Here is a 55,444-nt window from a genome sequence, read left to right on the forward strand (position 1 = left end):
CGATAGTAGGCGACCGCGCTCGTCATGGTGCTGTTTCCGGGGTGTTCAAACTGCAAACCACCGTTTGCAGTGTGCTCGCCGGCCCCATCAAGGCAAGTTCTTTCTGGTCTTAGCCGGCTAGGCTTTCTCGCCGCGCAACGTCTGGCTTTGCGACTGCGGCGGTGAAACTTCGCCGACCCCTCCAGCGTTACTGCGTCTCTGTTCAACACAAGGGGCATCATGATCAATCCGGGGACGAGCACGCTTCTTCTCATTCTGGCGGCTATCGTGCCGGTCGCGGCGGCGGCAATTGCCGGCAATCTCGCTACCATTCCCAATGTACCGACATGGTACGCCCACCTGACCAAACCCTCTTTCAACCCACCGAATTGGGTATTTGCCCCGGTTTGGACGACGCTGTACCTGATGATGGCCTATGCTTTCTATCGCGTGCTGAAAGCTAACGCCGACTGGATCAGCTTTGCGGTGGCGATCTTTCTAATTCAGATCACGCTCAACGCGGCCTGGTCGTGGGTGTTCTTTTCATTCCACAGCCCGCGAGGTGGCCTCGTGGTCATCACGCTTCTCTGGCTTGCGATCGTCCTGACCATCCTGGCGTTCTGGCAGATCGATCCGACGGCCTCGATGCTACTTGGGCCCTACCTGTTGTGGGTCAGCTTCGCGGCAGCATTGAACTGGGAAATCGATCGACTCAACTGACGCTAGTTTGGAATGTGCGACGACCACCTTGCACTGAGGGTTTGGGGGTCTTGAAGTTTAGGCTTAGTACCCGGTGATCTCGGAGCGCGACTGATGTGCCTCGAGCAAGGCATCCTGATCGTCTTCGTCGTGATCGGCATCGGGTGCCTAGTAGGCGGCGCACATCAGCAACTCATGCGTGGCCTACTGGGGAATAACCAGCGCTCCGTTCAGGCGCGCTGACGCGCGGTCTTGAGTGTGCTTAGCCGGCGTCCTATAGGCCACTCTGACTAATGGGGTTCAACATGCACGAAAAACTGACAGCGCTCTCAAAACGTCTCAAGGACGAGCAGCGCGATCTACTTCTCGCCGCCGCCGAGCAAAACACAATACCGAGCGCCAGCACGATTCAACGAGTGGCCATGCTTGAGCTCAATATCGCTGCCATTGAGAATACCCTCGCCGACGGAAAATGATCCGAGCTGGGAAATGAGCTGACCAGCCGTCCGACGAGTCGGGCGTGCCACCTACAGGAGCTTCATGTCTTCATAGGTGGTCACGAAGGTCACTGATGTGTCCAGTTTTCCCCTCCAGCTCATGGATGGAAGTCTCCTTCCAGCGGGCCCTGGTCTTCAGCCAGAAAATTGCTGCAGTGACGGCCTCCCGACCTTCACCGGTCGCCTTGCGGTAGAGGCTTTCGGCGACCCGTGCGTTGGCCTTGATCGCGCCGCTCTCGAGCTCATGAGCGTAGGTCGCCTTGAGGTCTTGCTCGTCTGTAGCGAGCACGCAGGCAATGTCGGCCGTGCTAAGCCCGAAGCCGGCCAGCGCCTCCACCCTGGAGCTCAGTGGCCGGTTTTCCAGAGGAGCTTCGATATAGGCGCTCATTTGGCTCGGTCCGCGTCCCAGAAGGTGACGGGAAGGTTTGCTGGTGGTGAGCCGGCAGGAGTCTTGCCTAGGCTTGCAAGATCCGGAGCGCGCAGGATGATGCGGCGAATCTCATGCACCTGCTCGATCGGCTTGCCGTCCAGGCCTGAGTGCTCGTTGACCGAGGTCTCCTTCCAGCGGCCGCCTGCCTTGGGCCAGAAGATGGCGGCGATGACCGATTCACGACCTTCGCCCGTTGCCTTGCGGAAGAGGTTCTCCGCCACCTTGGCATTGGCCTTGGTGTGGCCAAAGGCCAGTTCGTGTTTATAGTGCTTGCGCAGCGTCTTCGCATCCATACCGACCATGCCGGCAATGTCTGCCTCCGGAACACCATAGCCTGCCAGCGCCTCTACCTGACGGCGATGAAAAGCATCGGGCTGATGGCTGGGGCGGGCCATCAGCCTGCTTCGCCAGATGCCACACTCACCGCCTGGCCTGCCTTGGCCTCGCCTTCCCGGCAATCATGCTCCAGGAGGCCAATTCCCGACGAAGAGCGATTTTGGGCCACCGGAGTGCCGGTGGAGGGCCCTTGCTCAGGATTGACCTCCAGGAGGCACTTCCTGGTGTAGGGATGGCGGCCGGCTCTGAACGGCCAGAGGGGACAGGTAACCGCCTCGCAGAGCTTCACCTCAGCCATTTGCTGGCCTGAGCAGTCCAGGCACTTCCGTCGGATCGCCTCAACCGGGCTCATCGGCTTATGGCCGGCAAGGCCGGCAGCATCGCGAGTCGGCGGCCAAACCCGGGCAAGCTCCATCCTGGTCATGCCACTCCTCCGGCTCTTACCGCCGCGATTTCGGAGAATGTCCGTCTGTCGCCCTCCAGCACTGCTGCCTGGCCGGTGAAGTCCTGCCAACGCAGAACCGCGACATCGACATCGGCTGCGTTTAGTTCGATCGCGTGACAGCAGCCGCCGGTCATCTCGGCTACGATGATGGTGGTGCCAGAACCACAGAAGGGCTCGTACACAGCCTGGCCTGGCGAGGAATTGTTCTCGATCGGACGCCGCATGCATTCGACGGGCTTTTGCGTGCCGTGGCCCGTGTCGGACTTCCTATGAGGAATGGCCCAGACGGTGGTCTGCTTGCGATCACCCGCCCAGTGGCCCTTCCTGCCCTTCCTGACGGCATACCAGGTCGGCTCGTGCTGCCAGTGATAGTCGCCGTGGCCGATGACCAGCCGCGTCTTGTCCCAGATGATCTGGGCGCGGACGGCAAAGCCGCTGGCCTCAAGGCTTGAAGCGACCGTGGCGGCATGAAGGGCTCCATGCCAGACATACATCACATCTCCCGGAAACAGCGCCCATGCTTCCCGCCAGTCGGCGCGGTCGTCATTGAGCACCTTGCCTCTGGCGAGACCTTCTTCATCGCCGAACCGCTCTCGCCATGAGGGATCGTAGCTGACGCCATATGGAGGGTCGCAAACGCACAGGTGCGGCTTGACGCCGGCAAGCACCCGCTCGACATCCTCAGCATTGGTGCTGTCGCCGCAGATCAGCCGGTGCCTGCCGAGGATCCAGACTTCGCCGGCAATGCTCACCGGCTGCTCCGGGACCTCGGGGATGTCATCGGGGTCCGTCAGGCCGGGAGTGCCCAGGCTGATAAGGGAGGCGATCTCCAGTTCGTCGAAGCCGGTCAGCGACAGGTTGAAGCCAAGCTCACCCAGATCGGCGAGTTCCAGCCCCAGCAACTCGTTGTCCCAGCCGGCGTTCAGCGCCAGCTTGTTGTCGGCGATGATCAGCGCTCGTTTCTGCGCCTCGCTTACCGGAATCCGTCGCTGAGCGGCCCGCTCGCCTTGAACGGCTACTTTTCATCCTTCAGAATCAAGAGCGGACTGCCCGTTCCCCCCTTCCAAACATTTGAAGTTCGGCACCGGAGCCCTGCTCCTAGGCCGAAGCGGCTGATTAATTCGTCACCGGTAGGTTTGCTTTCTGTGTTCTCCGCATAGCGGCTCGTTGCACCAAACGACCCCCAGCTTCCAGCCGGAAAACCCTGTGATTTCAATGGAGGAAAGCTATGGAGTAACAAGGCGCGCTCCCCAGCTTTGGAGAATAGGGGCTGACAGAGAGCAAAAAAGGCACCTTCACTACCAGCAACAGTCCCCAGCCTTCGGCCGAAAGCCAGCAGTTCTGTGGGGTTTCTGAGCCGCCAAGTCTACGCAGAGAACGTTCCGGGAGAATTGAGTGGTAGCGGGAGAGGGACTTGAACCCCCGACCCCAGGATTATGATTCCCGTGCTCTAACCAACTGAGCTACCCCGCCAGGGCGGCGAAAGGCCCGAAATCCGCCTCAAATCAGAGGGCATGTCGAAGCGTTCGCCAAGGTCGGGCGGATATAAGGTTGGGACGCCAAGCCTGTCAAGCATCGATGCAGCCGGTGTCGATGCACACACTCTATCGCATCCTGTCGCGTCGCCAAGCTTCACGGTCTTGAGACGCACTTTGTGTGTTCAGGCGGACGCACCTCGCTCTGATGGCCGAAAAGCTTGGCCGGGCAGATAATCGGGCACAGAAATGCCGGGTTGAGTTCGGCGGGGCGCGCCGCTATGTCTCGGCCACGAAATTCTAGAGTTGGAATGATGAAACCGCGCATTGCAGTCCTCGGTTGCGGATACTGGGGCAGCAACCACATCCGCACCCTCAAGGCGCTCGGCGCGCTGCACGCGGTCTCGGACGTCAACCCTGCCCGCGCCGAAGGTTTCGCCAGTGAGCAGGATTGCCTGGCGATCGAGCCGGAGGCGCTGTTTGTGCGCAGCGACATCGACGCCATCGTGATGGCGCTGCCGCCGCAGTTCCACGCCGATATGGCGGTGCGCGCCGTCCAGGGCGGCAAGGACGTGCTGGTGGAGAAGCCGATCGCACTGACGGTGGCCGATGCCGAGCGTTCGGTGAAGGCGGCGGTCGACAATGGCCGCGTCTTCATGGTCGGTCATGTGCTGCGCTTTCATCCCGCCTTCGAGACGTTGAAGGCGCTGATCGACAATGGCGAGCTCGGCGAGGTCCGCTATATCCATTCGCACCGGCTCGGGCTCGGCAAATTCCACACCGAGAACGATGCGCTGTGGGACCTGGCGCCGCACGATCTGTCGATGATCCTGGCCATCACCGGCACGGAACCGATCGAGGTGCGTGGAGAAGGGGCAGCGCTCCTCGACAATCTCAGCGATTTCGCGCATCTGCACATGCGCTTTCCCAACGGTCTGCGCAGCCACCTATTCGCGTCGCGGCTCAATCCCTACCGCGAACGGCGGCTGACCGTGGTCGGCACCAAGGCGATGGCGGTGTTCGACGATGTCGAGCCGTGGGAGCGCAAGCTCGCCGTCTACCGCCACGCGGTCTGGCAAGACAGCGGCCAATGGGCCTTCACCACCAACGAGCCGTCCTATGTTGCAGTGGGCGAGGGCATGCCGCTGACGCGAGAGCTCGAGCATTTCATCCAGTGCATCGAGACGCGGGCAGAACCGCGTACCAGCGGCGAGGAAGCCATCAGGGTGCTGCGTATCCTGACCGCTGGCACGGTTGCCCACACCGGATCGTCTTCCTGAGAGAAAGTGCGGCTGTATCAGAGCCTGATCGATCCCGACAGATCGGGATTATCGTCTATTCGGCGGGAATCTGCGCCGGCCGGGCCGCCAGCCGCGTCAGCATCGCCTCGGCCTCGGCGCCGCGTTCGGAACGCTCGATGAAGCCGCCGCCGAACACGCGGGCCTCGTTGCCGTCGTCGGAATAGAGCACGCAGGCCTGGCCGGGCGCGATACCGGACTCGCCGTCGACCAGTTCCACCGAAGTGATCCCGGCGTTGTGACGCAGCACGGCCGGGCGTGGCGGGCGTGTCGAGCGGACCTTGGCGAAAAGCTCCAGTCCGGCGGCCGGGATATCTGACAGCGCAGCGTCGCCCAGCCAGTTCATGTCGCGCAAATAGATCTTGTGCGTTTCCAGCGCCTCGCGCGGGCCAACGACGACGCGGGCCCGGTCGGCGTCGAGATGGACGACGTAGAGCGGCTCGCCCGAGGCAATGCCGATGCCGCGGCGCTGACCGATCGTGTAGCGCAAAATGCCTTCATGGCGGCCGAGCACGCGGCCGTCGATATGGACGATGTCGCCCGGATTGGCAGCAGTCGGCTTCAGCTTGGCGATGATATCGGAGTACTTGCCCTGCGGCACGAAGCAGATGTCCTGGCTGTCCTGCTTGGCAGCGACCGTCAGCCCCATTTCCTCGGCGATGGCCCGAACCTGCGGCTTCGACAGACCGCCGAGCGGAAACCGCAGGTAGTCGATCTGCGCCTGTGTGGTGGCGAACAGGAAATAGCTCTGGTCGCGATCTGCGTCGACCGGCCGGTACAGCGCGCGATGGGCGCCGTTGGCGCCGGAGCGGATGTAATGGCCGGTGGCCAGCGCCTCGGCGCCGAGTTCCTTGGCGGTCGCCAGGAGGTCGGCGAATTTCACCGTCTGGTTGCAGGAAACGCAAGGGATCGGCGTTTCGCCGGCCACATAGCTCTCGGCGAAGGGGTCGATCACCGCCTTGCGGAAACGCTCCTCGTAATTGAGCACATAATGCGGAATGCCGAGCGTCTCGGAGACGCGGCGGGCATCGTCGATGTCCTGGCCGGCGCAGCACGAGCCGGCCCGGTGCGTTGCCGCGCCATGGTCGTAGAGCTGCAGCGTGACGCCGACGACATCATAGCCTTCATGCTTCAAAAGGCCGGCAACAACCGACGAATCGACGCCGCCCGACATGGCGACAACGATGCGGGTATCTTCGGGGCGTCCGGGAAGGTCGAGGCTGTTCATGGTTCTTTCATTCTGCACGGCGCCTGGATGACGGCGCCTGAATGCCAATGGCCGGAATATAGGTCAAGCTTTCCGGGTGCGCCAGCTTCGCGAACCGGCCGATTTTTTTGAACGGATTCGGGCGCTTGCTGGGCAGATGCCTCAAATGCCGACGAAAAGACTAACGCGGCGTTCATGATCCTTACCTAGCTATTAGGGATCGCTTAGGCAAATTTTAAAGCTGTGGCGGTAATGTGGTGGGGATTGGGTCTTTGAGTTTTTAGTAGAGAGTACGATGACCGATCTTGTTAGACCGCGCGTCAAATATGTTATCGGGCCTGACGGCAGCCCCCTTACGATTGCCGATCTGCCGCCGACGAACACACGTCGCTGGGTTATCCGGCGCAAGGCGGAAGTGGTGGCGGCTGTACGGGGCGGGCTGCTGAGTCTCGAAGAGGCATGCCAGCGCTACAAGCTGACCACCGAGGAATTCTTGTCCTGGCAGGCGTCGATCGATGAATATGGCCTTGCCGGCCTGCGCACGACGCGCATCCAGCAATATCGGCATTAGGGCTGGTTCAAGGATGTCAAAAGGCGCGGCAATCCGCGCCCTTTTTGCTTTGCCGACAGGGTTTTCTCTGCTTCAGACGGTCAGCACCACCTGCCGATCGGGCTGACAAAAGGCATGAGCAGCGCCTGCTTCTTGGAGCAAGCATTTTCGCGTCGACCTTGCCGCGTTCCACAAGCCTGCGCGGTCGGCCCCGAGCCGAACTCGGCCGGAACCTGGTGGGTTGCTCAATCAGATAAGGTCCTGGCCGGAATCGCCTGCGCCCGACATCAGGATGCCCAGGTGCTGGCGGTCGCGGAGCATCAAGGGGATTTGGCAGCGTAGGCCTGAAACTGGCAGTTGCTCGACCTATGAGCGGCGACATTCCAGATGGGCAACGACCTGATCGCTGGGTGCTGACCGGCCTTAAAGCCTTGTTTTCAGCCGATCATGGCGCTGCGGCCGCCGGTCTCGGCGTCTCGGATCTTGGTGTCGCGTGATTCGAGCATTTCCGCTTTGGAAAGCTCCGCTTCGGCTTCGCCGAGCAGTGAGTCGGCAACGCTACGCTGCTGGGCGAGGTCGCTTTGCGAATTTCTGAGATTGTCGCGGCGCAAGCGTGCTGCCTTGGCGAAGGTCGGATAGGCAAAATGGTTGATGTCAGTGATGCCGGCTTTCTTTTCTTCGGCAGTGATCTGGAGTTCCAGTTCGACAGCCATGCGCTCGAATTCGGCGATCATCATGTCGAGTTGCAGCAACTGCCGCCGCTTCTCGTTCACCTGAAACTGCTTCAGCCGAACGAGGTTTTCACGTGACTTCATGATTCGGTACTCCTGGAAACGCACACCTGCACATATCGTCTAATCCGCCTGGCAAACTCAGGCTTCGACCCGCTTCCACCGACTTTACCAGAACTATGGGAAACAAATTCCTAAAGTTTTTTGCCGGCGGTAACCATTCGTTTACGGGCATTGTTAATCATACGGCTCAGGACTTAAGGCCGGGTAAAAATTCCGGCCCCGATGCGGAAGCACGGCTAGCGAGTCCCTGGAGTCACTTAGTCTGGCTTATTAATGTTTTGCATTAGCGGTTTTGTTCTTAGATTCGCTATTAGATTCAACAAGGTGTAGAAAAGGGTTAAAAAATCTGGTACCGTCAACGGCACGGAATTAGGTTTTGTTAACCATTCGATGGCAGCCTCTGCTCAGGCAATCACTGCTCCGGTCCTGGACGGGTCGTGAAATGGTCCGGCAGCAGAAAAGGGGAATGAAATGCGTGTTCTGCTGATAGAAGATGACAGTGCGACCGCACAGAGCATCGAGCTGATGCTGAAATCGGAAAGTTTCAATGTCTATACAACCGATCTTGGCGAAGAAGGGGTCGATCTAGGTAAGCTCTACGACTACGACATCATCCTTCTCGACCTTAATCTCCCCGACATGTCGGGATACGAGGTGTTGAGAACACTTCGCCTTTCCAAAGTGAAGACGCCGATCCTTATCCTCTCCGGCATGGCCGGCATCGAGGACAAGGTACGTGGCCTCGGCTTCGGCGCAGACGATTATATGACCAAGCCGTTCCACAAGGACGAACTGGTCGCCCGCATCCACGCCATCGTGCGGCGTTCCAAGGGCCATGCCCAGTCGGTCATCACCACCGGCGACCTGGTGGTCAACCTTGATGCCAAGACCGTCGAGGTCGGTGGCCAGCGCGTGCATCTGACCGGCAAGGAATACCAGATGCTGGAGCTGCTCTCGCTGCGCAAGGGCACCACGCTCACGAAGGAAATGTTCCTCAACCACCTTTACGGCGGCATGGACGAACCGGAACTGAAGATCATCGACGTCTTTATCTGCAAGCTGCGCAAGAAGCTCGACGCTGCTTCCGGCGGCCAGAACTACATCGAGACGGTTTGGGGTCGCGGCTACGTGCTGCGCGAGCCGGAAGACATCCGCGTCAGCGCCTGAGCTAGACGCCGATCCGATCGATTTTTCCGACAAAAATCCGGCTTCGGCCGGATTTTGCGTTTTTATGTCGCAGATATTGGAGCGCCGATTTCCGCGGCCATGCGCCAGCGGCGGTGAATCAGGCGGCAAATCTCAAGCTGCGGAAGCGCTCGAGAAGTTGCGGCCGAGTGAACGGCTTCAGCAGATAGCCTTGGGCGCCGGCGCGCTTTGCCCGCATGATCGACGCGACGTCGACCTCAACCAGCAAAATCAGGATCTGGGGTTGTATCGGACTTTCCATGGCGCGTACGCGGCGAATGACGTCCTCGGCCTGCATGTCCGGCAAGGCGCCGTCGACAATGATGATATCCGGCATGTCGGCAGTGCACATCTCAACCGCATCAAGCCCGCTGGCAGCTTCGATGACCAGCATGTCGGAACCACCCAGGATGCGCTTTGCAACCCTCCTGATGACGCTCGAATCGTCGATGAACATGCAGCGTTTCATTTTCCGGGCCCTCTTTGCCATGCGGCAATCCGGCAGCGTCGCGGTACTGAAAGGCACCGTAGGATCAATCCGGTAAAGAAGCTGAAAAGCCGATAGGTAAAATTTTTGCAAGAACAGCTTTTGCGGAAACTTCTTGACCGATGCTTCGGCCGAACTAGCCTGGATGGCTCATTTCATTCCACCGTGATGGCGTAGTAAATATTGTTTAAAAACTCTTATCTGTTCTTTTCAATCATTTCTTAGTAACTTCAAGCAGCCGAGAGAACGATTTCTTCTGCGGTCGCGTGGATCGATATTGTCATGTTCGCCTCGCGCGCCAAAAGCAGTGTGTAGTAGGGCTGCACCGAATGCGCGTCGATCGGTTCTTCAGGCTTGTTGCCGGAATGGAGCTCCAGGAATTTGGGCGGCACGCGCAGCATCGGACCGCTCGCGGCGAGCGCAAAGCGTGGTTCCGTGTCAAGGTTTTCAAGCGTGACCGTAAGCTTGCCGCCACGCGGAATGGCAGCGTTGGCGACGAGAATGAGGTTGAGCAGCAGCTTTACCTTGTTCTTGGGCAGCAGCGCACGGGTTCCATTCCAGATCAGTTCCGGCTTCTCGTTCTTCAAGAAGGCGATCGCAACGGCCTCGGCATCGCCGGTGTCGATCATCATGCCGGCAGAACCGGCTGCGCCGAAGGCGATGCGGGCGAATTGCAGGCGGGCCGAAGCGTTTCTGGCGCTCTGGCGAATCAATTTCATGGCGTCTTCGTCGGCGCCGCCTTCGTCGAGCAGTTCAAGCCCGTTGTTTATGGCGCCGACCGGCGAAATGATGTCGTGGCAGACCCGGCTGCACAAAAGCGCGGCGAGATCGGGTGCGGAAAGGGTGAAAAGCTCGGCCATCGGCGAAAGTCCCTGCAAAATTTCACTGGAAATGGCCGGGCGATCAACGATCACGCCTGTCCACACGAATCACGCTCGCTCTCCCAAGGCCTACTGAATACACAGCGCCTGAGCGTGCAGCAACAAATCCGGAATTGTCGCTATCGAAAATGGTGTGTTCACGCAGGGTGCGGATACTGCGGGTCGACGCGAAATCAGCGCGAAACCAGCCTACGAACCGCCATCTTCATGTGAAAGCTTAATGGTTGAAAAAGGATTACGGCATAGTTTGTCCTTAACAGTCATCCTTAACGGCCACCAAAGAGCCGCACGGATGCGAGGCGTCGGCGAAAGTGCTCCCTGACGGAGATTGGAAGCATGTTTTCCCGATACTACGACCGGAGTTTTCTCCGTGTCTTCACAGACCGGAGTTTTCTCCGTGTCTTCTCAATGGCGATCGCTCTCATGGGCCTTGTCGTTTTTTCAACCTCGCCTTCGCGGGCCCAGGAATACACCGCTCAGGAGATCGTCGATTCCGGTCATAAATTCTTCGGTGCGACGTCGGGCGGGCTCGCCACCGTCGTGGAGAAGATTTTCTCCTCCTATGGCCTGCCCAATGGCTATTTGCTTGGCGAGGAGGGCTCGGGCGCCCTGATCGGTGGCCTGACCTATGGTGAAGGCACACTCTACACCAAGAATGCCGGCGATCACAAAGTGTTCTGGCAGGGCCCGTCGCTCGGCTGGGATTTTGGCGGCGAGGGCTCGCGGGTGATGATGCTGGTATATAATCTCGACGATGTGAACAGCCTCTACAATCGTTTCGGCGGCCTTGCCGGCTCCGCCTACCTCGTGGCTGGCGTCGGCTTCAACGTGATGAAGAACAACAATGTGCTGCTGGTGCCGATCCGTACCGGCGTCGGCGCCCGGCTTGGCGTCAATCTCGGCTACCTCAAGCTTACCCAGCGCGCCACCTGGAATCCATTCTGAGCAAGCGGTTGCCTCGTCACCGCGATTGTTTCCAGGATCGACGGTCTGAACAATGCTGCGGCAGACCCTTGCCGCGGCACTGGAATTCCGTCATGCGAACGTGGCACAGTCCCTTACGGTTGTTTGCCGTTCATAACGGATAGTCACCTTGGTTCAGTCGGTCCTGTTCTTTGTCCTCGGCTTTCTCTGCGCCGGCTTTCTGGCGCTGATGATCGCCCCGGCCATCTGGCGGCGGGCCGTGATGCTGACGCGTAAACGCATCGAGGGCTCGATGCCGCTGACGCTGGCCGAGATCCAGGCGGAGAAGGATCGCATCCGCGCCGAGTTCGCCATGGCGACACGTCGGCTTGAGATGAGCGTCAAGGCGTTGCGCGAGAAATCGGCCGAACAGCTTGTCGAGATCGGCCGCGGCCGCGAAGCACTGAAGGAGCTGGCGCTCGAGCGGAAGGACAAGGAACAGGCCCTTTCCGCGCTCGAGGCCAAGGGCGAAGACCTTCGGCAGCGCAAAGACCAGTTGCAGCTTTTGTCGGATCGGCTTGCTCAAACCGAGCATGCCCTGGAAAAGCGTGTGCTCGAGCTGAAAAAACTGGAGCACATGTATGACGACGCCAGCTTTTCTTCCAGCAGCCGTCAGATCGAACTTGTGGCGCGCGAATCCGAATTGCAGAAGCTGGCCGATGATATTTCAGTGCTGCGCGGCCAGCGCAAGGAGGCGGACAGGCGCCAACAGGAGATCGCGGCCGAGAGCAAGGCGGCGCGAGACGCGTTGAAAGCCGAGAAGAAAAGGACCGGCGAACTGGACAAGAAGATCGAGCGCCTGCTCGCCACGCTTGCCGATCGCGAGGACAAGCTTGAACGCCGCGAAAAGGAAATCGCGCGGCTTCGCGAAAAGCTGAAAAGCGAAAGCGTGGAAAATGCGTCGGCAGCGGTGCGTCTCGTCGGACCGCAAGTCGGTCAGGCCGATGTGGCCGTCAAGGGCGATATGGAAAAAGCTATCGCCAAGCTCGACAGCGACCGGGAGCAGTTGGAGGCGAGATTGACGGCACTGGCCAGCGAGAACAAGAGGCTGAAAACGGATCTTGCCGCCGACGCGGCATCCAGATCCGAGGGCGCCAGCGCTGCGTTGCGCGAGCAGATGAGCGACCTGGCGGCGCAGGTCGTAACCCTGACGGCGAAGCTCGACGGGCCGGAATCGCCGATCGCAAAGGTTCTTGCGGCACCCAACCCACCGGGAAGCGGTGAACGCAGCCTTGCCGATCGCGTGCGGGCGCTGCAGCAGGCCGAATCGGCGCATTGAGCCCAGGCAGTGATGCTGACTTCTGCGGCTCAGGTCCTGCTTGCCGAGAAATGATGCAAGGCGATGGCTGACGCGGCGGCGACATTCAGGCTGTCGAAGCCTTCTGTCATATCGATCCGCACCGTCCGCAGGCGGGCGAGCAGCATCTCGGGCAGGCCTTCGCCTTCAGTGCCGAGATGGAGTGCCAGCCGTTCGGTCCTTTTCGCATCGCGGATGTCGGTTTGTCCGCGCGGCGACAATGCGAATTGGCCGAAGCCCAGCCGTTCGAGCGCCGCGGTAAAGCCGACGGTCTCAGCGAAGGAGGCAAAAGGAATTTTCAGCGCGGCGCCGACCGAAACGCGGATCGCCTTGCGGTACAGGGGATCGCAGCAGGTCGCGTCCAGAAACACGGCATCGGCGCCGAAGGCGGCGGCGTTGCGAAAGATCGAGCCCATATTGTCATGGTTGGCGATGCCGACCAGCACGACGATCAACGCGCGGGCGGGCAGCGCATCCAGCAAGGCCTCTGCAGGCTGCGCCTCGCCCTTGCGGCCGATCGCCAATATGCCGCGATGCATGTGAAAGCCGGCAATCCTGTCCATGACCTCGCTAGCCGCCGCGTAGACCGGAAGGTCCGCGGGCGCCTTGCGCAGGGTTGCGTCGAGGCCTGCCAGCCGGTTTTCGAGCACCAGCACCGATTCGGCGGTAAAGCGTTTGGCTGCGAGCAGCATTTCGAGCACCACCTTGCCTTCGGCAACGAAACGACCCTGCCGGCCGGCAAGATCGCGCTCGCGAATGTCGAGATAGGCGGCGACGCGCGGGTCTTGCGGGTCGTCGATACGAATGCTGCGCATGCTTGCCTCAACTGACCCGCATCGGCCCGATCGTGGTGGGTTTTGCGACAGCACGACGCGTGGATCCAAAGTGTCAGAACGTACCTTCTGCGTCCAAGTGGACGCAAGTCGCTCAAAAGCGCGTCGCGTTCGACCGACCTCAACCGACCTCGCGACGCGCTTTAGGTTGTTGTTTTATGCATGTCGTTACCGCAAAACCGCTGCACGGGCATGCTTTTGCGCGACATGCATCAGGAGTCGTCAGCCAGGCAAGGGGCGCTCGGACCAGTTATGCATGTTGCCGGCTTTGGGCGACATGCATTGGCCGGTCAAGTCCCCGAGCGACGCGGGCGGTATGCCATCTGCGATAGCTCACCCTCGCCGAAAATCCCGTCCAGCGTGTTGAGAAGTTCGCGCACGGCATCGGATTTGCAGGAATAGTAGATCATCTGCCGGTCGCGCCGGGTCTCGACGAGATCGAGCGCCCGCAGTTTGGCCAGATGCTGTGACAGGGCGGATTGGCTGAGCAGAACCTTTTCGGCGATAGCGCCGACCGACATTTCACCGTCGGCCAGGTAGATCATGATCAACAGTCGTTTCTCGTTGCCCATCAGCGTCAGAAACGAAGCCGCTGATTCGGCATTGGCGATTAGCTTTTTCGAGACCATCGATCCCCCATACCTTCCTGCTCGTCCGGCGCTATGGGGGCAATAGCGTCTGATTCCATAGGCTCACTTGCGAATGTGCGCTGGCGATTCAACGCTGCCGGGAAAGCGTAGAACATCTCGCACAAACCTCAAGACTTGCTTTCGACCCGACGCGATTAACAGTCGGACTGTGTTTAATCCGCCACTCGGCCAATTTTTGCCATGTCGACCAGAACATGCCTGAGCTCGCGCGCCGTCCTCAATGGCTCGGGAAAGAACACCCGGCAGATATCGTCGCCCAATGCCAGGTCCATGCCGTCGGCGTCAAAGCCGGTGACGACCCAGCCGTCGCCCGCCGCCTTGGCGAAGTGGCGCGCGTAGACGACAATTGCGTCGCTATGGTCGGCATTCATATGGTCGAGGGCGGATTGTTCGCCAGCGGCAAGCTCTTCGACGATCGGCGCGGTCGTGACCAGATCGGCGCGTTCGAGCAGGTAGGCCTTGCCAAAGCCGCCGTTGAGACTGGCGCGCTCCAGCTCAAGGCGAAAGATCGAGAAGTCGCCAAGACCGGCATAGAGCTTCGCCTTGGGGTTGCGGTTGAGATAGCGCCGTTCGGCGCGGGCGTGCTCGTCGGATCCAGGCTCAAGCCGTGCCGCCCGACTGACGAGCGTCAACCGTGGGTGCGCCAGCGGGTCGCCCTTGCCGGGCTCGCCGACAAGCAGCGAACAGCGCGGGTCGGAAAGGATCGCGCCGGTATGGGCGGACAGCATCGATACAAGGATCAGCGGCGTGCCGTCGATATCGGTGGCGACACCAACCCTGCTGGCCAGCGGCGAACCGGTCCCGGGCTCTATCACCGCCAGCGCGCCGAAACGGGCACTGCGGATCAGCGTCTTCGCCAGCCTGATCGCTTCGGCGTCGGTCTCGCGGATCACGTCCTTCTTTCGATCGTTCAAATCCACACCGTCTTAAGCTGATCTTTGCTCTCCAGTTATCAACCTATCACACCGGATTTGACAAGGGCCCCAGATTTGAAAAGGGCCCCAGATTTGAAAAGGGCCTCAGTCTCGCTTTCCGAAAGGCCGAAGCGTGCCAGCACCGTCGCCGCCTGACAATCGTGATCGGCCGGCATGGCGGCAAGCGTCGGCCGGGAGCGCGAAAAGCGCGGCGCCGGGGCGGGGCGCTCAAGCGCACCCGACTTCAAGAAGGCGTTGCGAGCGCGATTGTGCGGATGATCCCTGGCTTCCCGCAGCGACAAGACCGGTGCGACGCAAGCATCGGTTGCAGCGAAGAGACGGTCCCAGTCGTCCCGTGATTTCTGCCCGACCCGATCGACAATGGCGGCCCGCATCTGCGGCCACAAATTCCTGTCGTATTGGCCGCGTACAAAAATCTGGTCGAGCGGCAGCAGTCTTGCGAATTCGGCGAAGAACCGGGGCTCAAGGCAGCCGACGGCGAGGTGCCGTGCGTCTGCGGTCTCATAGGTGTCGTAAAAGGGCGCGCCGGAATCGAGCAGGTTCGCGCCACGCGTGCCACTCCACAGGCCCGCCGCCATAAGGGCGTGCACAGGTGTCGCCAGCATTGAAGCGCCCTCGGTCATCGCGGCGTCGATCACCTGACCCTTGCCGGAGCGCGAGCGCTCAAACAGGGCGGCCAGTACGCCGGCGACCAGCATCATGGCGCCGCCGCCGTAGTCGGCAACAAGGTTGAGCGGTGGGACCGGCCGGCCGCCTTGCTGGCCGATGGCATGTAGCACACCCGAATAGGCGAGGTAGGTGATGTCGTGGCCGGCACGTCCCGATAGCGGACCGTCCTGGCCGAACCCCGTCATGCGGCCGTAGATCAGGGCCGGATTGCGCGCCAGTACCGCATCCGGCCCGAGACCAAGCCGCTCCATGACATCGGGACGAAACCCTTCGACCAGCATGTCGGCCTTTTCGGCAAGGCGCAGCACCAGTTCGGCGCCTTCCCAGCGCTTCAGGTCAATCCGCAGGATGGAGCGGCCGTGACAGTCGATGTCGTATTCGTCCGGCAGCGCCAGAAACGGCTGGCTCGACCCAGCCCGCTCGATGCGCAGCACCTCGGCGCCCATCTCCGACAGCATCAGCCCGGCCAGCGGCACCGGTCCAAGCCCGGCCATCTCGATCACCGTCAGGCCGGCGAGCGGGCCGGTCTTCGCCTGAAGGGCGACTTCGGCACTCATGGTCGGCTACTTCGGCGCCATGCGGATGGCGCCATCGAGGCGGATGGTCTCGCCGTTGAGCATCTGATTTTCGATGATATGCAGCACAAGGGCTGCATATTCGGAAGGCTCGCCGAGACGGGACGGGAAGGGCACCGCGGCGCCGAGCGTATCCTGCACCTCTTGCGGCATGCCGGCCATCATCGGCGTCTTGAAGATGCCGGGCGCGATGGTGCAGACGCGAATGCCCGATCGGGCAAGGTCGCGCGCCACCGGCAGCGTCATGCCGACGACACCGCCCTTGGAGGCTGAATAGGCCGCCTGGCCGATTTGACCGTCATAGGCGGCGACCGATGCCGTGTTGACGATGACGCCGCGCTCGCCGCCGTCCAGCGGCTCAAGCTTCGCGGCCTGGTCGGCGACGAGGCGGATCATGTTGAAGGTGCCGATCAAATTGACCTCGATCACCTTGCGGTACTGGTCGAGCGGGTGCGGACCGTCCTTGCCGATCGTCTTCATGCCGATGGCGATGCCGGCGCAATTGACCAGGATACGGGGTTCGCCGAATTTTTTTACCACTTCTGCCACTGAAGCAGCACCGCCGTCGGCGCTGCTTACGTCGCATTGGATGGCGATGCCGCCGATATCGGCCGCAATCTTCGCCGCACGCTCGATGCCGAGGTCGAGGATAGCAACGCCGGCGCCCTTCGCGGCCAGTGCACGTGCCGTCGCCTCGCCGAGGCCGGAGCCGCCGCCGGTGACGATCGCAATCTGGCCGTTGGGGTTCATGTCGGCGTCCTCCATCCAAGCTGTGTTGATATTCAGGTGAGGCCGGCCCACAAACAGTGGTCTCCTGCGCTTCCGGTGCTCACGTACCCAAAAGTACGCTCCGCTCCGGTTCTCGAATACCACCGTTTTCGGCTCGGCCTGACCTGAATCTCAACACACCTTAGTCGGGCACATGCTACGAAGCCTGACAGGACGGCGCAACAGCATCCGGATGGTCACGCCATCGCGGCGATTTGCGCGGCAATCCTTGCCTGATCGGCGTGGCAAACCTCCCCCACCAGCCGTGCCATCGCGCCCGGCACGATCTCATGCGACAACAGCCGGTCAGGATCGACCGGGCGCGGCATGGAGATTTGCCCACGCGGGATTCTTTTGAAGCCGAGCGGGCCGTAATAGGGCTCGTCGCCGACAAGCACCACCGCCGGCATGCCGGCCTTGGCGGTGGCCTCCAGCGCGATCGCCACCAGCCGGCGGCCAATGCCGAGATTCTTGTACGCCGGCCGCACGGCAAGCGGTCCGAGCATCAGCGCGCGGCCGGCGCCGGCCGCGATGCGCGTCATGCGCACAGAGGCGACAACGATATCGCCATCGACGGCCACGAAGGACAGAGCGCGTTCATGCGGGCCGCCCTCACGGATCTTGTAGGCGCCCAGCACGAAACGGCCCGGCCCGAAGGCTTCGTCGTTGATGGCTTCGATTTCGGGGTCATGCGCCGGAGTTTCCGGCAGGTATTTCACGTCGGCAAGGCTCATGGTCTTTGCGTTCCGGTAGACGGAGAAAGGTTTGCTGCAAACGGCAGCGTTCGCCAGTCAGCGCTTCATCAAGCGCGGGCGCCCTTTCGTCGTCGGTCGAACCGGATCAAAGCAAAGTCAAACATGCGGATTTTCCGCTAGCATCAATCTTCAGCCACCGCAATCGGCCGTTTGCTGCCGCCATTCGTTTGCCGCCTTCGTTTGCCGCCATTCGTCTGCCGCACCGGGCGATTGACGAACTGTTCAACGCCTGGCGATTTCCGCATCGTCGGTTTGTGCCTACATCCCTACGGAGACGAAAGGACATCACATGGGATTGCTGGTCGACGGCAAATGGCAGGACAGCGGGTACGACACCAGGGCGAGCGATGGCGAATTCGTGCGGGCGCAGTCGCAATGGCGCGACTGGGTCACGGTTGACGGCAGGCCGGCCGAAGGCCGCACGCGCGGCTTCAAGGCCGAGCCGGGGCGCTACCATCTCTATGTCTCGCTTGCCTGTCCCTGGGCACACCGGACGCTGATCTTTCGGGCACTGAAAAAGTTCGAGGGCGTGATTTCCGTCTCGGTCGTCCATCATTTCATGGGCGCCAACGGCTGGACCTTCCTGGCCGAGGACGGCGCCACCGGCGATACGCTCTACGGCCTCGACTTCCTGCATCAAGTCTACACCAAGGCCGATCCCGCCTATTCCGGCCGCGTGACGGTGCCGGTTCTGTGGGACAGGCGAGAACAGACGATCGTTTCAAATGAGTCCTCCGAGATCATTCGGATGCTCAATTCAGCCTTCGACGAATGGGGCGATGCCGGCCTCGATTTCTATCCGAAAGCGCTGCGCGGCGAAATCGACGCGGTCAACGCTCTGGTCTATCCCTCGGTCAACAACGGCGTCTATCGCGCCGGCTTCGCCACCACGCAAGCGGCCTATGAGAAAGCGTTTGGCGAACTGTTCGCGGCGCTCGACAAGCTCGAGGATCGCCTATCTCGCCAGCGTTATCTGGTCGGTGACCGCATCACCGAGGCCGATTGGCGGCTGTTCACCACGCTGGTCCGCTTCGACCCGGTCTATGTCGGCCATTTCAAGTGCAACCTGCGCCGCATCGCCGACTATCCGAACCTGTCGAACTATCTGCGCGACCTCTATCAGGTCCCGGGCGTCGCCGGCACGGTGAGCCTGCACCACATCAAGGCGCACTATTACGGCAGCCACGAAACGATCAACCCGACGCACATCGTGCCGGTCGGGCCGGAACTGGACTACGCGGCGCCGCATGATCGGGCGCGGTTCAGGAAGGCAGCGTGATCTACCAGTAGGGCGATGCCGCGGCGCCGCTGAAATTCTCGGCAACCCGCCGCAACGTGGCCGGCGTCGTTGCTTCCGGCAGGCGGTCGAGCGGAAAGAAGCCGGCTGCGGCGATCTCGCGGTCCGGCAGCTTCGGCGTCGTCTGGTTGAACTGCTCGACCAAATAGAGGCCGACATGGTCGCGGCGGCTGGCCCGACGGTTGAAATGCATCGATTTCAGCACCGGCGGCGCGGTCAATGCAATATTGCCCTCCTCGGAGAGCTCGCGCGCCAACGCCTCGATCATCGTCTCGCCCAGCTCGACGCCGCCGCCGGGAAGCTGCCAGCCCGGTACATAGGTATGGCGAATGAGGAAGACGGAATTGGACCTGCGATCGTGGATCAAACCACGCACCCCAAGCGTCATCGGCCGCCGCAGCACGAAGTACAGATGAAACAGCCTTGCCCTGAGACCCGGCCAGCCGGTCTGGCGGAAAGCTTGCTCCGGATCGGGCCGCATCATCACCCACGAAACCGTGGGTGGAAAGCAGCGCGCGCGTCGCTTATGAAGGAGGGATGTTCAGGCTCGCGCATATTTCCGATATCCACTTGGGACCGCTTCCCGGTGTAACCTATCGCGATCTCGCCTCCAAGCGGGTGGTCGGTTACGTCAACTGGCAGCGCAATCGCCGCCGCCACATGCGCGACGCCGTCATCGACACCATCGTCGCCGATATCAAGGCGAGCGCACCCGATCACCTTGCCGTCACCGGCGATCTGGTCAATCTGGCGCTCGATGGCGAGATCGAGATGGGCAAGCACTGGCTGGAGACGCTGGGCTCCCCCGACGATGTGTCGGTCGTTCCGGGAAACCACGACGCCTATGTGCCCGGTGCTTTCGACAAGTCTTGCCGGTCGTGGACGGCGTGGATGACCGGCGACGGCGTCAATACGCCCGTCGACCGCGAAGCCTTTCCCTATCTGCGCGTCCGTGGCAACGTCGCGCTGATCGGTGTCACGACGGCGCGGGCCACGGCTCCGTTCATGGCCAACGGCTTTTTTCTGGAAGACCAGGCGGAAAGGCTGCGCGACGTGCTCGATGCCACGGCCAAACGCGGGCTGTTCCGGGTGATCATGATCCACCATCCGCCAGTGCGCGGCGCCGTTTCGCAGCCCAAGCGGCTGTTCGGCATTGCCCGCTTCCAAAAGGTCGTTCAGCGGCACGGGGCCGAGCTTGTGCTGCACGGCCATTCGCACGAGCCGACGCTGTTCTCGATCAATGGGCGCGGCGCCAAAATTCCAGTGGTCGGCGTCGCTGCCGCAGGGCAGGCGCCAGGCGGCAGGCGTCCAGCGGCGCAATATAATCTGCTGGAGATCGATGGTGAAATAGGCAACTGGCGGCTCAGGCTGACGCGACGTGGCCTGACCGGGCCGGCCATCCCGCCTGCCGATCTCGAGGTTGTGGAGCTTGGCGCGGACGCTATGGTCTAGAGCCTGTTCCATCCCGATGGAATCGGGATGGGGCTCTATCTTTTTGCTTGACCATGATCTTTTCCGAAAACCGGTTTCCACTTTTCGCTACGCGGGCCTTCGGTTCAGGATCATGGTCCAAAACTCAGTCCCATCGCAACGAGGCGGTCCCAGAACAACACGATCGATACCGCCAGCCCGACCAGGGCGCCGGCAGCGATCAGGCCGAGACCGGAGAGAAAGGCTGACCAACGCTTGCGGCGCTTGACGGATCGCAGCGGCGGCTCGGCTTCCGGGACCAAGGCACGTTTCAGGCCGGCGACAGCCTGCTCGACCCCGCCTTCCAGCATTCTCTGGCGTTCGATGACGCGCTCCGCGACGTAGCGCGTCACCTGATCGGCAACCGGTTTCATCTCGGTCGATTCGGCGAGCACCACGCGGCCGATGCGCGTGTCCTTGAGGAAGCGATAGGTGCGGCGGTCGCGCCCCATGGCGACATGGCTGACGGCGTCGATCCAGAGCCGCGGCTGCAGCCCGGACGAGACGGCGAAGTCGAAATTGTCCATGTCGGCGGGCACGTCGGCGAAGATCGGCGCGAGTTCGGCGGCAAGCAATTCCAGCCGCATGCGATGCGCCTCGCGCATGTCGACCACGACGTCGTCGCGGTCGGCGAAGGCGTTTTTCACGTCGCGGATGGCGTCGGACAAATTTCGCGACTGATCGGCCTGGCTTATGGTCTCGGCTGCATCCTTCATCGGCGTTGCCTCGCGGGTTTGGTTAACACCGAATTAACACAGTCGCTGGCAAAATGCAGCAAAATGCACTTGCGAGATCGATAGGCGGCTTGCAAAATCCGGCCCGAAGCCGCGCTTTGACAGGGATCAGCCCGCTGCGGGAGCGGAGTTTGGACGAAGCGGCCTGCTGCGGCGTTTCATGTTGTGGCGGACGATCTCGGCGATCAGGCCGGGCGCTTCTTCGACCAGCATATGGCCGGCCTCCGACACGTGGTGCAGGTGGAAATGCGCCGGCAGACCATCGGCCTGGCTGCAGGGCAGCACCGCGTCATCGGTCCCCCAGACCACAATCACCGGCATAGCCAGGGTTTCGAGCCGTTCGCGCGGGATGACGCCCTGCCGATCATCCCTGGTCATGGCGGCCGCGATCTCGACAAGTTTGTGCAACTGGCCGGGACGGGCACGCATGTCGCCAAGCACATCCACGATGCGCTCCGAGGGCGGGCTTTGCAGTCCGGACATGGCGGCGAGGCAGGCGCGAATTTCACTTTTGCCGGCTGCTGCGGCGTAACGGCGCAACAGCGGGCCATTGATCTCAGTGCCAAACCCGCCCGGCGCCAGAAGCGTCAGCGAGGCTATCTTTGCGGGTTCGGCCAGTGCCATCAGCACAGCCGCCGCCCCGCCCATCGAATGGCCGACGAGATGCACCCTCCTGATTCTGCGTGCGGCGAGGTCTGCCAGAACAGCCCGGGCGGCCGCCTTGGCCGGACCGCCACCCGGGAAATCGAGGGACAGCCCATGGCCCGGAAGATCATAGGCCAGCGTCCGTGAATCAGGTGCCAGTGTCGAAATCACCTCGTGCCAGTCGCCGTGGCAACCGCCGAAGCCATGCAGAAAGACAACCGTCTTCGGGCCGGCGCCCCGTTCGGCAGCGTGAAGCGATGAAATCATGAAATTCTATGGTTTTACGCGAATTCGGATGTGGCGGGATTGCGTCTTGTACCAGGTTCGATGGCCAGTAAGTTTTCGCGATCGGCCGTTCTGGTCGCAAGGACTAGCTGGCATTGCCGAGCCCGGCGGCACGCAAAGCCTCGACCAGCCGCTCGGTCAGATCTGCGGGGTATCTCCGCTCGACAAAAGCCGCGCGCGGATCGGAGGCGAATTTCGGGAACTTGACAGTCAACTCGTCCAGAAGTTTGTGCGCCAGTTGATTGCGGCCGGCGGCCTTGGCAGTGATCAGCCGCGCTGCCAGATAGTGCGATTTCGTCGGCGTCGCCTGCAACGCATCGCTGGCAAGCGCGGCCTTGTTCATATCGCCAGCCATGAACTGGCCGACGAAAAGCCCGTAATCCCACCAGGCCGGATGGGCGCTGGAGGTTTCGACGGCGTGAGCAAGGATCGGTGTTCCCTCCCTGTACCTGCCGGCGAAAATCAACCCGTAGGCATAAGCTGCCGCCATGCTGAGGTCGTAAGGGTTGAGTTCGTAGGCCTTGCGCATCCAGCGGATCGATTCCTCCGAATTGCCGAGGCGGGAATTGAGATAGCCATAGGCACGGTGCGCATAGGGGCTGGTCGGCCCCATCTGCACGGCGCGACGCGCCAGCGACATCGCCTGTTCGATCGTTGCGCCGGCTGGATAGGCGTAGTGATCTGTGCCCGCCTCGAGATGCAGGGTCGCCAGCTCCGAAAAGACGAGCGACGATTTCGCATCCCGATCGACCAAGATTTCGAGGCAGCGATAGGCAGCCTCATGGGTTTTGGCGCCCTGGTCGAGATAGTATTTGTCGTTGAGCAGCAGACATTCCGTCAGGCCGGTCTGAAGGCCGCTCTGTTCGATATAGTTGTAGATCGCGCCCGAGGCGGGAACGGCCGAACTCAAAATGCCGGCGACACTATCCTCGACGGTGGAGGGTGTGCTGTCGGCGGCAGTCAAGTTGCGTGACAGCAGGACCCGCCCGGTCGCCACGCTTTGAAGCTCCAGCGTGACATCGCCTGCCGTTGGCCCCGGCAAGACATCGAATACGAAGCTGATCGCATCGGCGACCGGATCGGGCTGGCCGTCAGCATCGCGACCGATGAAGCTGACCGTGTCGAAGCGGCTGAGGCCGGCGCGCAGCGATGCGGCGACGCGGGCAGCCTCGGCACTGTTGGTTTTCACCGCAATGTAGACGAGCGGAAGGCTTTCTGCCGGAGCCCATGGCGCAATGCTGCCGGTTGCCACCGCATTTTCAATCGTCGGCGCGGCATCGCTTCCCGCCAGCAATGCGCTGCCTCCCTGACGAAGGATCAGCACGCCCAGCATGGCGATGACCAGAGCGATCGCCAGCCAGAAGAACTGGAGATGGCGCAGCAGCGAGGGTGCCGGCTGGCGAACGACGGGGGACATCAACGATGCGGCAGGTGCGGCCATGCCGGGTTCTTCGGGCGATTCCGGCAAGGTGGCCGCCGCTTCGACGTGTTCCGCCGACGCCGGCTCGACCGGCAGGCGGATCGCGTTGAGTTCATAGGATGGAACATAGCCGCCACGCGGAATGGCAATGCGGATCGGCTCGGCAACACCCTCATTGGCAAAATAATGCTGCAGAAGCTCGCGCAGCCTGCCCGCCTGCACCCGCACCACGGCGTCGGTCGACGGATCGAAATCGCCGTCCTTGCCGAAAACATCCATCGCGATGGAAAAGCCCTTGAGCTTGTCGGCTTCGCCTGCCTGCTCGCGCTCGACCAGATAGCGAAGCAGCTTACGCGCTCGTTCGGATCTCCCGAACGTTTCGCTGGCTAGCAATCGCTCCAGCGTCTCGCGCACTGCGGGGGCGGCAGGCGTGGCATGCTGCAAGTGTCGATCCTCTCGAAGTCGGCACAGGTTAAGACGCAATCATATAGCGCCTGCACTGCCTTACAAGCATGCATCCATTATGCGATCGCGTACCACACCGGATAATTTTCCGGTGGTTAATGGTGCGAAAGACTGGAGCAGGATGATACCATCCGGGCTCATCTTGCTCCAGCTCATAGCTTTCGACATCTGGTCTGGAGCGGTTCAGCTTTTTGATAGAACCGCCGAACCGCTCTAAAGCGCGTCGCATTTGACCGGCCTCACGCGATGCGCTTTAGGTTGTTGTTTTATGCATGTCGTTATCGCAAAACCGCTGCACACCCTCGGTTCAAGCCCGAGGGCATGCTTTTGCGCGACATGCATCAGGCATTTGTTTTACGCAATTCCGGACGGAGAACCGCTACGCACTTTTCCTGGAATTGCTCTAGTCGACCTTTCGGCCGACGATGCGGTTGGCGGCGGAAACCACGGCTTCCAGCGAAGCGGCGACGATATTGGTGTTGATGCCGGCGCCGAACAGCTTGCCGCCGGGATGCTCCATCTCGACATAGGAGATGGCCGAGGCATTCGAGCCGCGCTGCATGGAGTGCTCCGAATAGTCGAGCACCGACATCGGCACGCCGACATGGCGCGACAGCGCGTCGACAAAACCGTCGATCGGGCCGGTTCCGGAGCCTGATATCGTCACCTCCTTGCCGCTGTCGAGGATGATCGCCTCCACCGCGCGCCGCCCCTTGATCTCGATATCGGGATAAGTGTGGTGGTCGAGGAATTTCAGCCGCGCGCCGGGCTGATCGACGTAGGTCTCGAGAAAGCGCTCGTAGATGCGCTTGGCCGGCACCTCCTTGCCTTCGGCGTCGGTGATCGCCTGGATCGCCTGACTGAACTCGATCTGCAGGTTGCGCGGCAGATTGAGGCCGTAGTCCGCCTGCAGCACATAGGCGATGCCGCCCTTGCCGGACTGCGAGTTGATGCGGATGATCGCCTCGTAGTTGCGCCCGACATCGGCCGGGTCGATCGGCAGATAGGGCACTTCCCAGTACGGTGTGTTGGCCTTGCGCAACGCCTTCATGCCCTTGTTGATGGCATCCTGGTGCGAGCCGGAAAAGGCGGTGTAGACGAGCTCGCCGACATAGGGATGGCGCTCGGGGATCTTCAACTGGTTCGAATATTCGTAGACGTCCTTCATCCGGTTGATGTCGGAGCAGTCGAGCTCGGGATCGACGCCTTGCGTGTACATGTTGAGCGCCAGCGTGACGATGTCGACATTGCCGGTGCGCTCGCCATTGCCGAACAGCGTGCCTTCGACGCGGTCCGCGCCCGCCATCAGGCCGAGTTCGGTGGTGGCGATCCCGGTGCCGCGGTCATTGTGCGGATGCAACGAAATGAGCAGGTTCTCGCGGTTGTCGAGATTGCGGCACATCCATTCGATGCGATCGGCATAGATGTTGGGTGTCGACATCTCGACCGTGGACGGCAGGTTGATGATCAGCTTGTTTTCCGGCGTCGGCTTCATGATTTCGGTGACGGCGTTGCAGATTTCCAGCGCCACTTCGAGCTCGGTGCCGGTAAAGCTCTCCGGCGAATATTCGAAACGATAGAAGCCGCCGGCCTTCGCTGCCATGTCGGTGATCATCTTGGCCGCATCGGTGGCGATCCGCCTGATGCCGGCGACGTCCTTCTCGAAGACGACGCGGCGCTGCAGTTCGCTGGTCGAATTGTAGAAATGCACGATCGGGTTGGTGGCGCCCTGCAGCGCCTCGAAAGTGCGGGTGATCAGTTCCGGCCGGCACTGCACCAGCACCTGCAGCGAGACATCGTCTGATACATTGCCCTCTTCGATGCACCAGCGGGCGAAATCGAAGTCGGTCTGCGAGGCCGACGGGAAACCGATCTCGATCTCCTTGAAGCCCATGTCGAGGAGCAGGGCGAACATGCGCGCCTTGCGCTCGTGGCCCATCGGATCGATCAGCGCCTGGTTGCCGTCGCGCAGGTCGACCGAGCACCAGATCGGGGCCTTGTCGATGACTTTCGAAGGCCACACGCGGTCGGTGAGACCGACGGTCGGGTAGGGTTGGTATTTGCGGGCTGCCTCCGGCATGCCCCGGGCTGCCCCCGGCATGGCCCGGGCATCCTGGCCCATCTCCCCGCTGTCTGAGCGGATCTCTTCTCGTGCGTTCATTGTCGTCTCTCCCGGCGGCTCGCGGGATCCGCCTTCAGGCGGATTTGGTGCCGAGCGGCGCCTTTACCAGATGTTCATTCGCTAGATGTGACTTGCCAATTTTGGGACTGGCCCAATTTTGAGACTGGCCAAGGAGCATGCGCGTGAGCGGCGGTTCGACCGCCGGGCGCTCCTTCAGCAAACCCGGCGATCGCCGATAAGGCCGAGCAGCAGCAGAGCGGAAGCAAGCGCGCGCACGGTCTCGCCAGCAAAGCCGGTCTGACGGGAAGCGACGGAGGTGGCGCGGTTGGTCATGGCGGTTTTCATACAGGAGCAGCCAAAGCGAGGCAAGTGGGGCCGAACGACAGTGTCGTAAGCAGATGAGTTGTCCGGATCAGGTAGCACGTGAGTTGTCCGGTTTTATCACCAGCGCATGGAGGCTGGGGATGAAACGGACAGCATGGCTACAGGACCGGAGAATGCAGAAGTTTCTGGACGTTTTGAGCCGCTGGGAAGGCGGCGATCTTTCGATGATGGAGGCAGGCGAGTTGCTGGGCATGTCGGAGCTGCGCGAGCAAAAGACAGCGCGACCGATTTGCAAGTGGTGATCTGTCAATTTCGACCTGGCCGGGCCACGACCTTTTTTTGGCAGCACGGATAAAGTAACCCGGCGTCGAACACTCGCCGTCCACAGCGACATCGGCCGTCTCTCGATCGAACCTGGCGCCGACTGGAACAAAAAACGTTCCTGCGTTGTTCTCCAACCGTCCCGATGTTCGAAGGGGCTGGGTTATACGCCGGCCAGAGGCGATCCTTGCGGCAGGCGCTCGGCGGGCACGCAAAGCCAAGGGAAAAGCGAGGCAAATGGATCCTGACGATCTCAACGCAAATCGGATCGTCACTGTGTTCGGCGGGACAGGCTTTCTCGGGCGCCGGATCGTGAAGCGGCTCCTGGAAACGGGTTTCACGGTCCGCGCCGCATCCCGCCACCCGGCTCGTGTGGGCCAGGTTTTTTCCTCGACGGCAAGGCCGCCCGAAGCCGTCGAGGCGGACATATTGGATGCGTCCTCGATCGGCACGGCCATTGACGGATCACAAGCGATCGTGAACGCCGTCAGTCTCTACGTCGAGCAGGGCGCCCAGACGTTTGAGCGCGTGCATGTGGAAGCCGCAGCTGAACTTGCCGCCGCGTCGCGCGCTGGCGAGGTCGACCGGTTCGTCCAGATTTCGGGGATCGGCTCCGATCCTCAATCGGATTCGAACTACATCAGGGCACGTGGGCGCGGAGAAGAGGCGGTGGCGAGCGCATTTCCCGGCGCCATCATTGTGCGTTCCGCCGTCATGACGGGACCTGACGACGTTTTCCTCACGACGATTGTCAGGCTGATACGTCTCCTGCCGGTTTATCCGCTGTTCGGCGATGGTGGCACACGGCTTCAGCCGGTCTATGTGGAAGACGTCGCAGACGCAGTCAGCCGGCTGATCGGCGGGCGAAACCACAAGGGCTCATCGATATTCGAATTCGGCGGCCCGCGCATCTACACCTATAAGGAACTGCTGCGCGAGATCGCCCGACAGCTCGATACCCACATCAGGCTGATGCCGGTGCCGTTTGCGGCGTGGGACGCCTTGGCCGGCGTCGCGGAACTCCTTCCGGGAGCGCCGATAACGCGCAACCAGGTCGATCTTATGCGGCACGACAATGTGGCCGCAATCGGCGCGCCGGGCCTGAAGGAACTCGACATCGCGCCGCGCGACATCGAGGAGGTGATCCGCTTGATCGAACAGCGCGCGTGAGGCTGCTCGGGCCGGTCTCCTGTTTATTTAGCAAGACTCTCCTGCTTGGCAGGACTCTACGATCCTGCCGGGAACCTATCGCCATGCGGCGGGTTGGTCGAGTTTGAACCAATGAAGAAGAGGAAAAGAACCATGGCCAGATGCGATCAATGCGGGAATGACTACGACAAGGCTTTCGAAGTGACGCTGGCTGAGGAAAGCTATACGTTCGACAGCTTCGAATGCGCGATCCAGAAACTTGCGCCGCTCTGCCCGCATTGCGGGTGCCGGATCATCGGACATGGTGTCGAACAAGATGACATCATCTACTGCTGCGCACATTGCGCCGCGGAGGAAGGTGCAAGCGCGCTGACCGATCGCGCGCCTTGATGCTTTTGGCCCCGCTTCGTCAAGTTCGCTCCACCATTTGCTGTGTCCACGCGAGATAGCCGGGTGCGATCGCGTTGATGGTGATGGGTGACGCGCTCAGCGGCAGTGGAGCGCGCCCAGCCTGTGCAGGACCACATGCGGTTCGAGACGGTGCAATTTTCCCGGCAGCGAGCGGCTATTCCAGACTGATACAACCTCGCCCTGGCGGAACGGAAGGTGCAAAGCTTGGCAGATTGAAACTTGCCAAGGTTGTCAAGGTTGACAAAGTTGCTCGCGGCGCCATATTGTCTCGTCAGGAGGCAGAACCCATGGCAGGCAAAACGCGAGCCGAGGCACCGGCCGTCACCGCGAAGACACGGGGCCCGGGCGTGCTGACAATGTTCACGATGAAGGGTGACCCGATCAAGGCGCTGTCCGGGTTCAAGCTGCCGGCCGGCGCACATGTGGCGATCGTGTCCGGAAAACCGGAGTCCGTCAATGCGATCAGGAAGTCGGTGCGCGGTCGTGTGGTTCGCATCACCGAGGTTGTCGAGCGAGCCCCGCAGCATATTCAGGTCGAGCGCAAGCCGTTAGTGGACAGGTCCGCATTCGAGCCTGACGCGCGCAGCCGCGCGATGCTGGAAGGTGTCCGTATTGCACAGCAGGATCTGCGCGACGCAGGCGGTGCCTATGACCTCGATCAGGTCCGCACCCTGTTGCACGGCGTCTCCCGGCAGGCGATCGACAAGCGAGTGCAGGACGGCTCCTTGCTTGCCGTTCCCGGCCCCAGCAACCGTCGCAGCTATCCGACGCTGCAGTTCAACCGCGACGGCACAGTTGTACCCGGGCTTAAAGCCGTTCGTGAGGCTTTGCAGACCAGCAATTCCTGGGCGGTGCTCAACTTCCTTTCCCAGCCGGATGCAAGGCTGGGCAATCGCAAGCCCATCCAGCTTCTCAAATCCGGCCAGATCGAGCTCGTGCTTGAAGCCGCGAGGCGGCACGGTGAGCAGGGGGCGTGAGCGGGCCACTCCCTCCCGCAGACCTGGACAGGCGCCTGCCCGAACTGGTGAAGCTACCGGCAGGGCAGGAGGTTCACCGCTTCTACACGGCCAAGTGGGAGCCGATCTTCTTCGACAGGTCGACCGAAGGGCGGTTCAATGCTCCCGACGCCTCCTATGGGGTTCTCTACGCCGCAAAGGAGATCAACGGCGCGTTCGCCGAGACGTTTCTGCGAACTCCTGGGCACACGCTCATCGACGCGGATCTGCTGCAGCGGAAGGCGTACGTTCGCCTCATCGCCCAAAGAGACCTGAAATTGATCCGGCTTGCCGGGCCCGGTCTCGCCCGCCTTGGGGCGACCGCAGAAGTCGCCCATGGCGGACTGCCCTACGACGTGCCGCAGATTTGGTCGACCGCATTGTCGGGTCATCCAATTGGCGCTGATGGAATTGCCTACCATGCCAGGCATGACGACGCCGAAGTCTGCTACGCGCTGTTCGAGCGATCGGCAGATGCAATCGCGGAGGCGGCACGCGAGATCGACCTCGACCAGGATTGGTTCTGGCGGGTCGCCGAACGCTACCGTGTCGGCCTGGCCCCATAGGGCGAGCCGGTCGTCGAGCCTAGCTGTCCTTCCTCGGTCTCTCGGCGACGATATTGCCGCGCTTCTTCCACTCCGAGAAGCCGCCGCGCAGGCTGCGCGCGTCAAGTCCCATCTCCTGCGCGATCTTGGCGGCGAGCAGCGAGCGCCAGCCGGACGCGCAGTAAAACACAAAGGTCCTGGGCTCGGCGAATATCGGCTTGTGGTAGGGGCTTTCCGGGTCGATCCAGAATTCGAGCATGCCGCGCGGCGCATGGAACGCGCCGGGGATCATGCCCTCGCGCTCCAGTTCCCGCGGATCCCGGACGTCGACCATGACTACGCCGTCGGGAATGGCCACCATATCCGCTGCCTCGGCCGAGCGGACGACCGCATCGGCGTCGGCCAGCAGGTCCTTGTATCCCTTCGGCATGGTCAGCGCCCCATCGCGTAGAACTCGTCGTTCGGCCTCATGCTGGTGACGTTGGCCAGCCGGTTTGACATGGCGAAGAAGGCGGCGATGGCCGCGATGTCCCAGGCGTCCTCGTCGGTGAAGCCATGCATCTTGAGGTCGGCGATGTCCGCGTCGCCGACCTCGTAGGCGCGCGCGGAAACCTTCATGGCGAAATCGAGCATCGCCATCTGGCGCGGGGTGATGTCGGCCTTGCGGTAGTTGGTGGCCACTTGATCGGCGATCAGCGGGTTCTTTGCGCGAATGCGCAGGATCGCGCCATGGGCGACCACGCAGTACTGGCACTGATTGGCATTGCTCGTGGCCACGACGATCATCTCCCGCTCGGCCTTGGTGATCGGGCCGGGTTTGTCCATCAGCGCGTCGTGATAGGCGAAGAAGGCGCGGAACTCGTCCGGCCGATGCGCAAGCACGAGGAAGACGTTGGGCACGAAGCCCGACTTCTCCTGCACGGCGAGTATCCGTTCGCGGATATCGTCGGGAAGGCCGGCGATCTCGGGAACGGGGAAGCGGCTTATGGCGGGCGCGGTCATGTGTGTTCTCTCCCTTATACGGCCGTCAATTCGACCAGCTTTAGGCCATCGAACGCTTTTCGGCGAGCCTCATGGAAGGGCTGGAAGTGCCGAGGATGCGGTGGTCTCGCAGTCGCCGCGCGAGTTCCAATCGCTGTGGACGATGCGGGACTCCTGCGTCGACTATGTGCGCACGCGCGATCACATCGTCGGCGGGGTGGAGGCGGTGTATCGCATGGTTGCGGAGAGCGGCGGGTCGATCGCGGCCGAACATGGCGCAGCGCGCACTAGCGAGGATGACAGCTATCGCTATAAAGTCGGAGCGGCCAGCCGCCGGCCAGGTTGAAAAGCGCCACCCCAGGACCATGGCTGCGAAAGTCGGGAACATTGCTCGACACGGGCTTATTGGCAGGCACGCAACCGTGCTAGCAAAACCGTGACCAGCAAAAGCAACAAAACGGCGGTTTGGCCGTTCTGATCAGCCGCACAAGCGGCGGGGCATCCGAAGACATGACTACGCCGCAAATTCTGTCGTTCGCCGTTATCTTCGTAATGATGGCGGCGCTCGTATGGGGTCGGTATCGATATGATCTGGTTGCAGCCGCGGCACTGTTGTCCGCACTCGCGGTTGGCATCGTGCCTTTTGACGAGGCCTTCAGCGGGTTCAGCGACGATATCGTGGTCATTGTCGGCAGTGCCCTGCTGGTGAGCGCGGGCATCGCACGCTCGGGCATCATGGAAGTCGCCATCAGGCGTTTCGCTCCGAACCTGTCGGGCGTTCGCTCGCAACTGGCGCTGCTGGTGATCGTGGTCACGATCCTGTCTGCCTTTGTAAAGAATATCGGTGCGCTCGCGATCATGATCCCGATAGCTTTCCAGTTCGCGCGCCGGTCGAGCGTTTCACCGTCGATATTCCTGATGCCTATGGCGTTCGGGTCGCTGCTCGGTGGACTCATGACGCAGGTGGGGACATCTCCCAATGTCGTTGTGTCGCGGGTGCGGGAGGAACTGACTGGCGCCGCCTTCACAATGTTCGATTTTACACCTGTTGGAGCCGCCCTGGCCGCCGCAGGAACGATCTTCCTGGTGTTTTTCTATTGGCTGTTGCCGGTGCGCGAAAAGCTGGGCGGGTCGGTGAATGAAGCCATCGATATCAAGAATTACCTGACAGAGGCCCGCATTGTCCGCGATTCCACTGTGCTCGGCAAAACCGTCGCAGACCTCATGAAGCTTTCCGGCGGCGATGCTGTCGTGACGTCGATCCTGCGCAACCGGACCATGCGGATGACGCCACTGCCCGACGTTGTCCTCAAGATGCACGACATTCTGCTGCTCGAGGGCGACCCAGGGGCGCTGGATCGCCTTGTCTCCCAGGGCAAGCTCAGCGTTACGGGCAGCAGGGCCGGCGGGGATGATACGGCCGGCGAGCTGGTCGCTATCGAAGCCGTCATCGGTGAAAACTCCCCGTTGATCGGCTGGACGGCCCAGCGCCTTGCCCTCTATCACCGCTTCAATGTCAACCTCCTGGCTGTCAGCCGTCACGGCGAGCGCCCCGACCGCAGGCTGGCCGAAATCCAGCTGAGGCTGGGCGACGTCATCGTGCTGCAGGGCAATGCAGCGACGATACCCGAGATACTGCGTGAACTCGGCTGCCTGCCGCTGGCAGAAAGGGCTATCCTGCTTGGCAGCGTCCGCAAAGGTGTTGTGCCGGTAACCATCCTTGCTCTCGCCATGGTGGCGACCGCGCTCGGGCTGCTCCCGGTCTCCGTCGCTTTCTTTACGGCCGCGGTCGGGATGGTGCTTTTCAAGGTCATCCCGGTCCGGGACGTCTACCAATCGCTGGACGGTCCAATCCTCGTCATGCTCGCCGTTCTCATTCCGGTGAGCGATTCGCTACGCAGTACAGGGGCGACAGGCGTCATTGCCGGCGAGCTTGCCAAACTGGGGACCATTCTTCCGGCGCCCGGCGCATTGACGCTCATCCTTGTCGCCGCGATGGCCGTTACGCCATTCCTCAACAATGCCGCCACCGTTCTGGTCATGGCGCCCATCGCCGCCGCGTTTGCCGGCGATCTCGGCTACAGGCCGGAAGCATTTCTGATGGCAGTCGCCATTGGCGCCGGCTGCGATTTCCTCACCCCGATAGGCCACCAGTGCAACACGCTCGTCATGGGGCCGGGCGGCTACCGTTTCAGCGACTATCCACGCCTGGGACTGCCGCTATCGTTCCTCGTCGTCATTGTTGCCGTGCCGATGCTCATGATGGTTTGGCCGATGAACTGATATGTGGCGGACGGATCGATCCTGGCGGCCTTCGCGGGTCCACAGTTCGGAAATGCGGGATTGGCTGGGGCGCCAGGATTCGAACCTGGGATTGTCGGTACCAAAAACCGATGCCTTACCACTTGGCTACGCCCCAACAGCCGGAACATGCCCGCTGCGCGCGGCCTTATAGGACGAGCCGACGGAAAGCTCAATGCCGAGAATGCGCGGAACTGATCCACCGGTTTCCGCAGATCGCAAATCATCGCCTGCTGTCGGGCGGTGGCATCTATTCACCCCAAACGGCGATTTCATTGCCGGCCGGATCGAAGAAATGGAACCGCCTGCCGCCGAGAAATGAGAAGATCGGCTTGACGATCGTGCCGCCGGCATTTTCGACGGCGCCCAGCGTTTCGAGTTCTCCGGTCAGTCACATGGCGTTATCGCTAGTTCCTGTTTTGTCCTCTTCAACTGGCGCCAGTCTTTTTGTCATCGCTTTTTCTTAATCGATTGTAGAAGCCGGCTGGCTTGCCGACGGCTTGCCTTTCGCACTGCAGCATCATATCGCTCGTGCAGGGACACGGCGGAACTTCGGCTTCGTCAATCTTTCCAATCTCCTGCAACCGGAGAGCAAGCATGACCAAATGGGTCTACACCTTTGGCGACGGCGCTGCAGAAGGCCGTGCCGGCGACAGGAACCTGCTGGGTGGCAAGGGCGCCAATCTGGCCGAAATGTGCAGCCTGGGGCTGCCGGTGCCGCCGGGCTTCACCATCACCACCGAGGTCTGCAACGCCTATTACGCCAACGGCCGCACCTACCCGGCCTCGCTGGAAGCAGATGTCGCGGTTGCGCTTGACCACATCGGCCGGCTGACCGGGCGCCGCTTCGGCGATCCCTCAAAACTGCTTTTGGTCTCGGTGCGTTCCGGTGCCCGCGCTTCGATGCCCGGCATGATGGACACCGTGCTCAATCTCGGCCTGAACGACGAGACGGTCGAGGCACTGGCCGCCGATTCAGGCGACGCCCGCTTTGCCTATGACAGCTACCGGCGTTTCATACAGATGTATTCCGATGTCGTCATGGGCCTCGACCATGAGGTGTTCGAGGAAATCCTCGAAGACCAGAAGGGCGGCCTCGGCCATGAACTCGATACCGAACTGACCGCCATCGAATGGCAGGGCGTGATCGCGCTCTACAAGGCCAAGGTCGAGGAGGAACTCGGCAAGCCGTTTCCGCAAGATCCGAACGAGCAGCTCTGGGGTGCGATCGGCGCCGTGTTTTCGAGCTGGATGAACAACCGCGCCATCACCTACCGGCGCCTGCACGACATTCCCGAAAGCTGGGGCACCGCGGTCAACGTCCAGGCCATGGTCTTCGGCAATATGGGCGAGACCTCGGCCACCGGCGTCGCCTTCACCCGCAATCCGTCGACCGGCGAAAAGATGCTCTATGGCGAGTTCCTGGTGAATGCGCAGGGCGAGGATGTCGTCGCCGGCATCCGCACGCCGCAAAACATCACCGAGGCGGCGCGCATTGCTGCCGGCTCCGACAAGCCGTCGCTGCAGAAGCTGATGCCGGAAGCGTTCCAGTCTTTCGTCACCATCTCCGACCGTCTGGAAAAGCACTACCGCGACATGCAGGATCTCGAATTCACCATCGAGCGCGGCAAATTGTGGATGCTGCAGACCAGGTCCGGCAAGCGCACCGCCAAGGCGGCGCTCAAAATCGCCGTCGAGATGGCGCGCGACAAGCTCATTTCAAAGGAGGAGGCGGTCGCCCGCATCGATCCGGCCTCGCTCGACCAGTTGCTGCATCCGACCATCGATCCGAAGGCGGCACGCGATGTCATCGGCATCGGCCTGCCCGCATCTCCGGGGGCAGCCACCGGCGAGATCGTGTTTTCCTCCAACGATGCCGAGGAGCTCAAGACGCAGGGACGCAAGGCGATTCTCGTGCGCATCGAGACCAGTCCCGAGGACATCCACGGCATGCATGCGGCGGAAGGCATCCTGACCACGCGTGGCGGCATGACCAGCCACGCTGCGGTGGTGGCGCGCGGCATGGGCAAGCCTTGTGTGTCGGGCGCCGGTTCGCTGCGCGTCGACTACAGGGCCGGCACGCTGATGGCGATGGGATCGACGTTCCGCAAGGGCGACATCATCACCATCGACGGCGGCAACGGCCAGGTGCTGAAAGGCGCCGTGCCAATGCTGCAGCCGGAGCTCTCGGGCGATTTCGCCGCCATCATGGAATGGGCCGATGCCGTTCGCCGCATGAAGGTGCGCACCAACGCCGAAACGCCGCTCGACACGCGCATGGCGCGTTCCTTCGGTGCCGAAGGCATCGGGCTTTGCCGCACCGAGCACATGTTCTTCGAGGGCGACCGTATCGTCGCCATGCGCGAGATGATCCTGGCCGACACGGAAAAGGGCAGGCGAACGGCGCTCGCAAAACTCTTGCCCATGCAGCGCTCGGATTTCCTCGAATTGTTCGAGATCATGGCCGGCCTGCCGGTGACGATCCGCTTGCTCGATCCGCCGCTGCACGAATTCCTGCCCAAGACCGAGGAAGAGGTGGCCGAAGTCGCCGCCGCCATGAACCTGTCGCCCGACAAGCTCAGGCAGCGCACCGAGGCCCTGCACGAATTCAACCCGATGCTTGGCCATCGCGGCTGCCGGCTTGCGGTTTCCTATCCCGAAATCGCCGAGATGCAGGCGCGCGCCATTTTCGAGGCCGCCGTCGAAGCCGGCAGGAAGGCCGGCGCGCTGGTGGTCCCGGAAATCATGGTGCCGCTGGTCGGTCTGGTGAAGGAGCTCGACTACGTCAAGGTGCGGATCGATGCCGTCGCCAGGAGCGTGATGGAGGAAACCGGCGTCAAGATCACCTATCTTACCGGAACGATGATCGAACTGCCGCGCGCCGCGATCCGCGCCCAGGCCATCGCCGAGGCGGCCGAATTCTTCTCTTTCGGCACCAACGATCTGACCCAGACCACTTTTGGCATCTCACGCGACGATGCGGCCTCGTTCCTGGAGACCTATCGCCAGAAGGGCATCATCGAGCAGGATCCGTTCGTGTCGCTCGACATCGAGGGCGTCGGCGAACTGGTGCGGATGGCGGCCGAAAAAGGCAGGGCGACGCGGCCGGATATCAAGCTCGGCATTTGCGGCGAACATGGCGGCGATCCGGCGTCGATCCATTTCTGCGAGGAGATCGGCCTCGACTACGTGTCGTGCTCGCCCTATCGCGTGCCGATCGCCAGGCTGGCTGCCGCGCAGGCGGCGGTGCAGGCTGCAAAGAACGGTCGCGGGTAAGGGGGCCGGCAGGACACCGACAGGTCGGCAGGACAGGGCACCCTGCTCTGCACAGTGATTTTGACAGGTTGGGCCGATCGGCAGCGACCGTCGACAATTCTCTCAGACAATTTCAGTGGCAAATCGCAACTCTAGGATTGGCTGAAACATCCCTCCCTTCGTCATCCCAGGGTCTGCGCCGCGTCGCTTCGCTCCTTGCTTCGCCCTGGGATGACGAAGACGTGGTGGCCTGTGGCTAATCCCAAGAGTCAGGGGTGATGACTGCAGGCCGGCAGCGACCGACGGTCAAAGAACCAATCCCTGTGCAGAGGAACTAGGCGGCTTCGACCGTCACCTTGTTGGGATAGAACGCGCCGTGATCGCGGATTTCGATCATCTCGTCGAAAGGCCGCTCATAGGCCCACATCGCATCCTTGCCTGCTTCCGCGGCAGGCAGCACGCTCCAATAGCTCGCATCGCCCTTGAACGGGCAATGAGTCGACGAGTCCGTCTTGCGAAGCTGGTCGAAATCGATGTCTTCGAATGGAATGTAGAGGATCCCGGGGTAGGGGGATTCGGTCAACACCTTGGCCCTCTTGGACGAGGCAATGACCGTGTCGCCGGCGCGTACGGTCACAGTTCCATTGTAGGGCTCGATGGTAATGACTTTATCCGGGTTGCGCTGAAAGCCGGGTGACGGATTGGCGGTCTGGTCCATGACGGTTCTCCTTGCACGACGTAAGGTGTGTAGGGCGTGCGCGCTACGCAAGGGCGCTGTCGAATGCGGGGGCTCCATTGCCTTTTGGCGTTGAAGGATCTCTCGTCAAATCGAGCTTGGCTATGACCGATCAGGGCTGATGACCGATCAGGCGGCAGCCTGAAAGGCGTCCATCAGCCCGGCATAGGCGGCGGCGATACCGGCGACAGGATTGGTGCTTCGCGACGCGGTTTCGACCTTGAGCGCACCACCGCCGGTCGGCAAGGTAAGAAGCAGGAACTGGCGGTTGCCGCCATCGCCGACGCAAGCCGCGGCGACGTGCTGGCTTTCGCCTTCGTTCTGAACGCACATCTTGAACAGCAGCGTGCCGCCGACCGCCTCAAGGGCGCCGCCGACGACTTCGACGAATTCGTCCTCGGAAACGGTTTTGGCGTCCGGCACCAAATCGGCCAGGCTTTCGGCAAGCGAATCTTCGAGAGCTTTGTCGTCGAGCTGCGCGTCCATGCGAACCTCTTTCATTCGCCAATCACACCCCTACCATTAATCAAAGTTAATGTCGACAATGGCCGGATTGTGGCGGTTTTCCCTGCCTTTTCGAACAATGGGCTGCTTCTGCCCGGTCATGGCTGGACAATCCGCTTGTTCGTCCCACAATGGTGCGAAAACCAGTGGGAGAACGAAAACCAATGGGAGGAGAAGAATGCTCGGACTGATGCAGGAATGGCCGCTGCTTTGCCACAAGCTTATTGACAATGCAGCCAGGCAGCACGGCGAACGCGAGATTGTGTCGCGCTCGATCGAGGGCCCGATCGTCCGGACCACTTACGTCGAAATTCATCGCCGCGCCTTGCGGGTCGCTGAGCGGCTCGAGCGTGATGGCTTTGGGCTTGGCGACCGCATCGCCACATTGGCCTGGAATACGGCGCGCCACATCGAAGCCTGGTACGGCATCATGGGTGTCGGCGCGATCTATCACACGCTTAATCCGCGCCTGTTTCCCGAGCAGATCGCCTGGATCATGAACAATGCCGAGGACAAGGCGATCTTCATCGATCTGACATTCGTGCCGCTGCTTGAAAAGATCGCCGGCGCGGTCAAATCGCTCAGAAAGGTGATCGTGCTGACCGACAAGGCGCACATGCCGCAGACGGCGCTGCCGAATGCTGTTGCCTATGAGGAATGGCTTGACGAAACCGACGGCGCCTTCACCTGGAAGACGTTCGATGAAAACACCGCCGCCGGCATGTGCTACACCTCGGGCACGACAGGCGATCCGAAAGGCGTCCTCTACAGCCATCGCTCGAACGTGCTGCACGCCATGATTGCGGCGATGCCCGATGCGATGGGCCTCTCCTCGCGCGACACCATACTGCCGGTTGTGCCGATGTTCCACGCCAACGCCTGGGGCCTCGGCCAGAGCGGCCCGATGATCGGCGCCAAGCTGGTCATGCCTGGCTGCAAGATGGACGGCGCCTCGATCTATGAATTGCTCGACACCGAAAAGGTGACGTTCAGCGCCGCCGTGCCGACAGTGTGGTTGATGCTGCTGCAGTACCTGGAGGAGACCGGCAAGAAACTTCCCTATCTGAACAAGGTCGTTATCGGCGGCTCATCCTGCCCGCGTGCGATCACGGCAAAGTTCCAGGGCAACTACGATGTCGAGGTCATCCATGCATGGGGCATGACCGAAATGTCGCCGCTCGGCACGCTGTGTACCTTGAAGCCGGCCTATGCCGGACTTGAGGGCGAAGCCCGGCTCGACGTCCAGGGCAAGCAGGGTTTTCCGCCTTTCGGGGTCGAAATGAAGGTCACCGACGACGACGACAAGGAACTGCCTTGGGACGGCAGGACATTCGGGCGCCTGAAGGTCCGCGGACCGGCCGTCGCGCGTGCCTATTATGGCGGCATCGGATCCGAACAGTTCGATGAAGAAGGCTGGTTCGATACCGGCGATGTCGCCCATATCGACCCAGGCGGCTACATGCAGATCACCGATCGCGCCAAGGACGTCATCAAGTCGGGCGGCGAATGGATCTCGACCATCGAGCTCGAGAATCTCGCGATCGGTCATCCGGATGTGGCGGAGGCGGCCGCCATCGGCATCCAACATTCGAAATGGGGCGAACGGCCGTTGCTTGTCGTCGTCCGCAAGCCGGGCCGCGAGCCGACCAAGACAGATATCCTCGCCTTCATGGACGGCAAGGTGGCGAAGTGGTGGATGCCGGATGACGTCGCCTTCGTCGGCGAGATTCCCCACTCCGCTACCGGCAAGATCCAGAAGACAACCTTGCGCCGGCAGTTCAGGGACTATCGCCTGCCGACGGACTGACTGACATGACGTCCTTTGCCTACAAGCCGCCGCTGAACGGCTTAAGCGCCGGTCCGGGGTGAAGCAGTGCTGAAATGATGAAAACTCCCGAGCGACAGACGTCGAGGGCGGCCGGCTGGTCGCGGCGGACAGGCGCTTTTTCCGCGATCCTGCTGCTGACCGTTCTTGTCGGCCACCGCTATCGGCTTGTTGAGACGCCGGCTTTCCTTTGGGTGCTCGGCATTGTCGCGCTGCTTGCCGCCTTTGCGCTGCTGTTCGCCGGATTTGCCTTTTCGAGACTGTGGAATTTCGGCGACCGAGGCGGTCGCGATCTCACCGTCGGCACGCTGCTGGCACTGCTGGTGCTTGTTCCTTTTGGCATTGCCGCCTACTGGGCGGCGACTTCTCCGCCGCTCAGGGACATCTCGACGGATTTCGATGATCCGCCGGTGCTCGACACCAGCACCCGGACCGGGGATATGAACGCGCTTTCGCCGCCGACCCCGGGCGAGCGGCGGCTGCAGACCGAGACCTATCCGCTGGTCACCGGACGCAGCTACAATCTGCCTTTCGATCGGGTCCTGGAAGCCGTCGAAACCGTGCTCGGTCGTCGGGACTGGCAGCTTGCGGCGCCGTTTCCGCGTGCGATCGGGCAAAGCGAGGTGACGATCAACGCCCTGGCCAGGAGCTTCATCCTCAGCCTTCCCGCCGACGTCGCCATCCGTGTGACCGACGATGGCGATGCGGTCCTCGTCGACATGCGTTCGGCCTCGCGTTACGGCCGCTACGACCTTGGCGACAATGCGGCCCGCATCGTGGATTTCCTGGCCGAGCTGGATCAGGAAGTCGCCGGCCAGGTCGGTACGGCCCCGGCCGAGTGACGTCCAGAGCATTTTTACAGCCAAAGCGGAATCGCTTTGACGCCACAGAAATGCGGCCGATACAATCAGTGGTTGACTATGCGAACAGGCTATTCGGCCGGCTCGAATTCACCCTTGAGCAAAATTGTCTCCACCGGCCCAAGCGGATTGATGATCCGGCTCTCCAGGACTTCGACAAGCTTGCGTCCGACAGCCGCCATATCGACGGAATGAACTTCGATCTTTGCCGGCAGGAAGCGTGCCAGCCGTGTGCTGTCACGCGTGACGATGTGAACGTCGCTCCCCGGCGCAAGACCTCTTTTGCCAAGAGCGTGCAGCGCCCCCAGCAGGCCGAGTTCGTTGGCGCATGCCAGGCCTGTCGGCGGATCTGAACAAGCCAGCAAGCGATCGAACCAGGCTGCGCTCGATTCCATGGTGAACATGCCATGACCGATCAGCGCTTGGTCGATCGCAATGCCGGCCTCGGCCATTGCCCTTGCATAGCCGGAAAGACGCATGGCACTCGCCTGATCCTCAGGAACCAGAAGTTGCAGTGCAATGCGTCGACAGCCCTTGTCCATGAGCCGTCGGGTTGCCTCGTAGGCAATCTGTTCATTGTCGACATCGACATAGGGATACGCGGTGTCCAGGTCAGTTCTTCCAAACGCGACGAATGGCATGCGTTGATCCAGCAGCAGCTTGACGCGCGGATCACCCGACACCAGACGCGTGATGATCAGTCCGTCCGTGCTGCGCGCCTGAAGCTGCCGCTGCACGCTCTCGACGGGATCGTCGTCGGGCGTGGTGGAATAGATGGACAGACTATAACCGGCTTTTCGCGCCGCCAGCGTCATGCCTTCGATCAAAGGCAGCTTCAACAGATCGGACAGATGATCTCGGGTCTCCATCGGCAGTACTGCCGTCAGCGTCAGCGTTCGACCGGTCTTGAGCGCACGACCATGATGATTTGGCAGATAGCCGACCCGCTTGGCCGCCTCCTTGACGCGGGCAATGGTCGAGGGCTGCACTTCCGGCCCATCCTTGAGAGCGCGGGACACCGTGGTCACCGAGAGGGAAAGTTCCGCCGCGATCTGCTTTAGATTGGCCATTGTTCGCCCGACTTCATTTGCGAAAGCGCCGGCTGACTTGCTGACCGCCATAACGTTACCGGATTCGACATCCCGGTCAATCCGAACGCCCGTCGCAAGCAGCTTGACTCCTGCGTGTTCTGATGCAATCGTAACGTTACGATTACGAATAAATGGCCATTTCAGGCAATATTTGATGACGTTGGGGAGGAGAACCTATGTCCTGGCTGCGCATTTCCTTAACAGCATTCGCGATCTCGGCTGCCGTGCCCGTCCATGCCCAAACACTCACCATCACGACCGCAGGCGGCGATTATGGCAACGCCATGAAAGAGGCCATGTGGGGCCCTGCTGCAAAAGAGCTAGGTTATGATGTCCGCGAGGAGACCCTGAGCGACGGCCTGGCCGCCTTGAAGATGCAGGTCACCTCGGGGGCAATTGCGACCGACATTATCCACCTCGGCTCGCCGGAAGGCGCCCAGGCCGCCGCACAATCGCTGCTGGAGCCCCTCGACTACAAGATCATCGATGCCAAATCCGTGCCGGAGGGTGCCGCGTCCGACTACTGCTATCCCTTTGATTCCTATGGCACCGTCCTGTCGTGGAACACCAAGACCTATGGCGACAACCCGCCGATGACCTGGGCCGAGTTCTGGGACGTTGCCAAATTCCCGGGCCGCCGCGCGTTGCGCGCCAATGCGCAGGACTCGATCGAGATCGCGCTTCTCTCCGATGGCGTGGCGCCGGCGGAGGTCTATGCCGTGCTCAGCACGCCGGAAGGGCTGGAGCGCGCCATCAAGCGGCTTGAAGCGATTAAACCGGATGTCGCCGTGTGGTGGACCTCGGGAGCCCAGTCCGCGCAGCTGCTGAAGGACGGTGAGGCGGATCTGGTCGTTACCTGGAACGGCCGGGCAGAGACCGTGAAAAAGGATGGCGGCGCGGCTGACTACACGTTCAAGGGGTCGGTCATCGGCACGGACTGCCTTGGGGTGCCGAAGGGCGCGCCGAACAAGGAAGCCGCGATGAAGCTCATCGCAGCGATGACGCAGCCCGCGCGTGTTGCGAAGCTGACCGATTTCATTGCCTACGGCCCGGTCAATCCTGCGGCCTATGAGGGTGGCCTGATTCCCGAGGACCGTCTGAAGACGCTTGCGACCGCGCCTGAAAATGCCGGCACTTCGGTGTTTTCGAATTCACAATGGTGGGTCAAGAACGGCGAGGCTGCCCAACAAGCCTTCGATGAGATGATGGCCCGCTGAGCCTCGGCTCACTAGGCTGGAGCAGATGATGAAGTCGCTCCCGATCACCATCGACAGCGTCAGCAAGGCTTACGGGTCCTACGTCGCACTGGATGATGTCTCGCTCGACATTCAAGCTGGCGAGTTCCTCACGCTGCTGGGGCCATCGGGTTCGGGCAAGACCACGCTGCTCATGGCTCTGGCCGGTTTTGTCCGGCCGGATTCCGGCAGGCTGTTGTTGGGCGATCGCGACGTCACCCGCCTGGCGCCCAACAAACGCGACATCGGCATCGTATTCCAGAATTACGCCTTGTTTCCCCACATGAATGTCCTGGCGAATGTCGCGTATCCGCTGGCGCTGCGCAAGACGCCGAGAGCGGAGGCGCGCCAGCGGGCGCTTGCCACCCTGGCCCGCGTCAAGCTGGACGGCCTGGCGGAGCGCAATATCGCCGCACTGTCCGGCGGCCAGCGTCAACGGGTGGCGTTGGCGCGGGCAATCGTCTTCGAACCGCGCGTCATGCTGATGGACGAGCCGCTGTCGGCGCTCGACAAGAATCTGCGCGAAACCATGCAGTACGAGATCCGGCGTCTGCACGATGACCTGGGGATCACCACAATCTATGTGACCCACGACCAGCGCGAAGCGCTGATCATGTCCGACCGGATTGCGGTGATGAATTCTGGCCGCATCCAGCAGATCGATACGCCGCAGCGGATCTATGATCGTCCATCGACCCGCTTCGTCGCCGAGTTCATGGGCGAGGCCAACATCGTGCCGCCGGGCTCGGTGCGCAGGATCGACGGCGCCGAAGCGTCAGGCGAGACCCTGATGATTCGCGCCGAAAGCTTCCATCTTGATGCCAAGCTCGTCGGTGCAGACGCAGTGGCTCTCGAAGGAACACTGCGCGCCAAGGCGTTCCGCGGCGAGAACTGGCTTTTGACGCTGGCGCTTGACGGTGGCCAGGAGGTCCTTGTCTGCATTCCGGCAGCGCTGGCCGGCGGCTGCGCCGAGCTTGCCGCCGGTCAGCTTATGACCGCCTATGCACCAGCAGCGAAGGTTCACGCCATACCGGGAGCGCTGGCGTGACCGTCACTGTGGATCCAGCGCTGCTGGCGGATGCGCGCCGCGAGCGGCGGTTTTTTCTTTCGCTTTCGCTGCCGGCGCTGTTCATCGTTGGACTGGCGGCGATACTGCCCATCCTTTGGATCATCCGGCAATCTTTTTTGACCACAGGCGGTGAGTACACTGTCGGCAACTACGCGAAAGTGCTTTCGAGCGGACTGACATGGTCGGCGCTCGTCACCACCCTTGAACTGTCCCTCGGCACGCTGGCGATCTGCATTGTTCTGGGCACCCCGCTGGCACTCGCCTTGGCCAGCGCCAGGCCAAGGGTGGCCAATGTGCTGATGGCTTTCGTCATGCTGCCGTTGTGGACCGCTATCCTGGTGCGCACCTATGGCTGGCTCGTGCTGTTGCGGCGCGATGGCCTGGTCAACGCGGCCTTGACTGGTTCGGGCCTGACGGCGGAGCCTTTGCCGCTGGTCTATAATTTTACCGGAACGCTGATCGGCATGGTTCACTACATGCTGCCGATCTTCCTGCTGCCGGTCTATGCCGCGATGCGCGATATCGACCCAAACCTCGTTCGCGCGGCAGCGAGCATGGGAGCGACGCTCGGGCAGGTCATCCGCACCGTCATATTGCCGCTTTCGGCCGGCGGCATCTTCTCGGGCTCGGTCATCGTCCTCATCTATTCCATTGGTTTTTTCATCACGCCGGCGGTGCTTGGCGGCGGCAAGGTAAATCCTCTCTCCACCCGGATCGAGCGTGCGCTATCGACCTTTCAGGATTGGGGGTCGGCAAGCGTCGTGGGCATTCTGCTCCTCGTTCTCATGGCGCTGATCGGTGTAATGCTGCTGGCGGCACGCCGCCTGCTGGCCCAGAACACGGTGGCAGCCGCCCATGCTTGAAGCCTATCCGCAAAACCGGCTCGCCCGCATTGTCCTGTGGAGCTTTGCTGCTCTTGTCATGGCATTTCTGATGTTGCCGACGCTCGTGGTGGTGCCGCTTTCGTTTTCGGCGTCCAATCTCCTCGAGTTTCCGCCGCACGCCTACTCGTTGCGCTGGTACGAGAATTTTTTCGGCTCGGCGACGTGGATGGCAGCACTCAGGACCAGCCTGATCCTTGGGACATTGACGGCGCTGATTGCGGTGCCGTTTGCGCTGCTCGCCTGCATCTCGATGAATCGGCTCGGCGGCAAGACCGCAGCGTCCATCCAGGGCGTTCTGCTCACCCCCTCGGTCACCCCGGGAATCCTGCTGGCGATCGGCCTCTTCTTTGTGCTGGCGGCGCAACGTCTGGTTGGAACGCTGTTCGGTGTGCTGGTCGGACATGTGGTGCTGGCCGTTCCGGTGGCATGCATTGTGCTGTTGCCCGCCCTGGCTCGCTTCGACTGGAACCAGGTTCAGGCGGCGCGCAGCTTCGGCGCGGACTGGGCCAGGGCTATTGGCGGAATAATCGTTCCGCAACTTCGGCTCAGCCTGTTGTCGGCGACTTTGATGGCGTTCCTGACGTCGCTCGACGAGTCCGTGATATCGATCTTTATCGCAAGTGGTCGCAACAGCACGATGCCGAAGCTCATGTTCATCTCGCTGCGCGATCAGATCGATCCGACCATTGCGGCGATCTCGACATTGTGGACCGCCATTGTTGTGGTCGTCGTCGTGATCGTCGCCCTTCGCCAAAAATCCTGACCGAGCCAAAAATCCTCACCGAGCCAATATCCTGATCAAGATGGGAAGCATGCCCCAAAATCATCACGCGGCCGGTGCTCCGGCGGACCGATCGACCGACATCCCTCAGGTAGGCTTGGCCATCATCACCGGGTCGGCAAACTGGGGGCTTGCCTTCCCGGAAGACGTCGGCTTCGAGGGCGTGCGCACGCTGCGGCGCGACATGAGTTTTGAAACGCCTTTCGGTCGTACCGACAACTGGAAGTTGCTCGAGTTCGATGCCTCGATTTCAGCCGAAGGCGGAGCAAAGCGGGCGTTGTGCATGTATTCGCACGGCAATCCCCGCGACCATATCGACCATTCCTGCCATCGCCGCGCGTTCTGGGTGTTGATGCAAGCGGGGGTGCGGCAAGTCCTCGCCTGCTCGACCGTTGGCGCCGTCAACAAGGCGATCCAGCCCGGCGACATGGTGGTGCCCGCCGATATCATCGAACTGACGCAGACCCCGTTTTCACTGCTTCCGGACCGCCAGAGTTTTGACTGTTCGGGCAAGCAGATCGTATGCCCAAGATGCGCGGCGGTTCTGGCCGAGACGGCCCGCCGCCATTGGCCATCCCGCGTGCATGGCATCGAACAGCAGCTGGTCGCTGCCCATTGTTATGGGCCGCGGCTGACAACCCCGGCCGAAGCCTTGGCCTATCGCGGCATGGGGGCGGACGTGCTCAACCACTCCATCGCCCCCGAGGCGACACTGGCGCGCGAGATCGGCGCCTGCTTCGTGCCCTGTGCGTTCGTCACGGCGGGTTTCAACGACTATATGGACCGCAACCGCCAGAAATTGCTGCAGGAGGACGTGCTGCCCAATCTGTCCATGACAGCCTCGCTTGTCGCGCTGGAGACCGGCGCGCGACTTCCGGCCAATCCGCAATGCTCTTGCCAAGGTCTGAAGTCGCCTCAACCTGAAGAGCGTTCCAGCCGGTTCTGAGGTTTGAGGAGCGCAGTGCGAGTTCTGGCGGGATTTTTTAGCCAGGCAGGCTGAAAATGCCGTCGATGTCAGGGTCGCCGTCGGTGCTCACCAGGCCGCGCGCCACCAGGTCCTCGAGATGGGCAAGCACCGACAGCCCGGCGGCGCCGTGCAGGCGCGGATCGGTATCCCGATAGATCGCCGCGACCATCTCCTCGATCGTCCGGTCGCCGCTTCTGATCCGCTCCAGGATCGCTTGCTCGCGCATCCTGCGATGCGCCTTCAACGCGCGCATGAAGCTGCGCGGCGCTGTCACCGGCCCGCCATGGCCGGGCAGCAGCAGGCGGTCGTCGCGCTCGATCAGCCGATCCAGCGAGGCCATATAGTCGGCCATGGCGCCGTCCGGCGGCGCAACGATGGAGGTCGCCCAGGCCATGACATGATCGGCCGAGAACAGGATACCGGTTCCTTCCAGCGCAAAGGCTGCGTGGTTGGCGGTATGGCCCGGCGTCAGCACCGTTCTGATCGCCCAGCCGTCGCCGTCGACCACCATATCGTCGGCAAGCGCGGTATCCGGATTGAAGGCGGTGTCGGCGCTGGCGTCGAGCGGATTGATTTCGCCTGTGCGCAGCGGCCTCGCCGGCCGATGCGGACCCTCGGCCAGGATAATTGCACCGGTGTGCTGCTTCAGCCGCGCTGCCAGCGGAGAATGGTCGCGATGCGTGTGGCTGACGAAAATATGGCTGACCGGCCTGTCTGCGATCACCGCGAGCAGTGTCTTGAGATGCGCCTCGTCATCCGGCCCAGGATCGACCACCGCCAGCGTCTCGCGCCCGACGATGTAGCTGTTGGTGCCGTAGAATGTGAACGGGCCGGGATTTTCCGCGGTGATCCGAACCACGTCGGGCGCAACGGTCACGCCTTGGCCGTAGGCCGGATCGAAGTCTGTGTCGAATTTCAGCGCCATGGCAGTTCAGCCCAGTTCCAGAGGCGGCAAAACCGATGTCGGCAAAACCGATTGCCGCATAGCACGGAAGCCAATATAGGAAAACGCAAGGCCGCGATCTGCGGCAATCCGCAATGAGGAAGACCATGGCAATTGCAACGACGCCGCTTGTTTCTCTCGCTCTGCCTGAAAAGGGCGCGGCCCGCCTGGCGACGCAGCTTTTGCTGGCGATCGTTGGAACGCTGCTGCTGACCTTGTCGGCCAAGACCAGGGTTTTGCTCGGACCGGTCGACATCTCGATGCAGACCTTGGCCGTCTTTCTGATATCAGCTGCATTCGGCATGCGCCTCGGCGTCGCCACGCTGCTTCTCTACATGGCAGAGGGCGCCATGGGCTTGCCGGTCTTCCAGGGCACGCCGGAAAAGGGCATCGGCATTGCCTACATGCTCGGCTCGACCGGCGGCTATCTCTTCGGCTTCGTCGTCATGGCGGCGATCGTCGGCTGGGCCGCTGATCGCGGCTGGGATCGCCATCCGGTCAAGCTCTTCAACGCGATGCTGGTTGCCGAAATCATCATGATGGCGATGGGCTTTGCCTGGCTGGCGCTGCTCATCGGCCCGGAAAAGTCGTGGCGGTTCGGCGTCGTGCCGTTCATCGTCGGCGACCTGATCAAGGTCGGTCTGGCGGCGAGCCTTGTGCCGGCCGTCTGGTCGCTGCTCAGGCGCCCCTGAACTCTCGGGGGCGCAGCACTGATCGGCAAGCACAGGAATGATCCTGTTTCAGCGACGGCTCGTCGGGAACGCAGGGCGGCGCCAATTGGCCGGCATCTGCTGTGCAACGATTTGCTAACGATTTGCTAACGATACCGTCACACAATGGTCAAGACTAAGGACTAAGCACCACAACAGCCGGCGATTCGTGGCGAGCCAGTGTAACCAGGCGGCTACACATCGGCGCAATCGTTCGATACCGCTGGTTGCGTGGCTAAAAAATAATGCGGCTCGATAGCTTGTTAAGCATAGCTAAAGTTGATGGACAAATAGCAGGAATTTTCGCCGAACCGCCCTGATTCCCGCGACACAGCTGCTCGCCGGTATCGTTGCGCTGTCGCAACCCTTGACATCGACCATGCCGAAGACCGCCGAGAGCGAGACGCGTGATTAGCCCAAAAAAAACAACTGTCAAGGCGACTTCATCGTTGCAACGGCCCGCGGTCGCCGCCGCAGCGCGCTGGTATGCCGCCAGCGTTTTTCCGGGAAAAGAAGACGTCGCCGGACGGCATCTCCGGCTGCAGGGGTTTCACCCGTTTATACCTCGCTGCGAGAAGACCATTCGTCATGCCCGGCGCATCGAGACGCGACCGGCAGCCTATTTCCCAGGTTACATGTTCATCGCCCTCGATGTCGCGCTGCAGCGGTGGCGCTCGGTCAACGGAACGTTCGGTGTGCGCTCCCTCATCATGCAGGGCGAGCGGCCATTGCCGGTCCCGTCGGGTTTGGTGGAGCGATTCATCGCCCTGACCGGCAAGGACGGCTTGCTTGATTTCAGCGGAGGCCTTACTGCGGGCGCTTCGGTTCGGATTCTCTCGGGCCCTTTCGCGGAGATGATCGGTCGCCTTGACCGGCTCGATCCAGCCGGAAGGGCCCGGGTTTTGGTTGCCATCATGAATGGCGAGATCCCTGTTGACTTGGATTCAAGGGAACTCGTCGCGATCGCATAATCGACGCTCGGTTATGCGATGCAAGCTGCTGCAAAGTCGGCTCTCGGTTTTCACCCGGGAGTGCGGTAGCCATTGGAGCCGGAGGATGTTGATGGACGTGGCAATGCAGAGCTGCTGGTTGCCTTCTCAGACGATCAGTTAATTGGTTTAGGGCTTCACGAATTTGAACACCTCTACCATCAACCTGCCCAACCAGAGGCACCTTCTGCTTCGGATGCGCTTTCAGCTGCTTGGCGGATTGACGTTTGCGATCCTGGTTCCAGCGCTCATTCGCATGTCGGTCGATCCCCGCGTAATCTGGTCATCGAACATGCAGGCCACCATTTTTGCGGCATTCGTGGCTCATACATCGGGCTACATGCTTTACAAGCGGATCGGCAACTTCCCCGGCGTGGCAGCGGCTGGCTACATCTTCCCCACATTCGCCCTGACGTACGGCCTTGTGTTCGTGACCATCTTCTTTTTCAGATTCGATTATAGTCGATTTCAAGCGGCAGCCAGCTTCATTCAATCGACCTTGTGGTATTTTGGCTTGAGCCTAGCCACGCGGCGAATGGAATCACACCGGCTGGCTATAATTCCGGGAGGGGATGTCGACAGGTTGGAGAGCATCCCAGGTGTGAGTTGGCACAGAGTTAATTCGCCCAACACAATTGTCGAGAATGCCAGCGGCGTGGTTGCTGATCTGCGGGCCGATCTTTCCGATGAGTGGGAGCGATACATCGCCGACCGCGCGCTGTCGGGCACGCCAGTCTATCATGTCAAACAGATAAGCGAGTCGCTTACAGGTCGAGTAGAAATAGAGCACCTTTCCGAGAATACCTTAGGATCTTTGAATCCAAACCAGGCTTATTTAAAAATTAAACAAGCAGTTGATTGGATATCTGCGCTATTTATTCTGGTGGCTTTCTCACCGTTGCTCCTGTTCGTGGCGGCGGCGATAAAATTTGACTCAGCTGGTCCGGCCTTGTTCAGGCAAGAGAGAATGGGTTACAGAGGAAAGATCTACGAAGTTTACAAATTTCGGACAATGAAACTCGGCGCCCCGGTTGGCGATGAAAAGGAAGAGGCCATCACAAAGGCCGGCGATGCGCGCATCACGCGCCTTGGGCAGTTCTTGAGAAAATCCAGGATCGATGAATTGCCGCAGGCTTTCAACATCCTGCGCGGCGAGATGAGCTGGATCGGACCGCGCCCGGAAGCACTCGTACTCTCCAAGTGGTACGAGGCCGAGCTGCCATTCTATCGATACCGCCACATCGTTCGGCCCGGCATTACGGGATGGGCGCAAGTCAACCAGGGCCACGTTGCGGCCGTCGACGATGTTCTGGAAAAACTTCACTACGACTTCTACTACATCAAGAATTTCTCCCCTTGGCTCGACGTGCTGATTGTGTTTCGCACCATCCGAACCATGCTGACGGGATTTGGCGCGCGTTGACAAATTGGCAAAGATCGCTAGTCGACACAGCCAAGCCGCCACTCACGAGCCTCACATCTCCAGTTTTTGAAATGGGTATTGTGATGTCCAAAGCCACGCTGATCAGCGTTGAGAATTATCGTCGTATCGACTCCGGAGAAGCACAATGACCAGGAAAACCGCACTCATCACCGGCATCACCGGCCAGGACGGCGCCTATCTGGCGGAACTTCTTTTGGCAAAGGGCTACGATGTCCATGGCATCAAGCGGCGGTCGTCGTCTTTCAATACGGGGCGTATCGATAATCTCTACCAGGATCCGCATGAAAAGGACGTAAGGCTGTCGCTGCACTATGGCGACATGACCGACGCCACCAACCTCATCCGCATCGTTCAGGAAGTGCAGCCTGACGAGATCTACAATCTCGCCGCACAATCGCATGTTCAGGTGAGTTTCGAGACCGCGGAATACACGGCAAATGCCGACGCGATCGGCACGTTGCGTCTCCTTGAAGCCATCCGGCTGCTTGGCCTGACAAAAAAGACGCGTTTTTATCAGGCATCGACTTCCGAGCTCTACGGCAAGGTGCAGGAGATCCCGCAGCGGGAGACGACGCCTTTCTATCCTCGTTCGCCCTATGCGGCAGCAAAGATTTATGCCTACTGGATCACCGTGAATTACCGCGAAGCTTACGATATTCATGCTTCCAACGGCATCCTGTTCAATCACGAAAGCCCGATGCGCGGCGAGACCTTCGTCACCCGCAAGATCACGCGCGCGGCGGCTGCAATCAGCCTGGGCCTTCAGGACAAGCTCTATCTCGGCAATCTGTCGGCTGAACGGGATTGGGGCCATGCCCGCGACTACGTCGAAGGCATGTGGAGAATCCTTCAGCATGAAGTGCCGGACGACTACGTTCTTGCAACCGGGGTGAAGAACTCGGTCCGCCGCTTTGTCGAGCTTGCATTCAGCGAGGTCGGGATCGAGATCGAGTGGGCCGGTTCCGGCGTCGACGAAAAAGGCATCGACGCGAAATCGGGCACCGTTCTGATCGAGGTGGACCCGCGCTACTTCAGGCCGACCGAGGTAGAGCTTCTGATCGGCGACGCCTCGAAAGCGGAGCGCGTTCTCGGGTGGAAGGCGACAACGTCGCTCGCCACGATGGTCCAGGAGATGATCCAGTCCGACCTCGAAACGGTAAGGCGGGAGTCCGAACATCGGCGCCTCGATGAGGACCGCATTCGCGTTGCGGCACAGTAAGCGACGTTGGGCCGGGTCGACATGAAAATCTCGGTCTTGACGGTCTGTTGGAATTCCGCGGCGACAATCCGGCATACGGTCGACAGCTTCCTCGCCCAGGATCATGGCGCCAAGGAACTGGTGGTCATCGACGGCAATTCGTCCGATGATACCCTGGCAATAGTCCGGTCTTACCCACAGGATCAGATCCGGCTGGTCAGCGAGCCCGACAGCGGAATGTATGATGCACTCAACAAGGGGCTGCGTCTCTATACCGGAGACGCGGTAGGCGTGCTGAATTCAGACGATTGCTTTCACGATCGCAAAGTGCTGGGATGGATATCCGCAGGGCTCGAGACAGCCGACATCGTGCATGGCGACCTGGATTTTGTCGAAGACCATCTGAGCAGGCGGGTCGTGCGCCGCTGGCGTGCTGCGGCCCGGCCCGCCAAGGGCTTTCGGACCGGATGGATGCCCGCGCATCCAACGTTCTACGTCAGACGGAAGGTTGCGGACGCGGTCGGTGCATTCGATCTCAGCCTCAAAGTGGCATCGGATTATGATTGGATGTTGAGAGCTGTTGAACTCCACGGATTCCGGACCGCTGCTACCAGCCACGTGTTGGTGGACATGATGGTTGGTGGGGTCAGCACGCGGGATCTCCGCTCATATATAGAGCACAATATAGAGGCTCTTCGGTCTCGACGCCGATGGCTTGGATCCGGCATCATAGACTATGCCCTCGTTGCAAAGCCTGTCCGAAAACTAGGACAGCTTTTTGCAAGATAGCGCAACGATTCGAAGCGCAAGCAGGTCTCTTTGCGTCATCAAGCGATATGGTCCGCGTCCGCCGGAAGCGGGGCCGCAAGGTCAGACCAATACAGTGTGTGATCCGAGGCGACGTTATTTGCCGCCAGGGAATTTAAACCCTAAAACGGTTAGATGAATTCGAGAACATGTAATTGCTCCTTCCAAGGTGTAAGCTAGGACCCATGCCATGAACATAATTCGGACAATGAGGCTCATCCTTGAGCATCCTGGTAATCGGTATGGCAAAGTCGCAGCGTTAGCTCGATTTGTCCGTTGGCAAATCGCTTCGCGACTGGCATTGGGTTCGATTGCCGTTCCATTCGTGAACGACACAATTTTGTTAGTTGCAAACGGGATGACGGGTGCCACCGGAAACATTTACAATGGCCTTCTTGAATGGGAGGAAATGGGCTTTGTCCTTCATTTTTTGCGTCCCGAAGAGCTCTTCGTCGACGTCGGAGCGAACGTGGGCGCCTATTCCGTGATGGCGGCGGGAGGAGTTGGGTCCTCTTGTGTCTGCATAGAACCGATCGAATCCACGTTTGTTCATCTGCGCCGAAACATTGCCATTAATTTCCTCGACAGCCGTGTAGAGCTCCATAATGTTGGCGCAGGTTCAGAAGATGGATCAATTGGGTTCATCAACAATGCTGATACGAGAAATCGAGTAGCAATTGATGGAGAGGCATTCATCCCGGTCGAGGTCAAAAGAGTCGATGACCTCCTGGAAGGAAGAATGCCGGTTTTGATTAAAATTGACGTTGAGGGGTTTGAGCCTGCCGTTCTTGCTGGGGCGAGTAGAACGCTTGAGCTGGAGAGCTTGCAAGCAGTGATTGTGGAGGTCAATGGGCAAGAAAAGAGATATGGCTTCGCTGCTGATTCTGTCCGAGGCGCACTCGCGGCGGCCGGCTTTACAAGGATAAGGTACGAACCTCGAACACGGGAAATTCTGCGGGATACGTTTGATGCGGATGGCAACGCTATATTTGTCAAAAACGTCGAACGGGCACATGACAAAGTGCGAAAATCGCCCGAATACCGAACTCTAATTGGCAAAATTTGAGCGCAGGCTGGCTCACGCCCGCATTTATAGCATGCAATTTACCTGGAAGAAGCCGGCACCCACTTCCGAACTAGAGAATAGAAAAGTTTGACAGCAAAGAGCCGAAAAGGAGCGCTTCTGGGGCGCCTGTCGGGTGTATCCAAGTCCGGACTTTGGGCCTTGGTTGAGCAAATTAGTATGCCTACTTTGCAGTTGCTGTTAACTGTTCCGCTGATCTACTCTGTTGGCTTGAGTGGGTATGGCCTGTGGACCTTCAACTTATCGCTTGCGAGCGTACTTGGTGCAGCAACTCCCGGTATCGGTATGGCTGCTACTCAGTTGATATCTGCCGAGGTCGATCGCACGAAGCGGTCCGCGGCAATCAGCTTGATTGTGTTCGGCGGCTTAGCGGTTTCAGTTCTTTCAGGTGGAATTGCGTTCCTGCTGTCTAGTGTTGTCCTTCGCAGTCACCCGCCACTGATCTGGACTGAGAATAATATAGATATTGTAAGATTTGTCTTGCTTGCAGTACTCACTGCGATTGCATTGCAGTGGGATATGATATGCGCCGCGACACTGAGAGCGCAAAGTCGTTTTAAGGAGAATGCGCTATGTGAGGTGTCTACGCGGTTATTTAGCATTGGAAGTGTAGCCACGGCCGGAATGCTCAGTTTTCCATTGACTCAGCTTTTAGTTATAAACCTCCTGTGTATAATTTTGCGCGGTGGTGTGAAAGCATTTGTGGCAACAAGGGGAATTGAAAAATTTGGCCTCCACGAGGTGCTCGGATTGCTTTCGCCGGCCGTTCATTATGCCGTTTTGCAATGGGTAAATAACATCTCTTCTCTCTTATACTCGTCAGCAGATCGTATTGTGCTTGGATATTTTGTGCCCGCAGAAATAGTTGCCGTGGCGAGCCTCTGCGGCGAGATGAACCAGCAGATACAGTCACTTCCTAGAGCATACTTTTCACCCATACTTCCAGAGCTGATCAGGCTAGATCGCGCAAACGACAAGGTTGGGTTTCAGACTATCTTGCTGAGAAGCTCTGCAGCCATAAAGCGTATAATAATAGTGTTGTCACTGGCGTCAATTGCAATCGGGCCGCCTTTGGTCCTTTTGTTAACTCAATCAAGCTTTATGTACCAGGACCTTATGGTTATTTATTGCTCATATACGTTGTCATATGTGGCAATTGCTATGATCATCGTCCCTTACTTCTCTCTTATAGGTCGAGGGGAGTTGCGATGCGCAAATTTGCTAACCATTGGCGGGGCAGTTGCGAACCTGGTGGCTGCTGTGGCGCTGGGATCGCTGCTGGGAGCAGCCGGCGTCGCGCTGGGGCGAATCTTCTATGCCGTCCCATTCATACCTTGGCGAAAGTGGGAGAGCACGAGGACATGAAATTTCAGTCCGAGGCTCGTCGAAATCAAGCGCTGGTGGCTGGGGCGCGTCCTAGCGTTCGGATCCGCAAGAACAGCAGCCTGAGCTTGGACCGGTTGATGCTGGTCGCGCTTGTTGGGCCTGCGGTTGCTGGCGTTTTGAGGAAATTGACACCGACGCAGCCAGTGCAATTTGAGGCGCTGCCAGTCTCAATATTTCTTGCACTTGTTTTCATCGGACTTGTCAAAGTCAACAAAAATCGACCCTCAGTGGCCTATGGATGGATCGTCAGTTGGATCGCGCTCGTGGCAGTTTACGCTGTTCCTGCGTTTGCAATCGACACTATGCTTGGAATTCAAGCTCTTCTGTTGGGCGTCGGGGCTCCAATGCTTGGATTGGCAATCCTCACATACGACCGGCCAGGGGATTTAACGAAGCTTGTTAGAGCGGCAAAGATCTTCGTTTTGGTTATAGCGCTTCAGTTCCCTCTGGGCATTGTGATGCTTGTTTTGGGCAACGACGCGCTGCCGAGCGTTTTTAGGGCG

55 protein-coding genes, 2 tRNA genes and 3 pseudogenes (1 of these 60 cut by a window edge) are annotated in these 55,444 nt (G+C 60.8%); 32 read left to right on the forward strand and 28 right to left on the reverse strand.

The window, feature by feature from the left end; translation table 11 throughout:
* Positions 1-219 precede the first annotated feature (219 nt).
* Entirely contained in the window at positions 220-699 is a 480-nt protein-coding gene (locus AC0L3H_RS25585; protein ID WP_473587307.1) for a TspO/MBR family protein, read from the forward strand.
* Between the two features lie 284 nt (positions 700-983).
* Positions 984-1,154, forward strand: a complete 171-nt coding sequence (locus tag AC0L3H_RS25590; protein ID WP_473587308.1) for a hypothetical protein — start codon at positions 984-986, stop codon at positions 1,152-1,154.
* 70 nt (positions 1,155-1,224) lie between these two features.
* Here AC0L3H_RS25590 and AC0L3H_RS25595 read toward each other — a convergent pair whose 3' ends face one another.
* The 4 genes from AC0L3H_RS25595 to AC0L3H_RS25610 form a co-directional block, all read right to left on the reverse strand.
* On the reverse strand, positions 1,225-1,563 hold the full coding sequence (locus tag AC0L3H_RS25595; protein WP_473587309.1) for a hypothetical protein: 339 nt from the start codon (positions 1,561-1,563) through the stop codon (positions 1,225-1,227).
* Positions 1,560-2,000 carry a hypothetical protein gene (locus AC0L3H_RS25600; protein ID WP_473587310.1) on the reverse strand — a complete coding sequence of 147 codons (441 nt, stop codon included), beginning with the start codon at positions 1,998-2,000 and terminating at the stop codon, positions 1,560-1,562. The genes AC0L3H_RS25595 and AC0L3H_RS25600 overlap by 4 nt, the downstream gene beginning before the upstream one ends.
* Positions 2,001-2,361: 361 nt before the next feature.
* A complete protein-coding gene (locus AC0L3H_RS25605; RefSeq protein WP_473587311.1) occupies positions 2,362-3,288 on the reverse strand; it encodes a DNA-methyltransferase in 927 nt (308 codons plus the stop codon).
* Positions 3,289-3,782: 494 nt separating this feature from the next.
* Positions 3,783-3,859: transfer RNA gene (locus AC0L3H_RS25610), tRNA-Met, on the reverse strand.
* Positions 3,860-4,175: 316 nt separating this feature from the next.
* Between AC0L3H_RS25610 and AC0L3H_RS25615 the strand changes: the two genes are divergently transcribed.
* On the forward strand, positions 4,176-5,141 hold the full coding sequence (locus AC0L3H_RS25615; RefSeq protein ID WP_023797942.1) for a Gfo/Idh/MocA family protein: 966 nt from the start codon (positions 4,176-4,178) through the stop codon (positions 5,139-5,141).
* Between the two features lie 55 nt (positions 5,142-5,196).
* Here AC0L3H_RS25615 and mnmA read toward each other — a convergent pair whose 3' ends face one another.
* Positions 5,197-6,387 (reverse strand): tRNA 2-thiouridine(34) synthase MnmA, encoded by a 1,191-nt coding sequence (gene mnmA / locus AC0L3H_RS25620; protein WP_077380422.1) that lies wholly within the window; start codon positions 6,385-6,387, stop codon positions 5,197-5,199.
* Between the two features lie 274 nt (positions 6,388-6,661).
* Here mnmA and sciP point away from each other — a divergent pair, with 274 nt between their 5' ends.
* The gene (gene sciP, locus AC0L3H_RS25625; RefSeq protein WP_006203587.1) at positions 6,662-6,937 is read left to right on the forward strand and encodes a CtrA inhibitor SciP; all 276 of its coding nucleotides are present in this window, start codon (positions 6,662-6,664) and stop codon (positions 6,935-6,937) included.
* Between the two features lie 416 nt (positions 6,938-7,353).
* Here the strand turns inward: sciP and AC0L3H_RS25630 are convergent, their stop codons facing one another.
* Positions 7,354-7,731 (reverse strand): flagellar export protein FliJ, encoded by a 378-nt coding sequence (locus tag AC0L3H_RS25630; protein WP_473587312.1) that lies wholly within the window; start codon positions 7,729-7,731, stop codon positions 7,354-7,356.
* Positions 7,732-8,181: 450 nt separating this feature from the next.
* Here AC0L3H_RS25630 and ctrA point away from each other — a divergent pair, with 450 nt between their 5' ends.
* Positions 8,182-8,877: a response regulator transcription factor CtrA gene (ctrA, locus tag AC0L3H_RS25635; protein ID WP_006203583.1), complete on the forward strand. Its 696-nt coding sequence runs from the start codon at positions 8,182-8,184 to the stop codon at positions 8,875-8,877.
* A 118-nt stretch (positions 8,878-8,995) separates the two neighbouring features.
* Here ctrA and AC0L3H_RS25640 read toward each other — a convergent pair whose 3' ends face one another.
* Both AC0L3H_RS25640 and chpT read right to left on the reverse strand, forming a co-directional pair.
* Positions 8,996-9,364 (reverse strand): response regulator, encoded by a 369-nt coding sequence (locus AC0L3H_RS25640; RefSeq protein ID WP_091594643.1) that lies wholly within the window; start codon positions 9,362-9,364, stop codon positions 8,996-8,998.
* Between the two features lie 248 nt (positions 9,365-9,612).
* On the reverse strand, positions 9,613-10,242 hold the full coding sequence (chpT, locus tag AC0L3H_RS25645) for a histidine phosphotransferase ChpT (RefSeq protein ID WP_077380165.1): 630 nt from the start codon (positions 10,240-10,242) through the stop codon (positions 9,613-9,615).
* 357 nt (positions 10,243-10,599) lie between these two features.
* Between chpT and AC0L3H_RS25650 the strand changes: the two genes are divergently transcribed.
* On the forward strand, positions 10,600-11,208 hold the full coding sequence (locus tag AC0L3H_RS25650; protein WP_473490947.1) for a DUF1134 domain-containing protein: 609 nt from the start codon (positions 10,600-10,602) through the stop codon (positions 11,206-11,208).
* A 148-nt stretch (positions 11,209-11,356) separates the two neighbouring features.
* On the forward strand, positions 11,357-12,505 hold the full coding sequence (locus AC0L3H_RS25655) for a coiled-coil domain-containing protein (protein WP_473587313.1): 1,149 nt from the start codon (positions 11,357-11,359) through the stop codon (positions 12,503-12,505).
* Positions 12,506-12,534: 29 nt separating this feature from the next.
* Here AC0L3H_RS25655 and AC0L3H_RS25660 read toward each other — a convergent pair whose 3' ends face one another.
* From AC0L3H_RS25660 to AC0L3H_RS25685, 6 genes are all read right to left on the reverse strand, one after another.
* Positions 12,535-13,338, reverse strand: coding sequence for a TrmH family RNA methyltransferase (locus tag AC0L3H_RS25660; RefSeq protein WP_473587314.1), 804 nt, complete (start codon positions 13,336-13,338; stop codon positions 12,535-12,537).
* Between the two features lie 308 nt (positions 13,339-13,646).
* A complete protein-coding gene (locus AC0L3H_RS25665; protein ID WP_287140992.1) occupies positions 13,647-13,985 on the reverse strand; it encodes an ArsR/SmtB family transcription factor in 339 nt (112 codons plus the stop codon).
* Between the two features lie 173 nt (positions 13,986-14,158).
* The gene (locus AC0L3H_RS25670) at positions 14,159-14,920 is read right to left on the reverse strand and encodes a HugZ family pyridoxamine 5'-phosphate oxidase (RefSeq protein WP_473587315.1); all 762 of its coding nucleotides are present in this window, start codon (positions 14,918-14,920) and stop codon (positions 14,159-14,161) included.
* Positions 14,921-14,958: 38 nt separating this feature from the next.
* Positions 14,959-16,167 (reverse strand): CaiB/BaiF CoA transferase family protein, encoded by a 1,209-nt coding sequence (locus AC0L3H_RS25675; RefSeq protein WP_473587316.1) that lies wholly within the window; start codon positions 16,165-16,167, stop codon positions 14,959-14,961.
* 6 nt (positions 16,168-16,173) lie between these two features.
* Entirely contained in the window at positions 16,174-16,935 is a 762-nt protein-coding gene (locus tag AC0L3H_RS25680) for a 3-hydroxyacyl-CoA dehydrogenase (protein WP_128248040.1), read from the reverse strand.
* 215 nt (positions 16,936-17,150) lie between these two features.
* Complete coding sequence (locus tag AC0L3H_RS25685; protein WP_473587317.1) at positions 17,151-17,687, reverse strand: GNAT family N-acetyltransferase; 537 nt, start codon at positions 17,685-17,687, stop codon at positions 17,151-17,153.
* Between the two features lie 310 nt (positions 17,688-17,997).
* On the opposite strand from AC0L3H_RS25685, the gene AC0L3H_RS25690 reads away from it, so the two are divergent.
* On the forward strand, positions 17,998-18,987 hold the full coding sequence (locus AC0L3H_RS25690; RefSeq protein WP_473587318.1) for a glutathione S-transferase family protein: 990 nt from the start codon (positions 17,998-18,000) through the stop codon (positions 18,985-18,987).
* 1 nt (position 18,988) lies between these two features.
* Here the strand turns inward: AC0L3H_RS25690 and AC0L3H_RS25695 are convergent, their stop codons facing one another.
* Positions 18,989-19,489, reverse strand: coding sequence for an NUDIX domain-containing protein (locus AC0L3H_RS25695; RefSeq protein WP_473587319.1), 501 nt, complete (start codon positions 19,487-19,489; stop codon positions 18,989-18,991).
* Between the two features lie 53 nt (positions 19,490-19,542).
* On the opposite strand from AC0L3H_RS25695, the gene AC0L3H_RS25700 reads away from it, so the two are divergent.
* Positions 19,543-20,457: a metallophosphoesterase family protein gene (locus AC0L3H_RS25700; RefSeq protein ID WP_473587320.1), complete on the forward strand. Its 915-nt coding sequence runs from the start codon at positions 19,543-19,545 to the stop codon at positions 20,455-20,457.
* 110 nt (positions 20,458-20,567) lie between these two features.
* On the opposite strand, the gene AC0L3H_RS25705 is transcribed toward AC0L3H_RS25700, so the two are convergent.
* The 4 genes from AC0L3H_RS25705 to leuA all read right to left on the reverse strand — a co-directional run bounded on the left by AC0L3H_RS25705 (position 20,568) and on the right by leuA (position 26,146).
* Positions 20,568-21,191: a hypothetical protein gene (locus tag AC0L3H_RS25705; RefSeq protein ID WP_091594623.1), complete on the reverse strand. Its 624-nt coding sequence runs from the start codon at positions 21,189-21,191 to the stop codon at positions 20,568-20,570.
* Positions 21,192-21,317: 126 nt separating this feature from the next.
* On the reverse strand, positions 21,318-22,121 hold the full coding sequence (locus AC0L3H_RS25710; RefSeq protein WP_473587321.1) for an alpha/beta fold hydrolase: 804 nt from the start codon (positions 22,119-22,121) through the stop codon (positions 21,318-21,320).
* Between the two features lie 103 nt (positions 22,122-22,224).
* Positions 22,225-24,003: a hypothetical protein gene (locus AC0L3H_RS25715; RefSeq protein ID WP_473587322.1), complete on the reverse strand. Its 1,779-nt coding sequence runs from the start codon at positions 24,001-24,003 to the stop codon at positions 22,225-22,227.
* 424 nt (positions 24,004-24,427) lie between these two features.
* Positions 24,428-26,146 carry a 2-isopropylmalate synthase gene (leuA, locus tag AC0L3H_RS25720; protein WP_287058029.1) on the reverse strand — a complete coding sequence of 573 codons (1,719 nt, stop codon included), beginning with the start codon at positions 26,144-26,146 and terminating at the stop codon, positions 24,428-24,430.
* Between the two features lie 464 nt (positions 26,147-26,610).
* Between leuA and AC0L3H_RS25725 the strand changes: the two genes are divergently transcribed.
* The 5 genes from AC0L3H_RS25725 (at position 26,611) to AC0L3H_RS25745 (ending at position 29,912) form a co-directional block, all read left to right on the forward strand.
* On the forward strand, positions 26,611-26,772 hold the full coding sequence (locus AC0L3H_RS25725; protein WP_473587323.1) for a hypothetical protein: 162 nt from the start codon (positions 26,611-26,613) through the stop codon (positions 26,770-26,772).
* A 256-nt stretch (positions 26,773-27,028) separates the two neighbouring features.
* On the forward strand, positions 27,029-27,961 hold the full coding sequence (locus tag AC0L3H_RS25730) for a complex I NDUFA9 subunit family protein (RefSeq protein ID WP_473587324.1): 933 nt from the start codon (positions 27,029-27,031) through the stop codon (positions 27,959-27,961).
* Between the two features lie 132 nt (positions 27,962-28,093).
* The gene (locus AC0L3H_RS25735; protein ID WP_023797920.1) at positions 28,094-28,330 is read left to right on the forward strand and encodes a hypothetical protein; all 237 of its coding nucleotides are present in this window, start codon (positions 28,094-28,096) and stop codon (positions 28,328-28,330) included.
* A gap of 308 nt (positions 28,331-28,638) precedes the next feature.
* Positions 28,639-29,328, forward strand: a complete 690-nt coding sequence (locus AC0L3H_RS25740; RefSeq protein WP_473587325.1) for a hypothetical protein — start codon at positions 28,639-28,641, stop codon at positions 29,326-29,328.
* Complete coding sequence (locus tag AC0L3H_RS25745; protein WP_473587326.1) at positions 29,325-29,912, forward strand: RES family NAD+ phosphorylase; 588 nt, start codon at positions 29,325-29,327, stop codon at positions 29,910-29,912. Before AC0L3H_RS25740 ends, AC0L3H_RS25745 begins: the two co-directional genes overlap by 4 nt.
* Before the next feature lie 19 nt (positions 29,913-29,931).
* Here the strand turns inward: AC0L3H_RS25745 and AC0L3H_RS25750 are convergent, their stop codons facing one another.
* Together AC0L3H_RS25750 and AC0L3H_RS25755 are read right to left on the reverse strand one after the other, a co-directional pair.
* Positions 29,932-30,321, reverse strand: coding sequence for a rhodanese-like domain-containing protein (locus AC0L3H_RS25750; protein ID WP_473587327.1), 390 nt, complete (start codon positions 30,319-30,321; stop codon positions 29,932-29,934).
* A gap of 2 nt (positions 30,322-30,323) precedes the next feature.
* Positions 30,324-30,893: a peroxidase-related enzyme gene (locus AC0L3H_RS25755; RefSeq protein WP_128174323.1), complete on the reverse strand. Its 570-nt coding sequence runs from the start codon at positions 30,891-30,893 to the stop codon at positions 30,324-30,326.
* A 100-nt stretch (positions 30,894-30,993) separates the two neighbouring features.
* Here AC0L3H_RS25755 and AC0L3H_RS25760 point away from each other — a divergent pair, with 100 nt between their 5' ends.
* Complete coding sequence (locus AC0L3H_RS25760) at positions 30,994-31,218, forward strand: hypothetical protein (RefSeq protein ID WP_473587328.1); 225 nt, start codon at positions 30,994-30,996, stop codon at positions 31,216-31,218.
* Between the two features lie 164 nt (positions 31,219-31,382).
* Complete coding sequence (locus AC0L3H_RS25765; protein ID WP_473587329.1) at positions 31,383-33,155, forward strand: SLC13 family permease; 1,773 nt, start codon at positions 31,383-31,385, stop codon at positions 33,153-33,155.
* Between the two features lie 61 nt (positions 33,156-33,216).
* Here the strand turns inward: AC0L3H_RS25765 and AC0L3H_RS25770 are convergent.
* Both AC0L3H_RS25770 and AC0L3H_RS25775 read right to left on the reverse strand, forming a co-directional pair.
* Positions 33,217-33,291: transfer RNA gene (locus AC0L3H_RS25770), tRNA-Gln, on the reverse strand.
* 132 nt (positions 33,292-33,423) lie between these two features.
* Positions 33,424-33,549: pseudogene (locus AC0L3H_RS25775) on the reverse strand (VOC family protein); the annotation flags it as partial.
* Positions 33,550-33,770: 221 nt separating this feature from the next.
* Between AC0L3H_RS25775 and ppdK the strand changes: the two are divergent.
* Positions 33,771-36,449: a pyruvate, phosphate dikinase gene (ppdK, locus tag AC0L3H_RS25780; protein ID WP_473587330.1), complete on the forward strand. Its 2,679-nt coding sequence runs from the start codon at positions 33,771-33,773 to the stop codon at positions 36,447-36,449.
* A gap of 313 nt (positions 36,450-36,762) precedes the next feature.
* On the opposite strand, the gene AC0L3H_RS25785 is transcribed toward ppdK, so the two are convergent.
* Positions 36,763-37,146, reverse strand: a complete 384-nt coding sequence (locus AC0L3H_RS25785; RefSeq protein ID WP_473587331.1) for a DUF427 domain-containing protein — start codon at positions 37,144-37,146, stop codon at positions 36,763-36,765.
* Positions 37,147-37,293: 147 nt separating this feature from the next.
* Complete coding sequence (locus AC0L3H_RS25790) at positions 37,294-37,650, reverse strand: hypothetical protein (RefSeq protein ID WP_023797902.1); 357 nt, start codon at positions 37,648-37,650, stop codon at positions 37,294-37,296.
* Between the two features lie 196 nt (positions 37,651-37,846).
* On the opposite strand from AC0L3H_RS25790, the gene AC0L3H_RS25795 reads away from it, so the two are divergent.
* Both AC0L3H_RS25795 and AC0L3H_RS25800 read left to right on the forward strand, forming a co-directional pair.
* Entirely contained in the window at positions 37,847-39,475 is a 1,629-nt protein-coding gene (locus AC0L3H_RS25795; RefSeq protein ID WP_473587332.1) for a fatty-acid--CoA ligase, read from the forward strand.
* Positions 39,476-39,549: 74 nt separating this feature from the next.
* Complete coding sequence (locus tag AC0L3H_RS25800; RefSeq protein ID WP_473587333.1) at positions 39,550-40,335, forward strand: DUF1499 domain-containing protein; 786 nt, start codon at positions 39,550-39,552, stop codon at positions 40,333-40,335.
* 89 nt (positions 40,336-40,424) lie between these two features.
* On the opposite strand, the gene AC0L3H_RS25805 is transcribed toward AC0L3H_RS25800, so the two are convergent.
* Positions 40,425-41,180 (reverse strand): substrate-binding domain-containing protein, encoded by a 756-nt coding sequence (locus AC0L3H_RS25805; protein WP_473587356.1) that lies wholly within the window; start codon positions 41,178-41,180, stop codon positions 40,425-40,427.
* Positions 41,181-41,339: 159 nt separating this feature from the next.
* Positions 41,340-41,474: pseudogene (locus tag AC0L3H_RS25810) on the reverse strand (hypothetical protein); the annotation flags it as partial.
* 146 nt (positions 41,475-41,620) lie between these two features.
* Here AC0L3H_RS25810 and AC0L3H_RS25815 point away from each other — a divergent pair.
* Genes AC0L3H_RS25815 through AC0L3H_RS25835 form a run of 5 tightly spaced genes read left to right on the forward strand, consistent with a single transcriptional unit; the run spans position 41,621 to position 46,359 of the window.
* Positions 41,621-42,661: an ABC transporter substrate-binding protein gene (locus tag AC0L3H_RS25815; RefSeq protein ID WP_473587334.1), complete on the forward strand. Its 1,041-nt coding sequence runs from the start codon at positions 41,621-41,623 to the stop codon at positions 42,659-42,661.
* 28 nt (positions 42,662-42,689) lie between these two features.
* Entirely contained in the window at positions 42,690-43,727 is a 1,038-nt protein-coding gene (locus AC0L3H_RS25820; protein WP_473587335.1) for an ABC transporter ATP-binding protein, read from the forward strand.
* Positions 43,724-44,611 (forward strand): ABC transporter permease, encoded by an 888-nt coding sequence (locus AC0L3H_RS25825; protein WP_473587336.1) that lies wholly within the window; start codon positions 43,724-43,726, stop codon positions 44,609-44,611. Before AC0L3H_RS25820 ends, AC0L3H_RS25825 begins: the two co-directional genes overlap by 4 nt.
* Complete coding sequence (locus AC0L3H_RS25830; protein WP_473587337.1) at positions 44,604-45,395, forward strand: ABC transporter permease; 792 nt, start codon at positions 44,604-44,606, stop codon at positions 45,393-45,395. The genes AC0L3H_RS25825 and AC0L3H_RS25830 overlap by 8 nt, the downstream gene beginning before the upstream one ends.
* A gap of 49 nt (positions 45,396-45,444) precedes the next feature.
* A complete protein-coding gene (locus AC0L3H_RS25835; RefSeq protein WP_473587338.1) occupies positions 45,445-46,359 on the forward strand; it encodes a phosphorylase family protein in 915 nt (304 codons plus the stop codon).
* A 37-nt stretch (positions 46,360-46,396) separates the two neighbouring features.
* Here the strand turns inward: AC0L3H_RS25835 and AC0L3H_RS25840 are convergent, their stop codons facing one another.
* Complete coding sequence (locus tag AC0L3H_RS25840; RefSeq protein WP_473587339.1) at positions 46,397-47,305, reverse strand: MBL fold metallo-hydrolase; 909 nt, start codon at positions 47,303-47,305, stop codon at positions 46,397-46,399.
* Positions 47,306-47,430: 125 nt separating this feature from the next.
* On the opposite strand from AC0L3H_RS25840, the gene AC0L3H_RS25845 reads away from it, so the two are divergent.
* From AC0L3H_RS25845 to AC0L3H_RS25880, 8 genes and pseudogenes are all read left to right on the forward strand, one after another.
* Positions 47,431-48,015, forward strand: a complete 585-nt coding sequence (locus AC0L3H_RS25845) for a biotin transporter BioY (RefSeq protein ID WP_473587340.1) — start codon at positions 47,431-47,433, stop codon at positions 48,013-48,015.
* A 425-nt stretch (positions 48,016-48,440) separates the two neighbouring features.
* Positions 48,441-49,004, forward strand: coding sequence for a transcription termination/antitermination protein NusG (nusG, locus tag AC0L3H_RS25850; RefSeq protein ID WP_473587341.1), 564 nt, complete (start codon positions 48,441-48,443; stop codon positions 49,002-49,004).
* Positions 49,005-49,167: 163 nt separating this feature from the next.
* The gene (locus AC0L3H_RS25855) at positions 49,168-50,445 is read left to right on the forward strand and encodes a sugar transferase (protein ID WP_473587342.1); all 1,278 of its coding nucleotides are present in this window, start codon (positions 49,168-49,170) and stop codon (positions 50,443-50,445) included.
* A gap of 145 nt (positions 50,446-50,590) precedes the next feature.
* Positions 50,591-51,710, forward strand: a pseudogene (gene gmd / locus AC0L3H_RS25860) (GDP-mannose 4,6-dehydratase).
* Positions 51,707-52,453 (forward strand): glycosyltransferase family 2 protein, encoded by a 747-nt coding sequence (locus tag AC0L3H_RS25865; protein ID WP_473587343.1) that lies wholly within the window; start codon positions 51,707-51,709, stop codon positions 52,451-52,453. Before gmd ends, AC0L3H_RS25865 begins: the two are co-directional and overlap by 4 nt.
* Before the next feature lie 208 nt (positions 52,454-52,661).
* Complete coding sequence (locus AC0L3H_RS25870; protein ID WP_473587344.1) at positions 52,662-53,537, forward strand: FkbM family methyltransferase; 876 nt, start codon at positions 52,662-52,664, stop codon at positions 53,535-53,537.
* Positions 53,538-53,714: 177 nt separating this feature from the next.
* On the forward strand, positions 53,715-54,920 hold the full coding sequence (locus AC0L3H_RS25875) for a lipopolysaccharide biosynthesis protein (protein WP_473587345.1): 1,206 nt from the start codon (positions 53,715-53,717) through the stop codon (positions 54,918-54,920).
* Positions 54,917-55,444, forward strand: partial view of an O-antigen ligase family protein gene (locus AC0L3H_RS25880; RefSeq protein WP_473587346.1) — the beginning only. It continues 879 nt past the right edge of the window; the window shows 528 of its 1,407 coding nt (coding positions 1-528); the start codon lies at positions 54,917-54,919; its stop codon lies off the right edge, out of view. Before AC0L3H_RS25875 ends, AC0L3H_RS25880 begins: the two co-directional genes overlap by 4 nt.

This window comes from Mesorhizobium sp. WSM4816 (assembly GCF_055811535.1).

What these genes read in the sequence shown, in the direction of transcription:
- AC0L3H_RS25585 (WP_473587307.1), top strand. Translation starts at nt 220, where the DNA reads ATGATCAATCCGGGGACGAGCACGCTTCTTCTCATTCTGGCGGCTATC.
- AC0L3H_RS25590 (WP_473587308.1), top strand. Translation starts at nt 984, where the DNA reads ATGCACGAAAAACTGACAGCGCTCTCAAAACGTCTCAAGGACGAGCAG.
- AC0L3H_RS25595 (WP_473587309.1), bottom strand. Translation starts at nt 1,563, where the DNA reads ATGAGCGCCTATATCGAAGCTCCTCTGGAAAACCGGCCACTGAGCTCC.
- AC0L3H_RS25600 (WP_473587310.1), bottom strand. Translation starts at nt 2,000, where the DNA reads ATGGCCCGCCCCAGCCATCAGCCCGATGCTTTTCATCGCCGTCAGGTA.
- AC0L3H_RS25615 (WP_023797942.1), top strand. Translation starts at nt 4,176, where the DNA reads ATGAAACCGCGCATTGCAGTCCTCGGTTGCGGATACTGGGGCAGCAAC.
- mnmA (WP_077380422.1), bottom strand. Translation starts at nt 6,387, where the DNA reads ATGAACAGCCTCGACCTTCCCGGACGCCCCGAAGATACCCGCATCGTT.
- sciP (WP_006203587.1), top strand. Translation starts at nt 6,662, where the DNA reads ATGACCGATCTTGTTAGACCGCGCGTCAAATATGTTATCGGGCCTGAC.
- AC0L3H_RS25630 (WP_473587312.1), bottom strand. Translation starts at nt 7,731, where the DNA reads ATGAAGTCACGTGAAAACCTCGTTCGGCTGAAGCAGTTTCAGGTGAAC.
- ctrA (WP_006203583.1), top strand. Translation starts at nt 8,182, where the DNA reads ATGCGTGTTCTGCTGATAGAAGATGACAGTGCGACCGCACAGAGCATC.
- AC0L3H_RS25640 (WP_091594643.1), bottom strand. Translation starts at nt 9,364, where the DNA reads ATGAAACGCTGCATGTTCATCGACGATTCGAGCGTCATCAGGAGGGTT.
- chpT (WP_077380165.1), bottom strand. Translation starts at nt 10,242, where the DNA reads ATGGCCGAGCTTTTCACCCTTTCCGCACCCGATCTCGCCGCGCTTTTG.
- AC0L3H_RS25650 (WP_473490947.1), top strand. Translation starts at nt 10,600, where the DNA reads ATGTTTTCCCGATACTACGACCGGAGTTTTCTCCGTGTCTTCACAGAC.
- AC0L3H_RS25660 (WP_473587314.1), bottom strand. Translation starts at nt 13,338, where the DNA reads ATGCGCAGCATTCGTATCGACGACCCGCAAGACCCGCGCGTCGCCGCC.
- AC0L3H_RS25665 (WP_287140992.1), bottom strand. Translation starts at nt 13,985, where the DNA reads ATGGTCTCGAAAAAGCTAATCGCCAATGCCGAATCAGCGGCTTCGTTT.
- AC0L3H_RS25675 (WP_473587316.1), bottom strand. Translation starts at nt 16,167, where the DNA reads ATGAGTGCCGAAGTCGCCCTTCAGGCGAAGACCGGCCCGCTCGCCGGC.
- AC0L3H_RS25680 (WP_128248040.1), bottom strand. Translation starts at nt 16,935, where the DNA reads ATGAACCCCAACGGCCAGATTGCGATCGTCACCGGCGGCGGCTCCGGC.
- AC0L3H_RS25685 (WP_473587317.1), bottom strand. Translation starts at nt 17,687, where the DNA reads ATGAGCCTTGCCGACGTGAAATACCTGCCGGAAACTCCGGCGCATGAC.
- AC0L3H_RS25690 (WP_473587318.1), top strand. Translation starts at nt 17,998, where the DNA reads ATGGGATTGCTGGTCGACGGCAAATGGCAGGACAGCGGGTACGACACC.
- AC0L3H_RS25695 (WP_473587319.1), bottom strand. Translation starts at nt 19,489, where the DNA reads ATGATGCGGCCCGATCCGGAGCAAGCTTTCCGCCAGACCGGCTGGCCG.
- AC0L3H_RS25700 (WP_473587320.1), top strand. Translation starts at nt 19,543, where the DNA reads ATGTTCAGGCTCGCGCATATTTCCGATATCCACTTGGGACCGCTTCCC.
- AC0L3H_RS25705 (WP_091594623.1), bottom strand. Translation starts at nt 21,191, where the DNA reads ATGAAGGATGCAGCCGAGACCATAAGCCAGGCCGATCAGTCGCGAAAT.
- AC0L3H_RS25710 (WP_473587321.1), bottom strand. Translation starts at nt 22,121, where the DNA reads ATGATTTCATCGCTTCACGCTGCCGAACGGGGCGCCGGCCCGAAGACG.
- leuA (WP_287058029.1), bottom strand. Translation starts at nt 26,146, where the DNA reads ATGGGCCAGGATGCCCGGGCCATGCCGGGGGCAGCCCGGGGCATGCCG.
- AC0L3H_RS25725 (WP_473587323.1), top strand. Translation starts at nt 26,611, where the DNA reads ATGAAACGGACAGCATGGCTACAGGACCGGAGAATGCAGAAGTTTCTG.
- AC0L3H_RS25730 (WP_473587324.1), top strand. Translation starts at nt 27,029, where the DNA reads ATGGATCCTGACGATCTCAACGCAAATCGGATCGTCACTGTGTTCGGC.
- AC0L3H_RS25735 (WP_023797920.1), top strand. Translation starts at nt 28,094, where the DNA reads ATGGCCAGATGCGATCAATGCGGGAATGACTACGACAAGGCTTTCGAA.
- AC0L3H_RS25740 (WP_473587325.1), top strand. Translation starts at nt 28,639, where the DNA reads ATGGCAGGCAAAACGCGAGCCGAGGCACCGGCCGTCACCGCGAAGACA.
- AC0L3H_RS25750 (WP_473587327.1), bottom strand. Translation starts at nt 30,321, where the DNA reads ATGCCGAAGGGATACAAGGACCTGCTGGCCGACGCCGATGCGGTCGTC.
- AC0L3H_RS25755 (WP_128174323.1), bottom strand. Translation starts at nt 30,893, where the DNA reads ATGACCGCGCCCGCCATAAGCCGCTTCCCCGTTCCCGAGATCGCCGGC.
- AC0L3H_RS25765 (WP_473587329.1), top strand. Translation starts at nt 31,383, where the DNA reads ATGACTACGCCGCAAATTCTGTCGTTCGCCGTTATCTTCGTAATGATG.
- ppdK (WP_473587330.1), top strand. Translation starts at nt 33,771, where the DNA reads ATGACCAAATGGGTCTACACCTTTGGCGACGGCGCTGCAGAAGGCCGT.
- AC0L3H_RS25785 (WP_473587331.1), bottom strand. Translation starts at nt 37,146, where the DNA reads ATGGACCAGACCGCCAATCCGTCACCCGGCTTTCAGCGCAACCCGGAT.
- AC0L3H_RS25790 (WP_023797902.1), bottom strand. Translation starts at nt 37,650, where the DNA reads ATGGACGCGCAGCTCGACGACAAAGCTCTCGAAGATTCGCTTGCCGAA.
- AC0L3H_RS25795 (WP_473587332.1), top strand. Translation starts at nt 37,847, where the DNA reads ATGCTCGGACTGATGCAGGAATGGCCGCTGCTTTGCCACAAGCTTATT.
- AC0L3H_RS25800 (WP_473587333.1), top strand. Translation starts at nt 39,550, where the DNA reads ATGATGAAAACTCCCGAGCGACAGACGTCGAGGGCGGCCGGCTGGTCG.
- AC0L3H_RS25815 (WP_473587334.1), top strand. Translation starts at nt 41,621, where the DNA reads ATGTCCTGGCTGCGCATTTCCTTAACAGCATTCGCGATCTCGGCTGCC.
- AC0L3H_RS25820 (WP_473587335.1), top strand. Translation starts at nt 42,690, where the DNA reads ATGAAGTCGCTCCCGATCACCATCGACAGCGTCAGCAAGGCTTACGGG.
- AC0L3H_RS25830 (WP_473587337.1), top strand. Translation starts at nt 44,604, where the DNA reads ATGCTTGAAGCCTATCCGCAAAACCGGCTCGCCCGCATTGTCCTGTGG.
- AC0L3H_RS25835 (WP_473587338.1), top strand. Translation starts at nt 45,445, where the DNA reads ATGCCCCAAAATCATCACGCGGCCGGTGCTCCGGCGGACCGATCGACC.
- AC0L3H_RS25840 (WP_473587339.1), bottom strand. Translation starts at nt 47,305, where the DNA reads ATGGCGCTGAAATTCGACACAGACTTCGATCCGGCCTACGGCCAAGGC.
- AC0L3H_RS25845 (WP_473587340.1), top strand. Translation starts at nt 47,431, where the DNA reads ATGGCAATTGCAACGACGCCGCTTGTTTCTCTCGCTCTGCCTGAAAAG.
- AC0L3H_RS25865 (WP_473587343.1), top strand. Translation starts at nt 51,707, where the DNA reads ATGAAAATCTCGGTCTTGACGGTCTGTTGGAATTCCGCGGCGACAATC.
- AC0L3H_RS25870 (WP_473587344.1), top strand. Translation starts at nt 52,662, where the DNA reads ATGAACATAATTCGGACAATGAGGCTCATCCTTGAGCATCCTGGTAAT.
- AC0L3H_RS25875 (WP_473587345.1), top strand. Translation starts at nt 53,715, where the DNA reads ATGCCTACTTTGCAGTTGCTGTTAACTGTTCCGCTGATCTACTCTGTT.